48 protein-coding genes and 1 tRNA gene (2 of these 49 running past the window's edge) are annotated in these 57,671 nt (G+C 57.8%); 18 read left to right on the top strand and 31 right to left on the bottom strand.

Annotated elements, in window-relative coordinates:
- Nucleotides 1-114 carry the 3' portion of a hypothetical protein gene (locus tag ACR0FG_RS07140; RefSeq protein WP_480891459.1) on the top strand. 822 nt of this gene lie to the left of the window's left edge, so 114 of the gene's 936 nt are visible here — the last part of the coding sequence; the start codon falls outside the window, past its left edge; its stop codon occupies nucleotides 112-114.
- Nucleotides 115-228: 114 nt separating this feature from the next.
- Here ACR0FG_RS07140 and ACR0FG_RS07135 read toward each other — a convergent pair whose 3' ends face one another.
- Entirely contained in the window at nucleotides 229-450 is a 222-nt protein-coding gene (locus ACR0FG_RS07135) for a hexameric tyrosine-coordinated heme protein (protein WP_480891458.1), read from the bottom strand.
- 103 nt (nucleotides 451-553) lie between these two features.
- Between ACR0FG_RS07135 and ACR0FG_RS07130 the strand changes: the two genes are divergently transcribed.
- Nucleotides 554-994 (top strand): MarR family winged helix-turn-helix transcriptional regulator, encoded by a 441-nt coding sequence (locus ACR0FG_RS07130; RefSeq protein ID WP_480891456.1) that lies wholly within the window; start codon nucleotides 554-556, stop codon nucleotides 992-994.
- A gap of 4 nt (nucleotides 995-998) precedes the next feature.
- Here ACR0FG_RS07130 and ACR0FG_RS07125 read toward each other — a convergent pair whose 3' ends face one another.
- The 6 genes from ACR0FG_RS07125 to ACR0FG_RS07100 form a co-directional block, all read right to left on the bottom strand.
- Complete coding sequence (locus ACR0FG_RS07125) at nucleotides 999-2,225, bottom strand: MFS transporter (protein ID WP_170711290.1); 1,227 nt, start codon at nucleotides 2,223-2,225, stop codon at nucleotides 999-1,001.
- A gap of 80 nt (nucleotides 2,226-2,305) precedes the next feature.
- Complete coding sequence (locus ACR0FG_RS07120) at nucleotides 2,306-2,902, bottom strand: YceI family protein (RefSeq protein ID WP_480891454.1); 597 nt, start codon at nucleotides 2,900-2,902, stop codon at nucleotides 2,306-2,308.
- On the bottom strand, nucleotides 2,899-4,113 hold the full coding sequence (locus ACR0FG_RS07115; RefSeq protein ID WP_480891452.1) for an MFS transporter: 1,215 nt from the start codon (nucleotides 4,111-4,113) through the stop codon (nucleotides 2,899-2,901). Before ACR0FG_RS07115 ends, ACR0FG_RS07120 begins: the two co-directional genes overlap by 4 nt.
- Nucleotides 4,114-4,235: 122 nt before the next feature.
- The gene (locus tag ACR0FG_RS07110) at nucleotides 4,236-4,817 is read right to left on the bottom strand and encodes a retropepsin-like aspartic protease family protein (protein ID WP_480891449.1); all 582 of its coding nucleotides are present in this window, start codon (nucleotides 4,815-4,817) and stop codon (nucleotides 4,236-4,238) included.
- Between the two features lie 41 nt (nucleotides 4,818-4,858).
- Nucleotides 4,859-5,479: a MarC family protein gene (locus tag ACR0FG_RS07105; RefSeq protein ID WP_170711294.1), complete on the bottom strand. Its 621-nt coding sequence runs from the start codon at nucleotides 5,477-5,479 to the stop codon at nucleotides 4,859-4,861.
- Nucleotides 5,476-7,326, bottom strand: coding sequence for an ABC-F family ATP-binding cassette domain-containing protein (locus tag ACR0FG_RS07100; RefSeq protein ID WP_480891445.1), 1,851 nt, complete (start codon nucleotides 7,324-7,326; stop codon nucleotides 5,476-5,478). The genes ACR0FG_RS07105 and ACR0FG_RS07100 overlap by 4 nt, the downstream gene beginning before the upstream one ends.
- 108 nt (nucleotides 7,327-7,434) lie before the next feature.
- Between ACR0FG_RS07100 and ACR0FG_RS07095 the strand changes: the two genes are divergently transcribed.
- Nucleotides 7,435-8,637, top strand: coding sequence for a multidrug effflux MFS transporter (locus tag ACR0FG_RS07095; RefSeq protein WP_480891442.1), 1,203 nt, complete (start codon nucleotides 7,435-7,437; stop codon nucleotides 8,635-8,637).
- A 103-nt stretch (nucleotides 8,638-8,740) separates the two neighbouring features.
- Nucleotides 8,741-9,163, top strand: coding sequence for a nucleoside-diphosphate kinase (gene ndk, locus ACR0FG_RS07090; RefSeq protein WP_008757405.1), 423 nt, complete (start codon nucleotides 8,741-8,743; stop codon nucleotides 9,161-9,163).
- A 58-nt stretch (nucleotides 9,164-9,221) separates the two neighbouring features.
- On the opposite strand, the gene ACR0FG_RS07085 is transcribed toward ndk, so the two are convergent.
- Nucleotides 9,222-9,569 (bottom strand): TfoX/Sxy family protein, encoded by a 348-nt coding sequence (locus ACR0FG_RS07085; RefSeq protein ID WP_170711298.1) that lies wholly within the window; start codon nucleotides 9,567-9,569, stop codon nucleotides 9,222-9,224.
- A gap of 97 nt (nucleotides 9,570-9,666) precedes the next feature.
- Between ACR0FG_RS07085 and ACR0FG_RS07080 the strand changes: the two genes are divergently transcribed.
- Entirely contained in the window at nucleotides 9,667-10,890 is a 1,224-nt protein-coding gene (locus ACR0FG_RS07080) for a cytochrome P450 (RefSeq protein WP_480891440.1), read from the top strand.
- Between the two features lie 32 nt (nucleotides 10,891-10,922).
- On the opposite strand, the gene ACR0FG_RS07075 is transcribed toward ACR0FG_RS07080, so the two are convergent.
- The 9 genes from ACR0FG_RS07075 to ACR0FG_RS07035 form a co-directional block, all read right to left on the bottom strand.
- Nucleotides 10,923-12,293 carry an ATP-binding protein gene (locus ACR0FG_RS07075; protein WP_480891437.1) on the bottom strand — a complete coding sequence of 457 codons (1,371 nt, stop codon included), beginning with the start codon at nucleotides 12,291-12,293 and terminating at the stop codon, nucleotides 10,923-10,925.
- Nucleotides 12,286-12,966 (bottom strand): response regulator transcription factor, encoded by a 681-nt coding sequence (locus ACR0FG_RS07070; protein ID WP_170711301.1) that lies wholly within the window; start codon nucleotides 12,964-12,966, stop codon nucleotides 12,286-12,288. Before ACR0FG_RS07070 ends, ACR0FG_RS07075 begins: the two co-directional genes overlap by 8 nt.
- A 163-nt stretch (nucleotides 12,967-13,129) precedes the next feature.
- A complete protein-coding gene (locus ACR0FG_RS07065; RefSeq protein WP_480891434.1) occupies nucleotides 13,130-14,566 on the bottom strand; it encodes a DegQ family serine endoprotease in 1,437 nt (478 codons plus the stop codon).
- Nucleotides 14,567-15,323: 757 nt separating this feature from the next.
- Nucleotides 15,324-15,923 carry a nucleotidyltransferase family protein gene (locus ACR0FG_RS07060; RefSeq protein WP_480891431.1) on the bottom strand — a complete coding sequence of 200 codons (600 nt, stop codon included), beginning with the start codon at nucleotides 15,921-15,923 and terminating at the stop codon, nucleotides 15,324-15,326.
- Between the two features lie 31 nt (nucleotides 15,924-15,954).
- On the bottom strand, nucleotides 15,955-18,372 hold the full coding sequence (locus tag ACR0FG_RS07055) for a GcvT family protein (RefSeq protein WP_480891428.1): 2,418 nt from the start codon (nucleotides 18,370-18,372) through the stop codon (nucleotides 15,955-15,957).
- Nucleotides 18,373-18,466: 94 nt separating this feature from the next.
- Nucleotides 18,467-19,774: an HlyC/CorC family transporter gene (locus ACR0FG_RS07050; RefSeq protein WP_170711305.1), complete on the bottom strand. Its 1,308-nt coding sequence runs from the start codon at nucleotides 19,772-19,774 to the stop codon at nucleotides 18,467-18,469.
- 72 nt (nucleotides 19,775-19,846) lie between these two features.
- A complete protein-coding gene (locus ACR0FG_RS07045) occupies nucleotides 19,847-20,794 on the bottom strand; it encodes a site-specific tyrosine recombinase XerD (protein ID WP_480891426.1) in 948 nt (315 codons plus the stop codon).
- Nucleotides 20,795-20,796: 2 nt separating this feature from the next.
- The gene (locus ACR0FG_RS07040; RefSeq protein ID WP_480891425.1) at nucleotides 20,797-22,323 is read right to left on the bottom strand and encodes a hypothetical protein; all 1,527 of its coding nucleotides are present in this window, start codon (nucleotides 22,321-22,323) and stop codon (nucleotides 20,797-20,799) included.
- Nucleotides 22,313-22,462: a hypothetical protein gene (locus tag ACR0FG_RS07035; protein WP_170711308.1), complete on the bottom strand. Its 150-nt coding sequence runs from the start codon at nucleotides 22,460-22,462 to the stop codon at nucleotides 22,313-22,315. The genes ACR0FG_RS07040 and ACR0FG_RS07035 overlap by 11 nt, the downstream gene beginning before the upstream one ends.
- Nucleotides 22,463-22,541: 79 nt before the next feature.
- On the opposite strand from ACR0FG_RS07035, the gene ACR0FG_RS07030 reads away from it, so the two are divergent.
- The gene (locus ACR0FG_RS07030; RefSeq protein ID WP_480891422.1) at nucleotides 22,542-23,129 is read left to right on the top strand and encodes a shikimate kinase; all 588 of its coding nucleotides are present in this window, start codon (nucleotides 22,542-22,544) and stop codon (nucleotides 23,127-23,129) included.
- Nucleotides 23,130-24,239 carry a 3-dehydroquinate synthase gene (gene aroB, locus ACR0FG_RS07025; protein ID WP_480891420.1) on the top strand — a complete coding sequence of 370 codons (1,110 nt, stop codon included), beginning with the start codon at nucleotides 23,130-23,132 and terminating at the stop codon, nucleotides 24,237-24,239.
- Between the two features lie 6 nt (nucleotides 24,240-24,245).
- Here the strand turns inward: aroB and ACR0FG_RS07020 are convergent, their stop codons facing one another.
- Complete coding sequence (locus tag ACR0FG_RS07020; protein WP_480891418.1) at nucleotides 24,246-25,316, bottom strand: site-2 protease family protein; 1,071 nt, start codon at nucleotides 25,314-25,316, stop codon at nucleotides 24,246-24,248.
- A gap of 17 nt (nucleotides 25,317-25,333) precedes the next feature.
- On the bottom strand, nucleotides 25,334-25,819 hold the full coding sequence (gene ssb, locus ACR0FG_RS07015; protein ID WP_480891415.1) for a single-stranded DNA-binding protein: 486 nt from the start codon (nucleotides 25,817-25,819) through the stop codon (nucleotides 25,334-25,336).
- Nucleotides 25,820-26,025: 206 nt separating this feature from the next.
- Between ssb and ACR0FG_RS07010 the strand changes: the two genes are divergently transcribed.
- Nucleotides 26,026-26,604 carry a lytic transglycosylase domain-containing protein gene (locus tag ACR0FG_RS07010; protein WP_480891413.1) on the top strand — a complete coding sequence of 193 codons (579 nt, stop codon included), beginning with the start codon at nucleotides 26,026-26,028 and terminating at the stop codon, nucleotides 26,602-26,604.
- 77 nt (nucleotides 26,605-26,681) lie between these two features.
- Here ACR0FG_RS07010 and ACR0FG_RS07005 read toward each other — a convergent pair whose 3' ends face one another.
- From ACR0FG_RS07005 to miaA, 5 genes are all read right to left on the bottom strand, one after another.
- A complete protein-coding gene (locus ACR0FG_RS07005; RefSeq protein WP_480891410.1) occupies nucleotides 26,682-28,769 on the bottom strand; it encodes a dipeptide ABC transporter ATP-binding protein in 2,088 nt (695 codons plus the stop codon).
- 92 nt (nucleotides 28,770-28,861) lie between these two features.
- Nucleotides 28,862-30,325, bottom strand: coding sequence for an ABC transporter permease (locus ACR0FG_RS07000; protein ID WP_480891407.1), 1,464 nt, complete (start codon nucleotides 30,323-30,325; stop codon nucleotides 28,862-28,864).
- Nucleotides 30,326-30,339: 14 nt separating this feature from the next.
- Nucleotides 30,340-31,386: an ABC transporter permease gene (locus tag ACR0FG_RS06995; protein ID WP_170711316.1), complete on the bottom strand. Its 1,047-nt coding sequence runs from the start codon at nucleotides 31,384-31,386 to the stop codon at nucleotides 30,340-30,342.
- Between the two features lie 120 nt (nucleotides 31,387-31,506).
- Nucleotides 31,507-33,177, bottom strand: coding sequence for an ABC transporter substrate-binding protein (locus ACR0FG_RS06990; RefSeq protein WP_170711317.1), 1,671 nt, complete (start codon nucleotides 33,175-33,177; stop codon nucleotides 31,507-31,509).
- Between the two features lie 310 nt (nucleotides 33,178-33,487).
- A complete protein-coding gene (gene miaA, locus ACR0FG_RS06985) occupies nucleotides 33,488-34,381 on the bottom strand; it encodes a tRNA (adenosine(37)-N6)-dimethylallyltransferase MiaA (protein ID WP_480891404.1) in 894 nt (297 codons plus the stop codon).
- Between the two features lie 95 nt (nucleotides 34,382-34,476).
- On the opposite strand from miaA, the gene pyrH reads away from it, so the two are divergent.
- The 9 genes from pyrH (at nucleotide 34,477) to ACR0FG_RS06940 (ending at nucleotide 44,629) form a co-directional block, all read left to right on the top strand.
- A complete protein-coding gene (pyrH, locus tag ACR0FG_RS06980; RefSeq protein WP_170711319.1) occupies nucleotides 34,477-35,229 on the top strand; it encodes a UMP kinase in 753 nt (250 codons plus the stop codon).
- Between the two features lie 141 nt (nucleotides 35,230-35,370).
- Nucleotides 35,371-36,597 (top strand): aminotransferase class V-fold PLP-dependent enzyme, encoded by a 1,227-nt coding sequence (locus tag ACR0FG_RS06975; RefSeq protein ID WP_480891400.1) that lies wholly within the window; start codon nucleotides 35,371-35,373, stop codon nucleotides 36,595-36,597.
- A gap of 47 nt (nucleotides 36,598-36,644) precedes the next feature.
- Nucleotides 36,645-38,078: a cryptochrome/photolyase family protein gene (locus tag ACR0FG_RS06970; protein WP_480891399.1), complete on the top strand. Its 1,434-nt coding sequence runs from the start codon at nucleotides 36,645-36,647 to the stop codon at nucleotides 38,076-38,078.
- Nucleotides 38,079-38,139: 61 nt separating this feature from the next.
- Complete coding sequence (locus ACR0FG_RS06965) at nucleotides 38,140-39,348, top strand: class I SAM-dependent methyltransferase (protein WP_480891397.1); 1,209 nt, start codon at nucleotides 38,140-38,142, stop codon at nucleotides 39,346-39,348.
- A 16-nt stretch (nucleotides 39,349-39,364) separates the two neighbouring features.
- Nucleotides 39,365-39,805, top strand: coding sequence for a TrgA family protein (locus tag ACR0FG_RS06960; protein ID WP_170711323.1), 441 nt, complete (start codon nucleotides 39,365-39,367; stop codon nucleotides 39,803-39,805).
- A gap of 31 nt (nucleotides 39,806-39,836) precedes the next feature.
- On the top strand, nucleotides 39,837-40,952 hold the full coding sequence (locus ACR0FG_RS06955) for an NUDIX domain-containing protein (protein WP_480891395.1): 1,116 nt from the start codon (nucleotides 39,837-39,839) through the stop codon (nucleotides 40,950-40,952).
- 69 nt (nucleotides 40,953-41,021) lie between these two features.
- Nucleotides 41,022-42,056 carry a cysteine synthase A gene (locus tag ACR0FG_RS06950; protein WP_170711325.1) on the top strand — a complete coding sequence of 345 codons (1,035 nt, stop codon included), beginning with the start codon at nucleotides 41,022-41,024 and terminating at the stop codon, nucleotides 42,054-42,056.
- Entirely contained in the window at nucleotides 42,056-44,482 is a 2,427-nt protein-coding gene (locus tag ACR0FG_RS06945; protein ID WP_480891392.1) for a DUF3772 domain-containing protein, read from the top strand. The genes ACR0FG_RS06950 and ACR0FG_RS06945 overlap by 1 nt, the downstream gene beginning before the upstream one ends.
- 57 nt (nucleotides 44,483-44,539) lie before the next feature.
- A tRNA-Ser gene (locus ACR0FG_RS06940) sits at nucleotides 44,540-44,629 on the top strand.
- A gap of 113 nt (nucleotides 44,630-44,742) precedes the next feature.
- Here the strand turns inward: ACR0FG_RS06940 and ACR0FG_RS06935 are convergent.
- The 7 genes from ACR0FG_RS06935 to ACR0FG_RS06905 all read right to left on the bottom strand — a co-directional run bounded on the left by ACR0FG_RS06935 (nucleotide 44,743) and on the right by ACR0FG_RS06905 (nucleotide 57,477).
- Nucleotides 44,743-50,304, bottom strand: a complete 5,562-nt coding sequence (locus ACR0FG_RS06935) for an AAA family ATPase (protein ID WP_480891390.1) — start codon at nucleotides 50,302-50,304, stop codon at nucleotides 44,743-44,745.
- Nucleotides 50,297-51,610, bottom strand: a complete 1,314-nt coding sequence (locus tag ACR0FG_RS06930) for a tryptophan 7-halogenase (RefSeq protein ID WP_480891388.1) — start codon at nucleotides 51,608-51,610, stop codon at nucleotides 50,297-50,299. Before ACR0FG_RS06930 ends, ACR0FG_RS06935 begins: the two co-directional genes overlap by 8 nt.
- On the bottom strand, nucleotides 51,607-52,929 hold the full coding sequence (locus ACR0FG_RS06925) for an FAD-dependent oxidoreductase (RefSeq protein ID WP_480891385.1): 1,323 nt from the start codon (nucleotides 52,927-52,929) through the stop codon (nucleotides 51,607-51,609). The genes ACR0FG_RS06930 and ACR0FG_RS06925 overlap by 4 nt, the downstream gene beginning before the upstream one ends.
- A 13-nt stretch (nucleotides 52,930-52,942) precedes the next feature.
- Nucleotides 52,943-53,455 (bottom strand): hypothetical protein, encoded by a 513-nt coding sequence (locus ACR0FG_RS06920; RefSeq protein WP_170711330.1) that lies wholly within the window; start codon nucleotides 53,453-53,455, stop codon nucleotides 52,943-52,945.
- Nucleotides 53,456-53,479: 24 nt separating this feature from the next.
- Entirely contained in the window at nucleotides 53,480-55,750 is a 2,271-nt protein-coding gene (locus ACR0FG_RS06915; RefSeq protein ID WP_480891382.1) for a TOMM precursor leader peptide-binding protein, read from the bottom strand.
- Nucleotides 55,751-55,764: 14 nt separating this feature from the next.
- On the bottom strand, nucleotides 55,765-55,995 hold the full coding sequence (locus ACR0FG_RS06910) for a hypothetical protein (RefSeq protein WP_170711332.1): 231 nt from the start codon (nucleotides 55,993-55,995) through the stop codon (nucleotides 55,765-55,767).
- 192 nt (nucleotides 55,996-56,187) lie between these two features.
- Entirely contained in the window at nucleotides 56,188-57,477 is a 1,290-nt protein-coding gene (locus tag ACR0FG_RS06905; protein WP_480891380.1) for a cytochrome P450, read from the bottom strand.
- A gap of 23 nt (nucleotides 57,478-57,500) precedes the next feature.
- Here ACR0FG_RS06905 and ACR0FG_RS06900 point away from each other — a divergent pair, with 23 nt between their 5' ends.
- On the top strand, nucleotides 57,501-57,671 hold the beginning of the coding sequence (locus tag ACR0FG_RS06900; RefSeq protein ID WP_480891378.1) for a SagB family peptide dehydrogenase. 1,134 nt of this gene lie beyond the right edge of the window; 171 of the gene's 1,305 nt are visible here — the first part of the coding sequence; the start codon lies at nucleotides 57,501-57,503; its stop codon lies off the right edge, out of view.

The following is a 57,671-nucleotide window of genomic DNA, read 5'->3' as shown; positions in this document are numbered from 1 at the left end:
CTTGTTGGCGTGTGGGCGTTCGGCGATCCCGGGCGGATGGAAGTTGACCTGCTTGGGTACGAGGCGGGTGCTTTGCTGGACGAAATGATCCCGTCTTCGCCGCCTTTGGATTAAAATTTGTGGGCGAGGGGCAAAGCTCGCGCTTTGGATTGCGTGCGCGTACGGTAGTGATGAGGCCGGATCCCCTCGGCCTTTCTTTGTGCTCATTCCCTGCTAATGTAACAAGGTCTATTTCCAATAATTATTGGCCTGTGCCACCGTCTGAAAATTCACCGCCACGACCTGAGATGCACCGATCAGGCTTTCTGCGTCATTTGCGTATTCGGGACGCATACGGTTGCGGGCCTCGTCGTCTGGCTGCGTGAGCTTCACCGCCATGCGGGACAGTTTGATCGCCAGCGCGTAGCCTTCTTCTGGTGTTGCGGTGGAAAGGGTGGGCAGCCAGGACATTGTGGTCTCCATTTTATGTCGTGCGCGATATAAAATTCAGAGTTGACGGAGTACCTATCAAAGTCAAGGATAATATCGTGCGCGACGTAAATAGAGGTTTCCCTTGAGCATTCACGATATTCCGACACATGCCGAGGAATTATTTTGTTTCGGCGTCTACACCGCGTCTCATGCGATCAACCGGGCCTATTCGGGGCATCTGAAACAGATTGGGCTGACCTATCCTCAGTACATAACGCTGACATTGCTGTGGGAACGTGATGGCCAGAAAATCAGCGAACTGGCCCAACAATTGGGGATGGAAACCAGCACGCTGACGCCGCTTGTTCAGCGGCTCGAGGCGATGGGCAATGTGACCCGCAAACGCAATCAGACCGACGGCAGGGCGGTGGATGTCGTGCTGACCGAAGCCGGGCGGGCGCTACGAGATCGTGCGCCGACGATCACCGCCTGCATGATTGGTAAGACCGGATTGGGCCATGACGAATTGCAAACGCTGCAGACCCTGCTTTTGCGGTTGCGCGACGGGTTGCGGGGCGGCTGATCTGTCAGTCGTGGTCCTCGCGGGATCGTTTCAGCAACCGGCCGATGGTAAACGAGGTGCGCGGTGCATAGACATAGTTTGTTCGCGCGTCCGGGGTGGGTCGTGATCGCATCCTCGCCAGCCCGAACAGGATAAGAAAGACATGCCCCAGAGCGACAAAGGCGAACAGCGCACCTGGTCCGAACTGCTGGATCAGAGTGGACGAGATATACGGCGATGCAATCGCCCCCAGCGCATACCAGAACATTAGTGCAGCCGAGAGCTCGACCCGCTGCTCGGTTGTGGCAAAGTCATTGGCGTGTGCGGATGAGACCGAGAATATCGGGAAGGTGGTAAATCCGAATAAACCGGCCGCGAGCATGACGCCCGCGGTTCCCGTGCCGCTGGCCGCCATGGTTATCCCACAACTCAGCACCGCTGCGACCGACAGCCAGATCAGCACCCATCGCCGATCATATTTATCAGCCAGCCACCCCATCGGATACTGCGCCAGCGCGCCGCCCAGAACGAAAGACGCCAAAAAAAAAGCGATCTGGTCTACGCCCAATCCAACCTCTTGCCCATAGACCGGACCAACCATGCGGAACGAGGCCGAACTGAGCGCCGCCGCGATCACTCCGGCCACCGCAAGCGGCGAGCTGCGCCACGCAAGCTTGGGGCGTAGACGTGGTGCACTGGGGGTCATCGGCTGGCTTGCCCGTGTCAGGGTTAGCGGTAACAGCGAGGCGCAGCACAGGATCGCCAACAGGTTGTATGATACGTAAGAAGCAGGCGGCAAAACTGCGATGATCAACTGAGCCCCCAGTGACGCCCCCATATCGACGATGCGGTAGGTTCCCATTGCGCGGCCGCGGGTGTCATTGGTGACTTTGGCATTCAGCCAGGCCTCGATCACGGTATAAGATCCCGCAACGCACGTGCCCGAGGCGATCCGCAGCAAAGCCCAAATATTGGGGTTGTCGGTCAGCGTATGACCCAGCAGGCCCATCGCCCCAAGCGCGGTGCAGACTGCAAAGGCGCGGGAATGCCCGATATTGCCCATCAGGCGCGGGGCCCACCAGCAACCGATGAAAAAGCCCAGGAAATGCGCCGATCCCAGCAAACCGATCTGTTCCGTGCTGAACCCCAGCGTCAAGCCCGAGATCGCGTCGAGCGGCCCCACACCGCCCGTTGAAAGCTGCAACAGAATGACTGAAAGAAATAGGGCGGCAAAGGAAATGATCGTGCGCATGATGGGCAAAGCATCGCGATTGCGCCAAGGTTTGCACGTGGCAATTCGACCTTTGCGCGTCGTTTTTGCCCCTTTTGCAGTCAGGCTGACCGGTTGATTTCCGCCCGGATGTTCAACGAAACAGTATCGGCAACCAGATCGGGATAGCCGGAGGCGCCAAAAGCCTGCCGGTTCAATGCACCCTCAAGCAAGATGGACAGCGCGTCCAGATCGTCAGCCTCGCTGCCGGGTCTTCGATAGAGCGCAGCTTGCAGCGTGACCGGGTGGGTGACGCCCCGGACGGTCAGGTCTCCTGTCATGGTGGCTCCTTCCGAGATGCGGCCATTCGGGCCCAATTGTATCCGGGTCGAAGTGAAGGTGATCGTTGGAAAGTCCTTGGCGTTCAGGACACTTTGGCTCAGCATCGGGCCGCGCGCGAAGGGCAATTTGGTGCGCGCCTCGGCCACATTCAAAACCACCGTGACCTGGCTGTCCTGCAGGCGATTGACGTCAATCTTAATATCGGCTGACTGGATCGGCATGGTGCCGGATTGCGGGACCCCGGACAGATCGAAAGTAAATCCGACGTTCGTGCCGTCCGGGGTCAGTACATACGGAATCAGCGCGGCAGTCGCTGGGCGCGCCAAAGGCAGAGTCGCCAGCCCGGCGACAAGGGTTCGTCTTGTCAGGTGCGTCATGCGGGGGCCTCTTGTCTGCTGGGTCTAGATCGGCCGAGCAGGGTCAGTAATATGGCGATGTTCAGACCGTTCCATAGAATGCCGTTGATAAAGGCCAGTTGATAACTTCCGGTAAAGTCGTAAATCCAGCCCGATATCCAGCCCCCAAGCGCCATGCCGAGGATAGTCATCATCATGACAAACCCCACGCGTGCGCCGGCCTCTTGCGGCGGCATATATTCTCGGACGACCAAGACGTAGCTGGGGACAATGCCACCCTGTGCCAGCCCGAACATCAGGCTGATGACGTACAAGGACACCATCCCGTCATAGGGAAGGAACAGGAACAGCGCGATGCATTGCAGGACCGAGCCAATCAAGAGTGTATAAAGCCCGCCCAGCCGATCCGCGACCAACCCGGAGATGATCCGGCTGACCACGCCGCCCATCAGCATCAGTGACAGCATTTCGGCGCCAACAGCCGGTCCATAGCCCAGTCCCACGCAGTAAGACACGATGTGAACCTGCGGCATCGACATTGCGACGCAGCACCCGATCCCTGCCAGCCCGAGGATGTATTGCAAAGTCCGTGGCGACAGTCCGACGCTCTGAGAGCGGACTTTGGCCGCTGCGGCAGCGGTGCTGTGCGCCTCGACCGGGACCGCGCGGCGTAGCAGAAAAGACAGGGGGATCACTGTCACCAGCGTAATCAGGGCCAGGCTCAGATAAACCTGCTGCCAGCCGTCGCGCTGCAATATTCCAGCCAGCAGAGTGGGCCAGATCGCGCCCGACAGATAATTCCCGCTGGCAACCAAAGCCACCGCGATCCCGCGTTTGCGCATGAACCAGTGCGATATATCCGCGATCAGAGGTCCAAAACCGACCGAAGTGCCCAGACCTAGCAGCAGATGCGCCACCGATAGCAGGATCATGTTCGGGGCCAGCGTCGCAAGCAGATAGCTGATCGCGCTTAGCACTGCGGCCCCGATCAGCGCTCGTGTGACGCCCATCTGATCTACCAGTTTACCCAGCCACATGTTGCCAAAGGCAAAGCCGATCATCGTCAGGGTATAGGGCATCGACGCTTCAGCCCGCCCCGCACCAAACTGAGCTTCTACATCGGGCATGACGACGATCACTGCCCACATTCCCACATTCACCACCGTCGCGATGGCGAGTGTGACCAGAAGGCGGAACCACGAATAGCGGCTGTCATGGATCTGATGCGTCATGCCTGAACGCTAGGGCCGGTTCGGGTTCTTGACCAATCAAAAGTTGCGTGAACGCCAAAACGGACCGGAATGCGTGTCCTGAGCTCCAACCCTGAATGCGACAGAAATTGCAGCCGTTGCTGTTAACGGGACAATATTAGGCGGCCATTTGCGAACTGGATGTTCGAGAACCGATGCAGGTAATCCATGCCCAACAAGGACTGGTGCAACTCACCCTCATTGACCCATGCAGACACATTCGTGTCGGTAATCGGCCCCAGAGAAAGGGTTTCCAGGCGAACAGGTGCGGTGCGGACCTGTCCGTTGGCCGTGGCGGCGCGGCCGAAATAGTTCAGCTGATCCGGATCGATGCCGATGCGTTCAGCATCTTGCGAGCTGAGGACGATCTGGCTTGCTCCGGTATCGACCAGAAAGGTGATTGGCTCGCCATTCACCGTTACAGGCAGATAGTAGTGTCCGTCCGGGGCGCGGGGTACTTCGACCGTCTCGCCGGTGATGGTCATTTGCGGGGCGGGGCCAACGGAATTGCGGATGTCTTCCCAAAGACCCACGACGGCGATTGCACCGATGAATATGAAGACCCAGGCCATCGCCTGTTGCAGCGTTTTGTTCAGTGATTGCCGGTTCTGCGAGATGAACCACGCGACGACCGCCGCGCCCAGAAGGCTCAGATACGCCAAACGTGCAATGCTGTCGCCGTCCATACCGCTTTTCCACCTTGTTGCGTTGTACCCAATATGGGCACTCAGGAAGCAAATCCAAAGGCTTTGAGACCATCCAGAATAAACTGAACCGACAGCGCCGCCAGCAGCATGCCCAGCAGCCGGGTCAGAACATTCAACCCGGTTTTGCCCAGCAGCCGCGCCACCGCACCCGAGGTCAGATAAGTTACAAAAACCATCGCCACCACGATCAGCATCATTCCGATGACGATGGCCAGCCCCTCGATCCCTGGTGTTTGTCCTGCTAGCAGAATCATCGTTGCAATTGCTCCCGGACCAGCAATCAGCGGAATGCCAAGGGGGAAGACTGACGGGTCTGGATGCTCTTCCTCTTCAGCACTGTTTTCGCGGCGTTTGGTGCGGCGCTCGAACAACATGTCCAGTGCTGTCAGAAACAACAGGACACCACCGGCAACACGAAACGCTTCCATCGAGATGCCGATAAAGCTTAGCACCGCCTCGCCGAATGCGGCGAACATGGCAAGGATCCCGGCGGCCGTCAGACAGGCCCGGATCGCGATAACGCGGCGCATATGCCGGTCCATGCCTTGCGTCAGTGCAACAAAGATCGGCGTCTGTGCCGGAGGGTCGATTACCACCACCAGCGTGGTGAACGAAGTTATCAGAAAGGCTGTGTCGGTCATGCGGCTTTCTCTGCTTCTTCAAGTTTTTCAGCTGCCGCGACCCAGAGCGCTTCGGCCTTTTGCATTGCTTCGACCACTTCGGCGAATTTGCGGTTCCAGGTTTCCAAGTCGTTAATCCGATCATCCTCATAGAGCGCCGGATCGGACAGTTTCTTTGACAGCTTGTCATGCATGTCCGTCAGCTTTTCAATCCGGTCCTCGCATTTGCGCAGATCTGCGCGCAGCGCCAGCATGGTATCGCGCGAGGGGCGCCTTGGCTTGGCCGCTGGCTTTGCCTTGACTGGTTTGTCGCGGGCCAGAAGCAGCCTGCGATAAGCCTCAAGATCGTCTTCAAACGGCTTTACTGTCCCATCCGAAACCAGCCAGAGCCGATCTGCGACCAGTGACAGCAGATGCATATCGTGACTGACCAGAACGACCGCGCCGGAATAGGCGGTCAGCGCCTCGACCAGCGCTTCGCGGCTTTCGATATCCAGGTGGTTCGTAGGTTCGTCAAGAATCAACATATGGGGCCCGTCGATGGTGGCGATCAGCAGAGACAGACGTGCCTTTTGCCCGCCCGATAGACGGCCAACCACGGTTTCGGCCTGATCTGCATTCAGGCCAAACCCGGCCAGACGCGAGCGCCATTTGCCCGGCGCTTCGTCGGGGCGCAGGCGGCGCAGGTGGTCTAGCGGGGTTTCGTCAACGTAAAGCTCATCCACCTGATGCTGCGCGAAATAGCCGATGCGCAGCTTTGAACTGCGAGTCATTTTGCCCGTCATCAGGGGCAAGCGGTCCGACAGCAGCTTGGACAGGGTCGATTTCCCCTGACCGTTCTTGCCCAACAAAGCGATCCGGTCATCCTGATCGATCCGCAGGTTCAATCGGCGCAAAACCTCGGTCTCGCCATATCCGGTCACGCCACCTTCGATCTGAATGATCGGAGGGGACAGTTCCTCGGGCTCGGGGAAACTGAATGCACGCAAGGCGGCTTCTTGCGGGGTCGAGACCAGTTGGATGCGCTCGATCATCTTCAGGCGCGACTGGGCCTGTACCGCCTTCGAGGCCTTATAGCGGAAGCGATCCACAAAGCTCTGCAAATGCGCGATGCGGGCCTTGGCTTTGGCATTCTCGGATTCGGCCTGCGCCAGCCGTTCGGCCCGGCGCTCGGCGAACTTGTCATAGGGCACCGCGTAGTAGGTCAGTTTGCGATCTTCCAGATGCAGGATCGATCCCACAGCTCGGTTCAGCAGGCCACGGTCGTGGCTGATTATGATCACTGTGTGCGGATACTTGGCCAGATAACTCTCCAGCCACAGCGCGCCTTCGAGATCCAGATAGTTGGTCGGCTCGTCCAGCAACAACAGATCAGGCTGGGAAAACAGCACCGCCGCCAGCGCGACGCGCATTCGCCAACCGCCCGAGAAATCCGAACAGGGTTTCAACTGATCTTCGTCATCGAACCCCAATCCTTTGAGGATCGAGGCCGCGCGCGCCTCGGCCGACCAGGCATCAATATCGGCCAAGCGGGTCTGGATCTCGGCGATGCGGGCGGGGTCTTCAGCGCTGTCGGCTTCGGCCATCAATGCGCTGCGCTCGGTATCGGCGGCAAGCACGGTGTTGATCAGCGAAACCTCGGACGAGGGCACCTCTTGCGCCACCCCGCCGATCCGCGCGCGTTTTGGAACCGCGATATTACCCGATTCCAGTGCCAGTTCGCCCCGGATCAGGCGGAAGAGGGTGGTTTTCCCGGTCCCATTTCGACCCACAAGCCCGACCTTGTGGCCGTCGGGAATTGTAGCGCTTGCCCCATTGAACAATGGTCGGCCTTCAACCGCATAGGTGATGTCTTCGATCCGTAACATGCGCCGCTCTTATCAGAGCTGTGATGCCGCCGCCAGCGGCTTGGCATGTTCAAAATGCTGGCAATATGTTAGCGCTGATCGGGTTGCTTTTTCTTAGCGGTTTTCATCATGCGCGCTGCACGGACGCCTCCTTCGTTGGTCACACTGATTTTCGCCACGGCCCTGTCTGTGCTGACACTGAACATGTTTTTGCCGTCGCTGGCCCGAATGGCAGAGGATTTTCAGGTCGACTACGCACTGATCAACCTGTCTGTGGCCGGGTATCTGGCGGTGTCTGCGGTTTTGCAACTGATCGTCGGCCCCTTGTCTGATCGGTTCGGGCGCCGACCCATCCTGCTGATTTGCATGGGTATTTTCACATGCGCCTCGCTGGGTTGTGTGCTGGCCGAGACGATATGGGTGTTTCTCGGGTTTCGACTGCTTCAGGCAGCGGTGGTTGCCGGGCCGGTACTGTCCAGCGCATCGATCCGCGACCTATATGCGCCGAACGAGGCCGCCAGCAAACTGGGCTATGTTGCGATGGCGATGGCGCTGGCCCCGATGTTGGGGCCGATGTTGGGCGGGGCGCTGGACATGCTGTTCGGCTGGCGTGCCGGGTTCGTTCTGTATTCGATTTTCGGCGCGGGAATGCTGCTGCTGTTGTGGCTGGACATGGGAGAGACGAATGCCAACCGGTCCGCGACATTTGCGGCCCAGTTCAGAGAGTATCCTCATCTGTTCCGTGCCCGACGGTTTTGGGGGTATGCGTTCTGCGCAGCCTTTTCTATTGGCGGCTTTTTCAGCTTTATCACCGGCGCGCCTTTGGTGGCTGCTGTCTGGTTCGATCTGAGCCCGGCGATGCTTGGGCTGGGGATCGGGATCATCACCGGCGGCTTTATGGTCGGAAACTTCGTAACAGGGCAGATTGCAGCCCAAACCCGTCTTACCACCATGATCCTCATCGGGCGCATCGTTGCCTCGATCGGGCCGTTCTGCGGATTGCTTTTGTTTATTGGTGGCCTGGGTTCGGTTTGGGTGTTTTTTGGCTCGGCAATTTGTGTGGGTTTCGGGAACGGGTTGACCAATGCCAATGCTTCGGCCGGGGTTATGTCGGTTCGCCCCAAGCTGGCAGGCAGTGCTGCAGGGCTGTCTGGTGCACTGATTGTCGCTTTGGGGGCTGTATTGACCCTAGCGACCGGAGCTTTTGTCAGCCCTGAAAATGGGCCGTATCTGGTGCTGGGCATGATGTTTGGCTGCAGCTTCGTCGGTCTTTTGGCTGTGCTATATGTTCGTCGCGTCGATCGTATCGACCCGCTGCCAAACGCGATCTGACCCGCAGCGCATCATTCCACTTTCCATAAGGCAAATACCATGGTAGGCGGCGCGCGATGGATTTCGGCGCACAGCCCGCGCCCTATAGTAAGGAGAGGCCGATATGGCACTGGAACGCACATTCTCGATCATCAAACCCGATGCAACCCGCCGCAACCTGACTGGCAAGATCAACGCCAAGTTCGAAGAAGCCGGTCTGCGTATCGTTGCACAAAAGCGCATCCACATGACCAAAGCGCAAGCAGGCAAGTTCTATGACGTGCACGCCGAGCGTCCGTTCTATGACGAACTGTGCGAATTCATGTCGTCGGCTCCGGTTGTTGTTCAGGTTCTGGAAGGCGAAGGCGCCATTGCCAAGAACCGCGAAGTCATGGGCGCAACCAACCCCGCAGACGCAGCACCCGGCACCATCCGCGCCGAGTTCGCTGAATCGGTTGGCGAAAACTCGGTCCACGGCTCGGACGCCCCGGAAACAGCAGCGGTTGAGATCGCCTATTTCTTCTCGGGTATCGAGCTGGTCGGCTAAGCCACTGCTTCGGTGAAAAGATCGGGTCGCTCCTCACCGGGGCGGCCTTTTTTCGTTCTTAGACGAGTTTTAGGTCAGCTGCGGTCACGCGAACGCCCACCGCATCAAGGTCCGAGATTATCTGACTTTCCGGGGCGCGACTGACACTGGCCTTGATTGCGTCAAACCGTTTGCGCAGCGCTTTTTTCTCGTCGCCTTTACAGTCGTTCCAAGGACGGCCCTGCAATCCCATCACCAGCACATAATATCCGATGAAATGCGGGCGCGAGCCCGATTGCAGCAGGCGCGCATAGGCCTCATCCGCGCCCATGTCCCGCAACTGTTGCGCCGAATGGATGCCCGCACGCGCGCAGGCCTGTTCGAACGCTGGACCAAGGTTTCGAATGGATGAGACGGGATCAGACATGCCTTGGTTTTAGCGCGACCGGTATCTGCTGTCACCCTTGCAGAGTTGTCTGGGCAGGTTTCATGCGTTAGGCAGGAGCGAGGGAGGCGAAGATGCGATGAGCCGCGTAAGCCACGAAGATATGGTGCAAAATCTGAATCTGATGAACCCGCCGGACGGTTTCATCGATGATCCGTTTCCCTTCTATGATGCTTTGTTGCAGCACGCTCCGGTCTTGCCGCAGCCCGATGGCTCGGTCCTGTTGTCGCGACACACTGATCTGGATCGGATCTATCGCGACACCACTCTGTATTCTTCTGACAAGAAAGCCGCCTTCGGTCCGAAGTTCGGCGCTGGTTCTCCGCTTTTCGAACATCACACCACTTCGCTGGTCTTCTCTGACCCACCGCTGCACACGCGCGTGCGCAAGATTATGACGTCGGCCCTGACGCCGCGCGCTATTGCCCGGATGGAGCCGGGGTTGATCGAAACCGTCGACGCTTTGCTGGACGCGATGGCGGAGAGGGAACAAGTGGATCTGATCGAGGATTTCGCCTCGACCATTCCGATCCAGATCATCGGCAACCTGCTGGATGTGCCCATGTCCGAACGCGGGCCACTTCGAGATTGGTCGCTGGCCATTCTGGGCGCTCTGGAACCGACCTTGACCGAGGCGCAACTGGCCAACGGGCACAGGGCAGTGACCGAGTTCAAAGCCTATCTCAAAGACCTGGTTGCCCGCCGCCGCGCCAGCCCGGGTGATCCGGAAACCGATGTTCTGACCCGTTTGATCCGGGGCGAGGGGGCGGATGAGCAGCTGAGCGAGATCGAATTGCTGCAGAATTGCATCTTCATCCTGAATGCGGGGCATGAGACCACGACCAACCTGATCGGCAACGGGCTGGCCCTGTTGCACGACCACCCTGATCAGCGCCAGCGTCTGCTGGAAGATGACAGCCTGATCAACATGGCCGTTGAAGAGGTGCTGCGTTTTCGATCGCCAAACCAATTTGGCAATCGGGAAACCACCGCCGATCTGGAACTGGAAGGCCTGAACATTCCCAAGGGCACGAACCTGCACCTGTGTATTGGAGCTGCCAATCGTGACCCTGCGGTGTTCGATGATCCAGAGCGGTTCGACATCACGCGCAAACCCAACCGGCATCTGGCCTTTGCTGGTGGCCCACATGTCTGCGTCGGCCTGACGCTTGCACGGCTGGAAGGGCGGGTCGCCCTGGGACGGTTCTTGCACCGGTATCCAAGTTATAAGCTGCTGCCGTCCCGACAGAAGGGAGGCCGGATTCGGTTCCGGGGATACGCGTCGCTTCCTGCGAAAATTTGATTTATAACAGAACCATATAAGGTGGTCTTGATCTATGCGTTCTGCGCAAGCGTCAGAATGGTTTCAAGCCCCGGTTTGCGATTGCGTGCGATGAACTTGCCGCCATGCATATGCGAGATTGCGGCGACCAGCGCCAGACCAAGTCCTGCATTCCGCTCGGTCCGTGCCGGATCAAGGGTTACGAAGGGCATCTGCAACTTTGGCAGATCGCTCTCGGGCACGCCGGGGCCCCGGTCGCGCACGCTAAGCAGCGCAAAGTCAGCATCTTCGCGGATTTCGACGGTGATCGCCGTGCCTGCGGGGGCATAGCGCATCGCGTTTTCCAGCAGGTTGGACAGCGCCTGTGAGAGCAATGGGCGATGCCCCTGGATCGGGTCAGCGCCGCCTTTGACCTCAAGCCGAATGTTCTGATCCGAGGCGACAGGCTCATACAGCTCGACCACATCGCCAACCAGTTGCTGCAGGTTTACAGGCTCGAACTGTTCGCGACCCAGACCTGCCTCGGCGCGCGAGATTTCGGTCAGTTGGGTCAGAACACGCAACACATGCTCGATTTCACCGGTCGCGCGGGCCAGATCGATCTCACGTTCGGCATCGGCCTTACCGGGATCGGACAAAGCTTCGACCCGTTGCTGAAGACGCGACAGGGGTGAGCGCAGGTCATGGGCAATGGAATTCGACGTCGTGCGCAGGTTGCTGATCAGTTCTTCGATTCTGTCCAGCATGTTGTTCAGGGTGCCAGCCACCTGATCAAACTCGTCACCAGTGCCGCGTAGTGGCATCCGTAGCGACAGATCACCTGATACGATGTTGTCGGCGGTATCGGCAAAATCCTTGAGACGTGAGAACACGAGGCGGGTCAGCAACCATCCTGTCAACAGGCTGAGCGCGAACGCCGTAACCAGCGCCAGCGCCACGGAACGGAACAGGATACGGTCGAATTGCTGCCGTGCCAGCGCGTCGCGACCGACCAAAAGACGTTCGCCGCCAGGCAGGCGGATCGAGGCGGCCGAGATCGGAACATACTCATCGGTGTCGCCTTTGCGCAGCTGCAGCTCGACCCAGCCGCTGCCCGCGACAACATCCGGTGGCCAGCGTACGAGGTTGCCGGTCAGCTTCGTCCCTTGCCGCCCGGTCAGCAGATAAAGCGCATCGCGATCGGCTGCCGTAGGCAGGCGACGGTCGATTGCATCTATCAGCCCGATCAAGCCCCGCCGTTCATACTCATCCGCAAGGCCGGTCAGTTCGGCAGACACGACCGACCGGGTTTCGCTCGCGATCGTCCGGTTGGCGGTGAAATAGACCATCGCCAGAATGGTTGCCGTCAGCAATGTGCTAAGCACCATGCTGGCCAGCACCAGCCGCGTCCGAGAGTTTTTGAACGAAAGCAGGATGTTAGGCATCCGATACCATGTATCCTGCACCCCGAACGGTTTCAATTATCGGATTGGCCCCGTCCTCATCCAACTGACGGCGCAGTTTCGAGATATGGACATCAACAACGTTGGTATTGGGGTCGAAATGATAATCCCAGACGCCTTCCAGCAGCATGGTCCGCGACACGACGCGGTTCTTGCGGCGCAGGAAGAACTCAAGAATCTGGAACTCGCGCGGGGTCAGAGTGATCTCACGCTCGCCACGTGTGACCTTGCGGGTCAGCAGGTCCATTTCCAGATCGCGGCAGGTCAGGGTCGGGGTTTCCTCGGCCTCCTGCGGGCGGCGCAGCAGAGCCTCGATCCGGGCGTGTAGTTCCTGAAACGAGAAAGGCTTGACCAGATAGTCATCGGCACCCGCGCGCAGCCCTTTGACGCGTTCGTCAACCGCGCTCATGGCGGTCAGCATCAGAACCGGGGTTTTCAGGCCGGCCGCTCGCATGGACTTGATCAGAGACAAACCATCCAGCCCCGGCAGCATCCGGTCCAGCACCACCGCGTCAAACCCGCCGTCCGTCGCGTGGTACAAACCTTCGCGACCGTCCGAGGCGACCTCAACCACATACCCTTCTTCGCCAAAGCCCTTGGCAATGAAGTCCCGTGTTTCTTCGTCATCTTCAACGATCAACAGGCGTCTGCTCATGGTCGGGGCTCCTTTTACTCGTGATATAAACATACTCTGTCTCCCAAAAAAACAGGCCGGGTGCGCTGCCGCACCCGGCCGCTCCGGCGGCGCGTGGACAATCCGCGCCTGCCGGAATAAGTGCGCCAGATTTCCCCATCATGTGGCGCACTTAGGCGTTGTGTCAGGCGATCTCGACCGCGACGAATATCTGATTGCCGCCACGATTGATCAGCAACAGCGCCGGATCAGTCTTTTCGCTTTCCAGCGCCGTTTTCAGTGCATCCGGGGTGATTGTGTCCTGTTCACCCAACCGGACAATGACGTCTCCGCGCTGCAATCCGGCCTTGGCCGCAGGGCTTTCAGGCTGAAGATCGGTGACAACCACACCATCAACACCTTCTGATACGCCCATTTCAGCGCGAGCGGTTTCCGTCAGCGGTGCGACAGTGACACCCAGCGACATACCTTCGAACTTGTCATCGACGCTGGTGTCGATCTGCGCTTCGGCCGACTGATGTTGGCCGATTGTCAGTTCGACTTGCTGCTCCTTACCATCCCGCAGAACGGTCAGAACGCTGTCGGTGCCTACTTTGGTGGTTCCAACAAGGATCGGCAGATCGCTGCTGGAGTCGACGGGATCATCGTTGAATGTAAGAATCACGTCACCCTGTTGCAGGCTGCCATCTGCCGGGCTACCATCCACAACATCGGCGACCAACGCGCCCGAGGTCGCATCGATACCCAAAGCGGCCGCCAATTGCGGGCTGACATTCTGGATCGAAACACCCAACCAGCCACGGCTGACCTCTCCGTCATCGCGCAGGTCGGTGGTGATGTGGTCCACGATGTTTGAAGTCACGGCAAACCCAAGCCCAACTGATCCGCCGCTTGGCGAATAAATGGCCGAATTCACGCCGATCACTTCGCCATTCATATTGAACAGCGGACCACCCGAGTTGCCCTTGTTGATGGCTGCATCCGTCTGGATGAATTCAGCATAGGGGCCTTCCGAGATGTTGCGGCCTTTGGCCGAAACAATGCCGGTGGTGACGGTTGAGCTAAGGCCGAACGGGTTGCCGATGGCCACAACATCTTCGCCAACGCGGATGACGTCGCTGTCGCCCAGTTGAACGGCCTGCAGGTCATCACCCGCATCGATCTTGAGGACTGCAATATCGGTCAGCGGGTCGGTGCCAACAATTTCAGCCTCGAACGAGCGGTCGTCGCTCAGGCGAACCGTGACGGTATCGGCGTTGTCAACGACATGGTGGTTGGTGACGATATACCCGTCAGCGTCCAGTACAAAGCCAGAGCCCAGGCCCTGACCCGGGCCACGGTCCGGCATTTGAAAGCCTTCAGGGCCGCCAAATCGCTTGAAGAACTCTCCGAATGGGTGGCCTTCGAAATTGAACTCCTGTCCCTGAGCCGGTGCCGGAGCTGCTTTTTGCTCGGCAATGATGGTGACAACCGATGGCGAGACGGATTCCACCAGATCTGCCAGAGCTTCGTCCGCCATCGAGGGCAGGGCGGTTGTTGCCAGCATTGCTGCACCCAGCGCGCCGACTCCGATCCAGTTGGAAGTGCGAGGGAAAAGCAGTGAGGATTTACGGATGCTCATTATGACTCCTGTCTGTGTTTGGCGGTTTGATCCGCGCTTGGGACAGGAGATGAAGCACGAGTATTGGTGAAACCTGAGTAACAGATTAAGAAACCTTAATTTTGCCACTTTCGGAGAGTCTTCTGCCACAGTTGCAGCGTGCAGAATCACGCGGATGGCAGTACGCGAATCGGTGGATTGTTGCCTATTTGGACTTCAAGAGCATAAAATCATTGAATTGAGTCAAATTTGTTAACAAAGAAATGGCTCTCGACCGCGTGAAACTACCGCTCAATTATAGGTTGTGAGGCGTGTGAGCAAACCCCACGGGTTGTTCTCTAGAATGATGTAATAGAAGAATGATCTCGCCTTTATTGAGCGTCTGGCGCGCTATTCGCGATCTCTTTACCTTAGGTCATGCAACTAAAGCGGGAAGCTTGACTTGCGCCATGTTGCGCAATTGCAAGTCCGGATTCGTGAAAATCACCCTTTTAGACCAATTTTACGTTGTTTGAACGCAACTGATAGGCGACGATGTAATTGCCCAAGTGAGGGGGCCTGCGACACTAGGGGGTGTCAAAGGCATATCTCAGTCTCCAAAGCGTGGAGCGGCATGTTAACGAGGGGGTCTTGTTTAGGTTAGGCTGCGGAAAAGTCGGTAGGCCGTTCAGGCAGATTGGCTGCGCTTGTTGAGATTGGTGAAAGTGGTAGTCCTGTTTTTGGGCAACGGCCCGGCCTTCATAGGCCGGGTCGTTTTCTGTTTGGGACGGGCGTGGTTTCAGTCTTCGCGCCGCGCTTGCCACTCGGCCCAATCTTGCGGAGTGTCCAAGTCCAGTCGCGCATTTTGATTTGGCAGGGGATGCAGGTGAACTTTATCCCCGCAACTTTTGACCACCGATTGCGCTCCGCCGTCTCCTGTCAAACTCAACAATTGGCCAAATAGGGATCTGTCGAAAATCACCGGATGTCCGGGCATCAGGTCCTCGGTTGCCCCGCGCCAGATCAGATTGTCCGGGTGCGTTTCTGTGGATTGCAGCACGGACAGCAAGTCGTGCCTGGTAAGATCCGGCAAATCCGCCAGTAAAACCATCACTGCTTCAGGGTCGGTAGCAAGCGCAGCCACGGCGCTGCGCAGGCTGGCATTCATGCCTTCGGCGGCATCGTGGACCGCGACCCGATGCACATCAAGCCCATCCAGCGCCGCGTAGCGGGGGTGAGGCTGGGGGGGCAGGGCAACGACCACCGGACCAACGGCCAGAGCCAGCTGCGCCGAGCGACGCAGAAGCGGCATTCCGTCAACGGGTTGCAACAGCTTGTCAGTGCCGCCCATGCGGCTGGATTGGCCTGCGGCCAGCAGGATTACCGGGACCTGTTTCATGATACCACCATGCCGCGCAGGACGGTGCGTGTCATCCCCGCATTCGCGACCCTTCAGGATCAAACAAGGGCGTGGAAATCACGCGTGCCTTTCGCATCTGACCCAGAATCTCAATCTCGACTTCAAGCCCATCTTCAATCTTGTCCGTCGGCAGGAACCCAATCGCAACCGATTTTCGTGAATAGTGAGAATATCCACCAGACGTACAGAACCCGACGACCGCTCCGTCCAGCCAAATCGGTTCATAGGCGTTTACATCCGTATCTGCCGCATCCACATCGAAGGCAACCAGCTTGCGCAGGGGACCTGCAGCCTGTTCAGCCTTTGCCGCCGCGCGCCCAATGAAGTCCGCATTCTTGGTGAACGAGATAAACCGATCCAAGCCGGTTTCGGCTGCCGTATAATCGGGTGAAAATTCCCGCATCCATGAGCCAAAGAACTTGTCCAGCCGCAGGCTCATCATCGCACGCATCCCGAAGGGGACCATTCCGTGAGGCCGTCCGGCCTGCCACAACGTCCACCAAAGCTGGCGCTGAGCCATCGGGTCACAATAGATTTCAAACCCCAAATCACCGGTGTAGCTGACCCGTTGAACGGTGCAGTCCGTCATGCCAACGGTCATACGACGGACATCAAGAAATCTGAAATCCGATATGTTGTCGCGTGTACATGCAGCCAACACCTCGGCGGCATTCGGGCCTGCGATCTGAAATCCGTTTAGCCGGTCACTGATGTTTTCGACTAAGGCATCTGCCTGCGCATTCTGCTGGAACCACCGCATGTGAAACGCCTGACTGCCGTAAGACGCCGTCAGTTGGAACTCAGTCTCGCTCAGACAAGACACGGTGAAATCGCCGATCAGCTTACCTTTGGGCGACAGCATCGGGGTCAGTGACAGGCGTCCGGGTTGAGGAATGCGGCCCGCCATGATCCGGTCCAGCCAGCCACGCGCACCAGTACCGGTAATGCGATATTTGCCAAAATTGTGGACCTCGTTAATGCCAACACCTTCACGAACGGCACGTACCTCACGCCCGGTGGCGTCGAATGCGTCAGACCGGCGGAAGGATGGCGTCTCATACTCAGGTTCGCCGTTCTGGGCAAAATAGTTCGGAACTTCCAACCCGTATTGCTGCCCCCAGACCGCGCCCATATCGCTGAAAATGTCGTACATCGGAGTGGTCCGGTTGGGTCGTGCCGCTGGCAGTTCCTCGTTTGGATAGGCGACGCTGAACCGTTTCTGGTAGTTTTCGATTACCTTTGGGCGCGTGTAGCCGGGGCTGATCCAGTCACCGAACCTCGCAACATCCATGGCAAACACATCCCGTTCGGGCTCGCCCTCGATCATCCATTGCGCAAGTGTCAGACCAACGCCACCGCCCTGAGAAAAGCCTGCCATGACGCCGCAGGCCGACCAGTAATTCTGCATTCCGGGCACCGGCCCGACCAGAGGGTTACCGTCAGGCGCAAAGGTGAACGGTCCGTGGATCACTGATTTCACGCCAGCCTCGGCCAGAACCGGGAAGCGTTTATAAGCGAACTCGATGCTGTCGGTGATCTTGTCGTAGTCATCCGGCAACAGTTCGTGCCCGAACTCCCACGGGGTTCCGTCCACTGCCCATGGTTTGCAGGGCTGCTCGTAAAATCCGATACACAATCCGCGCCCTTCCTGCCGCAGATAGCTTTCGCCGGCAGGGTCCATCACATGCGGATGCTCGCCGCCCGCATCGATGATCGCCTCGATCTGCGGGATTGTATCCGTCACCAGATACTGATGCTCCATCGGATGCAGTGGAAAATAGACACCCGCCATCGCGCCGACCTCGCGCGCCCAAAGGCCCCCCGCGTTCACGACATGCTCGGCATGGATGATCCCTTTGTTGGTAACAACATCCCAGGTGCCATCAGCCCGCTGGTTGGTTTCGCGCACCATGCAATGCGTTTCGATCGTGGCACCGCCCATACGCGCCGCCTTGGCATAGGCATGAGTGGTGCCGGACGGGTCCAGATGCCCGTCCAGCGGATCGTACAGCGCGCCGATGATACCGTCTGTATTGGTGATCGGAGCGATCTTTTTGATCTCTTCCGGGCCGACAATTTCAGTTTCCAGACCCATAAAACGGTGCTTGGCGCGTTCGGCCAGCAGCATGTCGAACCGGTCCTGATTGTCGGCCAATGTGACACCGCCCACATGGTGCAGCCCGCAGGACATGCCCGTGATCTCTTCCAGCTCTTTATACAGCCGGATCGTATAGCCCTGCAGCGCGGCCATATTCGTGTCGCCGTTCAGGGTATGAAACCCGCCCGCAGCATGCCAGGTCGAGCCGCTGGTCAGTTCAGAGCGTTCCAGAAGCATTACATCCGACCAGCCCAGCTTGGTCAGGTGATACAACACCGAACATCCAACGACGCCGCCGCCAATGACGGCTACCTGACACGTATTTTTCATCTGCACCTCCGATTTATGCCGCGACGGTGCAGAGTGTGATCCCCGGGTTCTGTCGCATGAGCGACGGTGGGTGTCGCTTTTGTCAGGTGTGGGGCTAGAGCAGCCTGACCTTCAACTCGGTGATCCGGTTCCCTTCGCGGCCCGTAACTTCGAACCGGAAGCCGTGGAAGGAAAACACCTGGCCGACGATTGGAATCATCTGCGCTTCGTGGATGACCAGCCCCGCCACGGTATTGGCCTCTTCATCGGGAAGCGACCATTCAAGCGCGCGATTGACGTCGCGGATGGTCATGGCCCCTTCGACCAGATATTGGCCGTCTTCGGTGCGGGTGACGGGCACGTCTTCTTCGATGTCAAACTCGTCCGCGATCTCGCCTACGATTTCTTCCAGAATATCCTCAAGCGTGATCAGTCCGCGCAAAGAGCCGTATTCGTCCACGACCAAAGCGAAATGGCTGTGCATTCGCAGGAATTCCCGCATCTGGTCGTCCAGCGTGGTGGTGTCGGGCACGAAGTATGGGTCATTGGCGACCTTGGAAATGTCGAATGACTTGAGCCGCTCTGAGTCGCCATCGGCACCGCCGACCTGCGCATACATGGCGCGGAACAGATCCTTGGCATGGACGACGCCCACGATATTCTCTTGTTCCTCACGAAATACTGGCAGGCGTGTGTGCGAGCTTTCGAGACACTGTTTCAGAATGGCTTCGGGTTCGTCATCGGCATCAATCATTTCGATATTCGAGCGATGCAGCATGATCTCTTCTACCGTGCGGTCACCAAGATCCAATGCACCCAGGATACGGTCGCGATCTTCTTTTTCGACCACGCCCTCGGAATGACCCAGTTGCAGGGCACCGGCGATTTCCTCTCGCACCGCCAGAATGTTGCTGTCAGGGTCGATTTGCACGCCGAACACACGCAAGACGCCACGGACCAGCAGGCGGACGGCGGCGACCACGGGTGAAAACACTGTAACCACAATGCTAATCACCGGCGCCACAAGCGAGGCCGCTTTCTCGGCGTTGGTAATGGCATAGGTTTTGGGCAGCACCTCGGCGAAGATCAGCACCAGCAGGGTCATGACCAGCGTCGCCAGTGCAACGCCGCTTTCACCAAACAGTCGCGTGAACAGGGCTGTCGCAAGCGACGTCGCAAGGATGTTTACAAGGTTGTTGCCCAGCAGGACCGAACCGATCAGACGTTCGTTGTCGTCGGTAATGTCCAGCGCGGTTTGCGCGCCCCGGGATCCTTTGTCTGCCTGCGCCCTCAGCTTGCCCCGGGACGAGGCGGTCAGCGCGGTTTCAGATCCTGAGAAGAAGCCCGACAATACGAGCAGAAGAAGGATGGAGCCGGACGTGATCCAGAAAGCGCCATCAAGCAGGGTGGAGGTGGGTTCCATCGGTCCTTGAATATTCTTTTTGCTGCATCCGTTATGGGGGCGCGGACCCTCATGATCAAGGGGTTAGCCCTGTTAGGGGTCGTCATCCTTGGCCAATGGGTGGTGTTCCAGCACCAGTTCCGACAAACGTTCGTCCAGAACATGGGTATAGATTTCCGTGGTCGCCACATCCGCATGGCCCAACAGCGTCTGAATCGAGCGTAAATCGGCCCCATTGGCCAGCAGATGCGTCGCGAAAGCATGGCGCAGGGTATGCGGTGTCACCTTGTCGGGCGATACACCTCCTGCGACTGCCAACTCCTTGACCAGCAGAAAGAACCGGTGACGTGTCAGATGTCCGGACTTGCCGCGCGAGGGGAATAGAAACAGAGATTTTTGCCCGCCTTTCGCTACGGTATTCCCCTCGGCCTCATCGCGTAGGATCAGCCATGCGGCCAGCGCCTCGCGCGCGGGGGGGGACAAAGGGACCATACGCTCTTTCCCGCCTTTGCCCAAAACCAGCAACATGCGCGGATCACCGCGAGCGGATGAGACGGGCAAAGACACCAACTCCGTCACCCGCATTCCTGTCGCATAGAGCAGTTCCATCAGGCAGGTGTTGCGCACCTTGTCTGCCGTGCTGCGGCCTGTCTGGCGCGCTGCGTCCAGCAAACGGTCCACTTCGGGTACATCCAGCGTTTTCGGCAGGCGCTTCTGCCGACCGGGGCCTTTGATCTGAATGGCCGGGTTGGTGTCACGCCAGCCTTCCTCGAACGCAAACCGATAAAGCTGTTTGATGGCGGACAGACGCCGCGCCCGGGTCGACCGCGACAGGCCTTGCGCATCACAATCGATCAGATAACCCTCGATCCGGTCCCGGTCGGCGGATGCAAAATCCGATTTGTGGCGGTCCAGCCAGCCCGAGAAATCCTGTAGGTCGCGCCCATAAGCTAGCAGCGTATTGGTCGCAGCCCCAAGCTCGGCCGCTTGCGCTTCGAGGAATGTCGAAATCCACTGGTCCTGGGCGGTGGGCGCGGGCATGGTTAGGCTCCGTTCAGGATCATCAACTGCAATGCCGCACGTCGGGCCGTGTCTTCTAGGCCAACGCGACGGAACGTGGAAATAGCGGCGGTCAGGTCAACGAGATTGCCGCGCGCGCCCTGGGCAAACAGGATCATGGATTCCAGAATCGCCTCGCCCAGTTGATCGTTGCGTAGCAGCGCGTCGATGTCGGAGGGGATGGGGGGCGACCATGCGAACCCTTCGGCAATCGCGTCCGCCAGCGGGGAAGGCGACGCAGCGCTGCCCGGATCGCCCATGGCCAAGGCCGCCAGAAACTGGTTTGCAGAGGGGCCATTGGGGACTGAACGCGCTGCCTCTTCATACATCTCGGACAGCAAAAGAATGCGCCACCGCAGATTCTCGGCCTGATCGTCCTTCAGCGGCAGATTCGAAAGTCTTTCTGCAAAAAGTTCCGCAAAGGGAACTTGCAGACCGACAGATTGCATCTGCTGCCACACGATGCCCAGTCGTTTGGCAATGGCTTTGCGGTCGCCGGATTGAAGGGCGGTTTCAAATTTCTGAATGGCGGCAACCCGATCCCAGACCGCGCCGGACGCGGCTGGCGCGCGCTCTGTATAGAGGCCCAGCAACTGGTTGGGAGTCAAAGCCCCGATCCGGGTCAGCCGTTCGGCAGCTTCGACCTGAGCTTTCCATCCGGCTACATCGCGCAGGTCGGCATTGGCAAACCCACGGGGCAGGGATGCTGTGGGCAGCCGCTCTCCGATCGCTTCGAACAGGCGAAAGGTCAGCGGGTCGGGGTCTTGGGGCTCGGGCAGATACTCGGCCCCTTCGAACAGTTCCGGGCTGAGGAAACGATCCAGCAGCGCAAGTTCGTCGGGCGGCAGAACCTCAAGCGCGTGCGCGGCCTCAAGCGTCAGCGCGGCTGATGCCCAATCCCCGCGGCGGGCCTTGCAAAAGATTTGCGCGGCATAGTCCCGCGAGAGGCTGGGCTGGGCGATAAGCGCGCTGCAACTGCGATCTTCATCACCGGTCAGCAGCGTTGCGTCAAACCACTGCCGGAACCGATCCTGCGAATCCGTTGGTCCGGCCAGTTGCACCAGAGATTGCACCGGATCTGCCGCACCAAGCTGCATCAGCCGGTTCAGCCGGGCCATCAGCAGCACGTCCCGCGTATCCGGGCCGGATGGTGCGCGTGCCTCAGACAGAAGCAGCGTAAACAGCAGGCGCTGCATAGCGGGGTTGGACTTGACCGGTACGCTTTCGATCAATTGCGCAAGACGTGCGGAATCGCTGCCTTGCCACATATCGACCGGCAACCCTGTAACGGAGGACGCCACCAGCCCAAGCGGCGGCGAAAGCGTCCCCAGAGGCGTCACCTGCACATCCGGCTGCAATCCGGTCTCGGTCACGGGTGGCTCAAGAAGCACGGTGCCCGGCAGGTTTTCCGGCGGATTTGTCAGCCAATCGATGGCGGACAAAGGCTCTTGCGTCTGAGCCTGCGCCGTTCCTGCCAGAAAGAGCGCCAGCAGGGTGGCTCTAGTCGGCATTCAGGATGACCGGCTCGCGTATTTCGCTTTGGGGTGCTGAAAAGTCCGCGCCAAAGAAGGGGCCGATATAGGCATAGCCCACCAACCCGATGAAACACAGGCATATGAGGTATAACAGGAACTTGATCAGACGGCCCATGGGTCAACGCTGCCTCAATTTTTGATTTTGACCAAGTTATAACTGGCATTTTTTCCAAGATCACGTCATTCACGATGAAATGAGCGAAATTAAGCATAATCCCTTATCCACCGGATCGACGCAGCGATATGATCTGCACAAAACGGTGGTTATGGTCGGCATGATGGGGGCCGGAAAGACCGCCGTGGGCCGTGCGCTTGCGGCGCGTCTGGGTGTTCCGTTCCTCGACAGCGATGCCGAGATCGAATCGGCAGCCAATATGACCATCCCCGAGATATTCGAACGCGATGGCGAGGCGTTCTTTCGGACCAAGGAAAGTCAGGTCATCGGGCGACTGCTGGACGAAAAAAAGGGAATATTATCAACGGGTGGCGGCGCATTTCTGTCAGATGCGAACCGACAGATGATCTCGGACAAAGGGGCCTCGGTCTGGTTGCGCGCCGATCTTGAGGTTTTGTGGAACCGTGTCCGTCACAAGGACACGCGGCCATTGTTGCGCACCGCCGATCCACATGCGACCTTGCGCGCCCTGTATGAGACCCGCGTTCCGGTCTATGCGCAGGCCGATCTGGTGGCAGAGTCCGATGGCGACACTGCGATCGAAGATATGGTGGACCGGGTTCTGGCGGCCTTGCTGACGCGCCCGGACGTATTGGAACGGAAATAAATGCATCAAACCGTACATGTCGACCTGGGCGAACGTTCCTACGATGTCGAGATCGGGCCCGACCTGCTGTCGCGCGCCGGAGAGTTTATCGCCCCACTGTTGCCGCGCGCGCGCGTTGCAGTTGTCTCCGACGAAACGGTTGCCAGCCTGCATCTGGACGCATTGCGCGCCGGTCTGGCCTCGGCAGGGATCGAGATGACAACACTTGCGCTGCCAGCCGGAGAGGCCACCAAAAGCTGGCCTCATTTTGAGCGCACGGTGGAGTGGCTATTGGCCGAAAAGGTCGAGCGTCGTGACGTTGTCGTGGCCTTTGGCGGCGGCGTCATTGGCGATTTGGTTGGTTTTGCAGCGGCCGTAATGCGCAGGGGTGTCCGGTTTGTACAAATCCCAACTTCTCTGCTGGCGCAGGTCGACAGCTCGGTCGGGGGCAAGACCGGGATCAATGCGCCGCAGGGCAAGAACCTGATCGGTGCGTTCCACCAGCCCTCGCTGGTACTGGCCGACACGTCGATTCTGAACTCGCTTCAGCCGCGGGATTTCCTTGCAGGCTATGGCGAGGTGGTCAAATACGGGCTGCTGGGTGATGCGGCGTTCTTTGAATGGCTTGAGCTCAACGGGCCGTCTTTGCCTTCTGATATGTCGGCGCGTGTGCAGGCCGTAACGCGGTCGGTCCAGATGAAGGCAGACATCGTTGCGCGCGATGAGACCGAGCAGGGAGACCGCGCGTTGCTGAACCTTGGCCATACATTCTGTCACGCGCTGGAGGCCGCGACCGGCTATTCCGACCGTCTGCTGCATGGGGAAGGTGTCGCACTTGGCTGTGCGCTGGCGTTCGAGTTGTCCGCCCGCCTTGGCCTGTGTTCTCAGGAAGACCCCAGCCGCGTGCGGGCGCATCTGCGGGCGATGGGGATGAAAACCGATCTGGCTGACGTTCCGGGTGACTTGCCAGCGGCTGAGGCTTTGGTTGATCTGATGGCGCAGGACAAAAAGGTGATCGGCGGGCAGTTGCACTTTGTTCTGGCGCGCGGCATCGGGCAGGCCTTTGTTACATCTGACGTGCCACGTGACGCCGTGATGGCAGTGATCAAGGACGCACTGGCCGCCCGCTGAGGCGGTCTAACGTCCCTGAATGACCATCAGTTCACCGATGTTCTCGCGGGTGATGTAGCCCACCATCTGTCCGGCCTTGGTGCAGACCGCTATCGCAGGCGCGCCCTTGTGCAGCCCTTCCAGAACCTTGTTCAGTCCGGTGGTCAGCAAGACCTTGGGGATGTCTGTATTCATGATGGTCATCGCCCGCTCGGATCTGGGGTGTTCACTGGCCAGAGCGGCAAGCAACCGGTTGCGGGTCACAAAACCCAGAATCGCCCCATTCCCGTCCAGCACCGGAAATTCATGCTGGGTGGTGTGGATGACGGCCTGTGCCGCAGTGCTGAGCGTATCCTCGGGCGTGAGCGCATGGAATTCGGTGATCATCGCGTCGCGGGCCAGCACTCTGCGAGTCGCTGCGCGCAGCGCAACATCCTGGCTTTCGGCGTTCGCGGAAACAAAGACAAAGACGGCAATCAACACCAGAATGGGGTTGCCGGTTGTCAGACCCAGAAAGCCAAGTCCCACTGCTACGATCTGCCCCCCGATCGCGGCAATGCGCGTGGCTTTGACCCGATCCAGTTTCAGACAAAGCAGAGCGCGAAACACACGCCCGCCATCCATCGGAAAAGCGGGTATCATGTTAAACGCGGCCAGCAGAAGGTTCACGTAGGCCAACCGGCCCAGCAGGTCCGCGCGGGGTGAATCGATCTGCGCCAGCGTGTCGACCTGCGTGCTTGCGCCAAGGATCACCAGAACCAGCCAGATCGCAACGTTGACGGCTGGTCCTGCCAGCGCAACCCAAACCTCTTGCATCGGTTTTTGCGGCATCCGTTCCAACCGCGCCAGCCCACCGATGGGCAACAGAGTGATATCGGGTGTGCGAATGCCATAACGCCGCGCCATAATCGCATGGCCGTATTCATGGGCAACGACGCAGGCAAACAACGCCAGCACAAATAAGAGGTTTTCAATCGCTGCGGAAAGCCCACCATCGGAATAGGCGGCAAACCCGACCCATGCCAACAGCAGAAAAAAGGTGACATGGACCCTCAGTTCCGAGCCGAAAAGACGCCCGAGAGGGAAGGACCATGTCATGATTTATCTCCGTTTGTTTAGAACGGAATCTCGTCGTCGTCGATTCCGCCAGATGCCGGGGCAGGGGCGCTGGATGAACCGCCATAGGGGTCGCCATAACCGCCACCGGCCTGGCCCCCGCCATAACCACCGCCACCGCCACCGCCTTCACCGCGTGAATCCAGCATTGTCAGTTCGCTGCGATAAGGCCGCAGGACCACTTCGGTCGAATATCTGTCTTGTCCTGACTGGTCTTGCCACTTGCGGGTTTCCAACTGCCCTTCGACATAGACCTTGCTGCCCTTGCGCAAGTATTGCTCGGCAACACGAACAAGGGGCTCCGAGAAGATGGCGACCGTGTGCCATTGGGTCCGGTCGCGCCGCTCACCAGTGTTGCGGTCTTTCCAAGTCTCGGAAGTTGCGATGCGCAGGTTGCATACCTTTCCGCCGTTCTGAAATGACCGCACCTCGGGGTCGGCACCGAGATTTCCGATCAGAATGACCTTGTTGACTGAGCCCGCCATATATTCCCTCGTTCTGTTTGACTGTCGGGCGTCCGAATCTGACGCCGAATTCTGGTGCTGACCCTATACGTCCTACGTCATGGTTAAAACATGGTTGATGCCGCAACGGCGATCGCGAAAAACTTGAGGAAGCGTTTACCAAGCTTTCATTTTCGTCGGTAATATCTATAATCTGTATGGTTGTTGAGCGAGCGGGATTGGCTTTAATGCGTGTTCTGGTTGGAGGTATTGCGGTTTTGTGTCTTTGCCTGACATCTGTTCCGGCACAGTCTCAGGCTTTGTCTTCCAAAAACCGCAAGGCGATTTTCCTTAAGCAGGCCAAGGTGTTGGACAACCGTGCAGCGACGCAATATCGCGATTCTGAGCGGTTGAAACCAAAGACGCAGACCCAGAGTTTCTCAAAACGCTATACGGGCAACTACAAGGGTCAGTATCTGAATCACGCCCGTAAAGCGGCGCGTCAGCATAACGTCCCGGAAGAGCTGTTTTTGCGGCTCGTGCAACAGGAAAGTGGCTGGAATCCACATGCGAAATCGCACAAGGGTGCGTTGGGGCTGGCTCAGCTGATGCCACAGACGGCCCGGTTGTTGGGCGTCAATCCGCACGATCCGATCCAGAATCTGGAAGGTGGGGCGCGTTACCTGTCGTGGCAATATCGCAAGTTCAAATCCTGGCGTTTGGCGCTGGCGGCTTACAACGCAGGACCGCAGGCGGTCGAGAAATACGATGGCATCCCGCCTTACAAAGAAACCCAGAACTACGTGAAGGTGATCTGGGGCGGCTGAGGCCGAAACGCTTTTCCAATGAGACTACGAACCAAGGGCCGGTTTCTGAACCGACCCTTCGCACTATGTAAACAAGGCTATTCCGCCGCGATTTTGATAACGGGCTCCATCCGGGCCAGAATATCCTCGGCCAGATGGCATTTGACCTGATGCCCGTCGGCCAACGTCTGAACCGGTGGTACATGAGATTCGCAGCGGCCATCCGGAACCTCTGACTTCCAGCGGCACCGCGTCTGGAACGGGCAGCCCGGGGGTGGGTTCATCGCTGACGGAATGTCGCCCTCCAGCACAATATGCTGTTTTTCGATCGAGGTATCCGCAATGGGAACCGCGCTAAGCAATGCTTCGGTATAGGGGTGATAGGGCGGGGCAAAGACCTGATCGGTGGTGCCCAATTCGACCACATGGCCCAGATACATCACCATGACACGGTCGCTGAGGTATCTGACGATGGACAGGTCGTGGCTGATAAACAGCAGCGTGGTTTTGTGTTCGCGCTGAATTTCCATCAGAAGATCGGTTACGGCGGCTTGTACGGACACGTCCAACGCCGAAACCGGCTCATCCGCCACCACGATCCGCGCGTCACCGGCAAAGGCACGGGCGATACCAACACGCTGCTTCTGCCCACCGGAAAGCTGGCGTGGCATCCGGTCGGCAAAGGCACGGGGCAGTTTGACAAGGTCCAGCAGCTCCAGCATCCGCTTTTTACGCTCAGCTTCCGAGTTGCCGACGCCGAAAATTTCCAACGCGCGGATGATCTGGCGACCAACGGTCATCGAAGGGTTGAGCGTATCGAACGGGTTCTGGAATACCATCTGAACCTCGCCAACGGTCTTGGCGTCGCGTTCTTCGATCGGCACGTCCTCGATGTTGCGATTATCCAGCAGGATTTGCCCATCGGTCGCCGTTTCCAGCCCCATCAACACTTTGGCGAATGTGGATTTGCCGCAGCCGGATTCGCCCACGATGGCAAGCGTCTCGGACTCGTGCGCCTCGAAACTCAGCGTTTCGTTGGCTTTCACGACCTTCGTTTCGCCACCACCGAACAACGCATTTGCCGCCACCTCATAGTATTTCTTGAGGTTGTCCATCTTCAGGACAGTTCGGCCGATTTCGCCTTTTTCCTTCTGCTCACCCACGGTGATCGGTGCGTTCCAGTCAATTTCCTGGAACTTCAGACACCGCGTATGGTGTCGGTCATTGCCGGGGACCGCCTCCATCAAGATATCCTTGGCGTCGCAGCGACCCTCTTCGAAATAGTCGCAACGCGGGCCAAAGTTACAGCCCGGCGGGCGCTCATGCGGCAGTGGGAAGTTCCCTGGAATCGCCACCAGCGGGCGCGAGTTCTTGTCAGCCCCCGGCAGCGGGATCGACCGGAACAACGCCTGCGTATACGGGTGCTGCATCTCGTCGAACACATCCTTGATTGAGCCGCGTTCGACCGCTTCGCCGGAATACATCACGCACAGCCGGTCGCAGGTCTCCAGAACCAGACCCAGGTTGTGAGAGATAAACAGCATCGAGGTGCCGTATTTCTTGCCCAGATCCTTGACCAGCTCGACCACCGCCGCCTCAACCGTCACGTCCAGCGCTGTGGTCGGCTCATCCAGAATCAAAAGCGCCGGTTTAGACATCAATGCCATCGCGATCACGATCCGCTGCTGCTGACCACCAGAGAGCTGATGCGGGAAGGAATTCAGCATCCGCTCGGGGTCGGGCAAGCGCACATCTGTAACGACCTCCAACGCACGAGCATAAGCCTCTTCCGAGCCGACGCCTTCGTGGATCATCGGCACTTCCATCAGCTGTTTGCCAATCTTCATCGCCGGGTTCAGCGATGCCATAGGCTCCTGATAGATCATCGCGATCTCATTGCCGCGAATGTCGCGCAACTCCTCGGTCGTCATCTCACCCAGATCACGGCCCTTGAACTTGATGGAACCGCCAACGATCCGCCCGTTCTTGCCTAGATCCTGCATGACACCCAGCGCCACTGTGGATTTACCGCACCCGGATTCGCCCACCAGACCTACAGCCTCGCCGGGCTGCACACTGACCGAGAAATCCATAACGGCGGGAATTTCCCTCAGCCGGGTGAAAAATGAAATCGATAGCTTGTCGATCTCAAGAATTGGCCCGTCATAATCCGCCAGTTTGTTCATCTTGTTACTCCTCGCGAGAGTCCGGGGGATCCCCATCATCTGGCTAAAAATACCTCGGGGGTCCGGGGGCAGAGCCCCCGGCCTTGATCACATCAGTCCTTCAGACTTTCTTCGCGCAGACCGTCCGCGAGCAGGTTCAAACCAAGAACCAGCGACAACAGGGCCAAAGCAGGCGGAAGGGCGGGGTGCAGATAGATCGACAGAAGCTTGCGCCCTTCGTTGATCGTGGACCCCCAATCAGGGCTTTCCGGTGGCAGGCCCAGACCAAAGAAACCCAATGTTCCCAGAAGGATTGTGGTGTAGCCGATGCGCAGACAGAAATCGACGATCAGCGGACCCCGCGCGTTGGGCAGGATTTCCCACAGCATGATGTACCACGGACCCTCGCCACGGGTCTGGGCTGCGGCCACGTAGTCGCGGGTTTTGATGTCCAGCGCCAGCCCGCGCACGATGCGAAACACCGTGGGCGAATTCACAAAAACCACCGAGACGAACACCACCAGAATACCGCCCGGAATGTCGAACAGATCCAGATAGGTCGGCAGACCCCAGATGCGGTAGCTATCGGTGTTGATGATGTAGCCGCCGGTCGAGATCAGCGACAGATAGAACCAAAGCGCCACACCCAGAACCCCGATCAGCAGCGGCGTGCGGAAACTCGGGCGCGTATAGAAGCGCGAGTTCAGCAGGACGCCGAGGAAGATGATCGGGAATACGAACAGGATCGCCGCCATATAGTTCGGCACGCCGGTTGCTACGATCTCGGGCGTGACCAGCAGGTAGAACAGCAAGATCACCGGGAAGGCCAGGATCAGGTTCGCCAGGAACGACAGCAGGGTGTCCAAACGACCACCGTAGTACCCGGCGGGAAGACCCAGAGTGATGCCGACCATAAAGGCAAACATCGTTGCCAGCGGTGCGATTTGCACCACGATCCAGGCGCCCTTGACCATGCGGCTAAAGACGTCGCGGGCCAGATTATCTCCACCCAGCAGGTACCAGGCGTATTGGCCCTCTTCCAGATTAGGCAGGGGTGTGCCGGGTACCTTGTTTTTCATTCCCGAAATCTGCGCCAGCGGATCATGGGTGACGATCAGATCAAGTGCGCCGAAAATCCCGGTGAACACCCAGAACATCACAAGGCCAAAACCGATCATGCCGATGGGGCTGTCGAACAGCTTGCCGTATAGACCCAGCTTGCGCTTAAAGGCTATCGACATCGCATAGAGGATGATCAGCGACAGCCAGACGGGCAGGAATTGCTGGGAAATCGCGCCGATAATCCCGGCGCCTGTGCCCATCAGAATGCCCAGCACCACATAGGCGACTGCAATCCCCACGCTGGCCAGAAAGCTATAGCGGAGCGCGGCTTGGATCATGTTCCGCAGGCCAGAACTTGAGGTGAGCGTACCGTCCGGGTTCACCGTCATCTGATCCTCGGGCAGCACGATGCTGGCCAACATCCAGACGACGATGGACAGGGCCATGACCCCAAGAGCCAAAGCGAGTAGCGGGTTGAGGAAGGCGATAGAGCCGGTCCAGGTAAGTGGTTCCATGATCTGACCCTCCCTTAAGAAATGCGAATACGCGGGTTGAGGTAGACATAGCCGATATCCGAGATCAGCTGCGTCACCAGCACCACAAAGACCGACACGACCGAAATCGCCAGCAAGAGCTGAATGTCATTATTGCCCGCCGCCTGCACCAGCGCCCAGCCAAAGCCCTTGTAGTTGAACAGGGTCTCGACGATCACCACACCATTCAGCAGCCATGGGAACTGCAGCATGATGACGGTGAACGGCGCGATCAGCGCATTGCGCAGCGCGTGTTTCATGACGATGTTCGGGAACGACACACCTTTGAGACGCGCGGTGCGAATGTATTGTGCTGTCATAACCTCGGTCATTGAGGCGCGGGTCATCCGGGCGATATAGCCCATGCCATAGAGCGCAATAGTCAGCACCGGTAGGAAGAAGTTTTCAAATGTCGGGTTCTCCATCGCCTGCGTCGCGGTGCCCTTGAACCATTTCAGCCCCACGGCAGAGGACGTGAAAATCGCGATGAAGATCACGCCTGACACGTATTCCGGTGTCGCGGTGGTTGTGATGGCAAAGGTCGACAGCGTCCGGTCCGTCGCCGAGCCCTCTTTCATCCCAGCCAGAATGCCGAGGATCAGCGCCGAAGGGACCATCAGCAGCATCACCCAGAACATCAAGCGTCCGGTCAATGCCAAACGTGTGCCGACAACGGTCGAGACTTCTTCTTTGAAGACGGTTGAATAGCCCCAATAGCCCTGCAGGATGCCGCAGAAATTGGGCGACTCTTCGGCGGTTTTACCCGGCAGAATGCATCGACCCTGAACGGTCCCGTCTTCGTTGGTGTGCCGGTACGAGGGCAATACACCCAGCCATTCGCCATATTTCACAGGCGTTGACTGAAGATATCCACCTTTTTCCAGAAAACTCTCGACCTGCTCATCCGACATCCGGAAATTACCCTGCGTTTTCGCAAGCTTTTCAAGGTTCGGGTAAAGATTGGTCAGGAAGAAGACCAGGAATGTCAGGCACAATGCTGTCAGCAGCATAATCCCCACACGCCTTAGAATGAAAAGTCCCATGTTAGCCCCTGTTGGTCGGCTGGCGTGGCAGGCATGTCGCCCCACGTGTTGCTATTATTCTGGTCGCCGTGATTAGGACGAAGGGCCGCGCCTGTGTGGCGCGGCCCTTTTTGTTGTGGCTCAGGAGGTCAGGCCGAACTTATAAAGTTGCGGCAAGTCCGCGATGTGCTTTTCGACACCGACCATATTGTCGCGGTGGTGACGCATTGCTGTCCGCCAATAGGGCTGGATGACCACGCCTTCGTCGATCATGATCGCCTGCAGCTTGGCCATCACCTCACGACGCATGTCGACATCGGCGATCGAGTTCGCCTCGGCCAGCAGTTTGTCGAACTCTTCGTTGGCAAAGCCGGATTCGTTCCACGCAACGCCCGACTTGTAAGCCAGCGCCAGAACCTGCGTGCCTAGTGGGCGGTGGTTCCAGTTGGTCGAGGAATACGGGTACTTGGTCCAGTCGTTCCAGAAGGTTGACCCCGGCAGAACCGTATGCTTGGCCTTGATGCCCGCGTCGTTCAACTGAGCGACAACCGCAGCTGTTGTGTTGCGGCGCCAGTCATCGTCGATCGACTGCACTTCGTGCTCGAAATCACCCATGCCCGCTTCGTCCATAAGCGCCTTCGCGCCAGCCGGATCGTAGGGCAGGCGGGTCACAGCCGAGTCATACTCGGGGTGCATCGGGCCAACATGGCAGTTCTCGGCGGGGATGCCGTAACCGGACATGCCAAGTTCCAGGCAAACTTCGTTGTCCACCGCCATGGCAAGAGCCTGACGGACCCGCTTGTCGCCATAGATCTTGTTGCCATCGGCGTCTTCGGCCAGCTGGTTCGGTCGGATGACGATGGTAAAGCCTGACGGAATTTCCGACCGCACAAGGCCGATGCCGTCAAAGATGTCGACAAATTCACCGACCGACTCCCAGTTCATGTCGATCTCTTCGGCCTCATAGGCGGCCAGGAAGGCGGCAGGGTCAGTGCCGTAGTCGATGAACTCGATCCTGTCGATGTAGCCACCTTTGCCGGCTTCATAGCCCCACCAATCAAAGCCTTCGTTGCGGACCAGAACGCCCTTTACGCCGACCTCGTGGCTTTCGGGGATCATGAAGCCCGTACCAATCGGGTTCGACAGCATGTCATTGGCATCAAAACTGCTGTGGACGATTGCGCCCGGATAGTCTGCCATGCCGGGAATGATCGTGATATCCGGAGCGTTACACTTCAGCTTGACGGTATGGCTGTCGACCACGGTGATCGCACCGTCTGCGGCTTTCTGGGTGCTCTCGTCGACCAGCGATGCCATGCGCGAGGCCATCGAGTTGCCTTCCAGCGATGAATCGCACCAGCCTTCGATGTTGCGGGCTACGTCTTCGGCGGTGAAATCATCGCCATTGTTCCACTTGACGCCTTTGCGGACATTCAGCGTGTATTCGGTGGCGTCCTCGTTAGCCTCCCAGCTTTCCAGCAGCATGGGCTTGAACGAGCCGTCATTGTTGTATTCGACCAGATACTCGAGCCAGCCAGCGGTGAAAGTGGCGATCTGCGTCCAGTCATAGGTGCGCGGATCCTTCAGCGCGCGTACTTCCATCTGATAACGAATGGTGCCGCCACGCTGTGGTTCCTGGGCGGCTGCAGGCGATTGCAGGCCGATCAGGCCATAGGCAGTAGGCACGGCAACGCCCAACGCGGTCACACGCGCCATAAATTCCCGACGGCTCAGATTGCCATCGCGGTATTCCTGTGCGTGCATTTTTGCCGCCCAGTGCACCTTGTCAGTGGTGGATAAACGATTACTCATGGATGTCTCCCTGTGACATAGATTTTGTTGATTTCTTGATGCGCTACGTGGCCCGGTCTGCGCCGGGCTGACGAGTCAAGGATTCCGGTTTTTGGATTCTATGCATCCCCATTCCGGTATTCGGCACCAGTTTTTTACCCACGTCAATGTTCGGAATCGTCATCAATTGTCAAAAAACGACATTGCCCCAGAAAGTCGGGCGTGTCGCAATTGCCTTGTTTCAGGGTGATATGCACGCAGGCAGGGATAAGATTTCAGATTGATACCCCGGAGTGCATCAGACGCAGGCATAGGCGGGCGAGTCTTTCTTTCAGCCAGCCGCATTGACCCGGTGCCAGTTTTTCATGCGGGCGCGAAACCATGTGCGTTGGCGTTTTGCGAACTGGCGCGTTGCAATCGTTGCCCGGTCACGCGCCTGGTCCAGCGTCAGTTGCCCATCCAGATAGGCCATCAATTCGGGCACTCCGATGGCTTTGCACGCCGGCAGCGCGGGGTCATATCGATCCCTCATCGCCATCACCTCTTCCAGCGCACCTAGTTCAAGCATTTGATCAAATCTGCGCGTGATCCGGTTCAACAGCCAATCCTTGTCCGCTTCGAATACGATAGGAACCGCATCGCTTAGGTCCAGCGTGGGTGGCGGGGTATCATCCTGCCAATCTGCCAGCGGTCGCCCGGTGGCTTGTTGCACCTCCCACGCGCGCTGAACGCGGGCTCGGTTGTTGCCGTCTAATCGACCAAGTGTTTCGGCATCGACACCCTTGATCAGATCAGGCAGCGACATTTGGTCAGCCGTGGCTCGGACATGCGCGGGCGTTGCGGGAATGTCTGCCATTCCTTCGGTCAGAGCGGAGAAATACAGCCCGGTGCCACCCACTATGATCGGGCGATCGTCCCCGGTCAGCAGCGGCGTGACCTCGCGCAGCCAGTGGCCTGTCGAATAGGTCTGATCATAGGGGATGTGCCCGTAAAGGGCGTGTGGTGCGCGGGCCTCGTCCCCGGCCGAGGGTCTGGCCGATATGACGCGCCAGCAGTCATAAACCTGGCTTGCATCGGCGTTGACGATGACGCCGCCATGACGTTCAGCAATATTCAGCGCCAGTTCGGATTTGCCGGACGCAGTCGGCCCGGCGATCAGTACAGGTTTGTCCGCTGGTATTGGGGGCAGGTTGTCGCAAATTCGGGCGTGTGAGGTGTCTGCCATAGATGGGGCCTTATTCCTGACCATCCGCATTGAATCTGCGCAGGTTTTGCTTCATTTTGCGCCGGAAATAAACCCGTGCCAGCCCGGAGCGCAACATGACCCTTTCCCAGTCCATCGACACCTCTGACGCCCCTAAAACCAAGTATAAACGCGTGATGCTGAAAATTTCCGGCGAGGCGCTGATGGGGGATCAGGGATTCGGGCTGCACCCGCCGACCGTCCAGCGCATCGCGCAAGAGGTCAAGTCGGTTCACGATCTGGGTGTCGAGATCTGCATGGTGATCGGCGGCGGCAATATTTTTCGGGGCCTCAGTGGTTCGGCCCAGGGGATGGAACGGACCACCGCAGACTATATGGGCATGTTGGCAACCGTCATGAACGCGCTGGGAATGCAGTCGGCACTCGAAGAAGTCGGTGTCTTTACCCGCGTCATCTCGGCCATTCGCATGGACGAAGTTTGCGAGCCCTACATCCGCCGTCGCGCCGTACGTCACCTCGAAAAGAAGCGGGTCTGCATATTTGCGGCCGGAACCGGTAACCCTTACTTTACCACAGATACCGCCGCCACGCTGCGCGCAAATGAAATGGCCTGCGAAGCTATTTTCATGGGCAAGAACGGGGTCGATGGCGTTTATGACAAAGACCCGAAAGAGCACCCGGATGCCGTGCGCTATAAAACCGTCAGCTATGACGACGTGCTGGCGAAGCGGTTGCGCGTCATGGATGCCTCTGCCATTGCACTGGCGCGTGACAACAACCTGCCGCTGATTGTTTTCGGTCTGGATGAGCCCGGAGGGTTCCGTGGCATTCTGGCGGGTGAGGGGACCTACACTAAAGTGCAAGGCTGACAGTGCACCCGCAGCTGACCCCAAGACAATAGCGATTACTTTACAGTGACTTGACAAACGGTGTTACGACAGGCTGGGCTTGACGGCTCCCCGATTGCTCGGCTTACTGCGCGGCAGGGGCTGGGGAAGGAGAACCGCGTCATGAGCACTTTGGATATCGACTATGTGCGCGCGCAGTTTCCGGCGTTTGCCGAGCCTGACCTGCAGGGGCAGGCTTACTTCGAAAATGCGGGCGGATCCTATGCTTGCAAGCCGGTGATCGACCGTTTGTTCCGGTATTACACTCAGCGCAAGGTCCAGCCCTACGCAGACTATCAGGCAAGCCGTCTGGCGGGTGATGAGATAGACGAGGCGCGCAGTCGCCTTGCTGCCCTTTTGGGGGTTGATACGGACGAACTGAGCTTTGGTCCCTCGACCACGCAAAACACCTATGTGCTGGCGCAGGCGTTTCGGCAATGGATGAAACCCGGAGATGCGATCATCGTGACCGATCAGGATCACGAGGCCAATTCCGGTCCGTGGCGGCGGCTGGCTGAGGATGGCATCGAAATTCGGGAATGGCGGATTGATCCCGATACCGGTTCGCTGAACCCGCAGGATCTTGAGAATTTGTTGGATGAGCGGGTCCGGCTGGTCTGTTTCCCGCATTGTTCAAACGTCGTGGCCGAGATCAACCCGGTGACCGAGATCACCGCGATTGCTCATGCCGCAGGCGCGTTTGTCTGCGTCGACGGCGTGTCCTATGCGCCGCACGGGTTTCCCAATGTGGGTGAGCTTGGCCCCGATATCTATTTGTTTTCCTCCTACAAAACGTATGGCCCGCATCAAGGTTGCATGGTTGTGCGCCGTGCACTTGGTCAGATGCTTCCCAATCAGGCGCATGTCTTCAACGCGGATGTTCTTTACAAAAGGTTTACGCCAGCTGGACCAGATCACGCCCAGATCGCCGCATGTGCCGGTATGGCGGATTATGTCGAGATGCTGTGCGATCATCACAAATGCACGGACAGGGATACCGCTGCGCGCGCCGGATTTGCGCATGATCTGATGCGCTCGCACGAGATTAAACTGCTGCAGCCCTTATTGGACGCGGTGAAAAACCGAAACGCGGTGCGGTTGCTTGGCCCGACCGACGCAACCCTTCGCGCTCCGACAGTTGCCCTGTCGCTTAACCGGGCTGCTGGTCCCGTGGCTGCTGAATTGGCCAACTACGGTATAATGGCCGCTGGTGGTGATTTCTATGCGGCACGCCCGCTTCGGGCGATGGGGGTCGATCCGGAACAGGGCGTGCTGCGCCTTAGTTTCACGCATTACACCTCGCGTCAGGAAATTGATCAGCTTATCGAGGCACTTGACCGCGTTTTGTGATCCGATCCAGACCTGGCGCCGTAACCCCTGAAACAACAGGACAGGCTATGGAAACCGAGCGGCCACCGATCATCTTGTGGTTCAGGCGCGACCTGCGCATGTCCGATCATCCGGCGCTGGAAACGGCAGTAAAATCGGGCAGCCCGATCGTGCCGGTGTTTATTAATGACGATCTTGTGCAAGGCTTGGGAACTGCGCCCAAATGGCGGCTGGGTCTGGGGCTTGAGACGTTCGGGCAGAGCCTGAAAGCGCAGGGCAGTCGCCTGATTCTGAGACGCGGTGCCGCCTTGGACGTGCTGCGCAATCTGATCAAGGAAACGGGTGCCAGAACCGTCTTCTGGACCCGCAGCTATGACCCCGAGGCGATTGCGCGCGACACAATGATCAAGTCAGAGCTGACCTCTCAGGGGCTCATAGCGAAGTCTTTCCCCGGTCACTTGCTGTTCGAGCCATGGCAGGTGGCGACCAAAGCGGGGCAACCCTTTCGGGTGTTTACGCCAATGTGGCGCGCGGTGAGCCAGATGGACGTTCCGATGCCCATCGACACGCCCGGAAAGCTAATCGCGCCCGCAAGTTGGCCCGGGTCCGAACGACTGGCCGATTGGGATTTGGGTCGCGGCATGAACCGCGGGGCTGCGGTGGTCCGCCCCTATGTCGTTCCGGGTGAAGCAGCGGCGCATGAACGGCTGAACGGATTTCTTGATGCCATCAGCCGTTATAAGGATGACCGGGATCGGTTGGATGAGGTCGGAACCTCGAACCTGTCCGAGTATCTGTCGCTGGGTGAGATTGGTCCGCGTAGCGTTTGGCACAGGGTAAAGACGGCGGCCGCCTTGGGCGTACAGGGAACAGATGCCTACCTGAGGCAACTGATCTGGCGCGAATTTGCCTATCACCTTATGTATCACAATCCCCACATGCTGACTGCGAACTGGCGGTCGGAATGGGATGATTTCCCGTGGCAAGCCGATCCTGACGCCGCGTTTGCGCAAATATGGCGGCAGGCCCGAACCGGTATTCCGGTCGTCGATGCAGGTTTGCGGGAAATGTACGTGACGGGGCGGATGCATAATCGGGCGCGGATGATCGTCGCAAGCTATCTGACCAAGCATCTGTTGGTGCATTGGAAAATCGGCATGGACTGGTTTGCCGATTGCCTGATCGACTGGGACCCGGCCGCGAATGCGATGGGTTGGCAATGGGTTGCTGGCTCTGGCCCCGATGCAGCACCGTTCTTTCGCATCTTCAACCCCGAGACCCAGCGTGAAAGGTTCGATCCGTACTCTGACTATCTGCGCCGATGGATCGCAGAAGGCAACGCGGACCCCAGCCCGCAATCTCTGGCCTATTTCGATGCTGTCCCGCGGTCGTGGGGGCTGAGCCCGGATGCTCCATACCCCCAACCAATCGTTGGTTTGGCCGAAGGGCGCAATCGGGCGCTGGCGGCATATGAAAGCAGAAAAACACCGGTAAGGAATTGAAAACTTGCCAGAAACGGAATCGGGCCCTAGCTTTGTAGCGCAACCGCAGAGGGGAGAGCGGATGTTCCTGACGACAACAGATGGGCAGGAAAACCTGCCAAGGTATTTCACACAAGTCTTCAAGATGCTGGAGCGGATGGATTCAGGTCGTCTTGATATCGCCTTGCCGGATGGGCGGATTTTTCGGGCCGAAGCCAAAAAACCAGGTCCGGTGGCGCGGATTGACATTCATGATCCAGATATCTTTGCCCGCCTGATCCGAGAGGGGGAATTGGGCTTTTCTGACGGCTATCTGGAGGGGGACTGGAGTACGCCGGACCTGCGTGCATTCATGGATCTTGTGCATCTGGGTACCGAAACGGTCTATGACGATTTCACGGGCAAGTTTCTGATCCGCGCCTATGAAAGGCTGCGGTTCTGGCTGCATCGCAACAATCGCGCGCAGGCTAAGAAGAACATCTCGTATCATTACGATTTGGGTAATGAATTCTATGGGTTATGGCTGGATGATACCATGACCTATTCAAGCGCGATCTTTGAGACTGGTCAGGAAAGCCTTGAGAAGGCACAAACGGCGAAATACGCCAGCCTTGTGGACGAGATGGGGGCCAAGCCCGGTGATCACATCCTTGAAATCGGCTGCGGCTGGGGTGGTTTCGCAGAATACGCCGCGAAAGAACGCGGGTTGCGCGTGACCGGACTGACCATCAGTCAGGAGCAGTTGAATTTTGCGAAAGAACGCATTGAAAAAGCTGGACTTTCCGATCTTGTAGAGTTCAAGTTGCAGGATTACCGAGATGAACGTGGCCAGTTTGACGGAATTGCCTCGATCGAAATGTTCGAGGCTGTGGGACAGAAATATTGGCCGGTCTATTTCGATACGGTCCGGGATCGGCTGAAACCGGGCGCTCAGGCCACGTTGCAGATCATAACAGTCGCAGATCATCGTTGGGACATTTACAAGAACGGCGTTGATTTCATACAGAAATACATCTTCCCAGGGGGGATGTTGCCAGCCCCGAAAATCCTGAAGGAACAGATTGGTCAAGCAGGACTGGAACTGGTTCATTCCAAAGAATTCGGCAAAAGCTATGATCTAACCCTGCGCCGTTGGTACGAGACGTTTAATTCGAAATGGGATCAGATCGCCGAAATGGGCTTTGATGAGCGTTTTCGCCGCATGTGGAATTATTATTTGACCGCATGTGGCGCAGCCTTTGACACCGGCAATTGCGATGTGACACAGATCACTATAGCAAAACCCGGTTAAAGGACGGACGTCACGAATGCCCACTGCTGCACGCCTCGTAGCCGCCATTTGTTTGTTGGTGATCGCTTTTCTGGTTTCGACAATGATCATCGAGAATGGCGAAGAAGGTAAATCCTACGGCTATTTCACCTATGTCAACATGACACTCGGGGTCGTCTGCGGTTGGACGATCATGGGCAAACGGGCCGGTCGCGGCTGGACGGCCGCAATGAACAACGGTCTTACCGGTGTCGCGTCGCTGGTTTTTTGGGGTTTGTTCGTACAGGGCACCTATGAAATGATCCAGCAAGCCATGCGAAACCGGTTTGGCGGCCCGTTTGAGGCGATTATTGCCATCTTCGAACTGGGCGTCGAGTTTTCCAAGCAATTGCTGGTATCCGAGATACTTGCCACATTGGCCATCGGGTCCATCATTGCCGGGATACTGACCGAAATTGCAGCGCGTCGCTGGAACTGATCTTTCATACTTCGATCCAGAGATTTTCAACGTGTCTGATCTGTTTTTCTACGGAACGCTTCGGTACTTGCCGCTGCTGGAACATGTTCTTGGGCGGCCGTTGTCCGAACTTTACATAACACAGGCGGTATTACCGGATCACGCGGTCTATGCGGTACAGGATCAGCTCTTTCCGATGATCCTGCCCGAACCCGGCGGCGCTGCGCAGGGGATTGTTGTACGGGGTCTTGACGACAACGACCTGGACCGCCTTGCCTTTTACGAGGGCGGGTTCGACTACGAACTGGAAACCCGCGCTGTCAGGACGCCGGATGGCGATGTTCTGCAGGCTCGGTTGTTTTTTCCGACGGATGGGGTCTGGAATCCAGCCGCTCCGTGGTCTCTGATGGAGTGGATCGATACCTGGGCCGATGTCACCATGATCGCCGCGCACGAGGTGATGGCACATTACGGACATGTCGAGACCGCCGTAATTGCGCGTAGCTTTCCGGCTATTCGGACCCGCGCCTGGGCCCGTCTGGCGGCACGGCAAAGGCGTGCGCCTGAACCGCGCAGTCCCGAGAAAGACGTTATCGTCCACCGGCACAGTCACGCCTATGTCAATTACTTCGGCATGGAAGAGGTCGATCTTCAGCATCGCCTCAACGATGGATCGATGGGGCCGGTCATCAGCCGCAGCGGTCTGATGCAGGGCAGTGCGGTGGTGGTTCTGCCATACGATCCTGCGCGGGATGCGGTTTTGCTGGTCGAGCAATTCCGGGCCCCTGTCTTTCTGATTGACGATCCCGAACCATGGATGTGGGAACCGGTTGCCGGAATGATCGATCCGGGAGAAACGCCCGAACAGGCCGCCCACCGCGAAGCCATGGAAGAGGCGCATGTCACGCTGAAAAGACTTGAATATGCGGGTGGCGCCTATTCATCCAGCGGGTCGTCTACCGAATATATTCACATGTATGTGGGGTTGGCAGAGTTGACGGGGACCGTCGACCAAGGCGGCCTGAAGGATGAAGGTGAGGATATTCGCAGTAAAATCATACCCTTTAACCGGTTTGTTGACATGATAGACGCCCATGCTTTCAAGGATTTGCCGTTGTTGAGCCTTGCGCATTGGCTGGCCAGGCACCGCGATCGTCTGCGCGCATAGCTATCCCCGCTTGTGGTTGCGGCGGGGCACCTGTAAATCTTCTGCGAAACCAAATGACAAGAGGGCGCCATGCGCATTGCACGAGACCTTGCCGACGCAGTCGGGAAAACACCGCTGATCCGGTTAAAGCGCATCAGTGAGGAAACCGGGTGTGAGATTCTTGGCAAGGCCGAATTCATGAACCCCGGACAATCGGTCAAGGATCGCGCCGCACTTTACATCATTCGCGATGCCATAGCGCGGGGCGACCTGAAACCCGGGGGCACCATTGTTGAAGGCACCGCCGGCAATACCGGCATCGGTCTGGCGCTGGTGGGTGCGTCGATGGGGTTCAAAACCGTCATCGTGATCCCCGAGACTCAGTCGGAAGAGAAAAAGGACATGCTGCGACTGGCGGGTGCGCAACTGGTTCAGGTTCCAGCCGCGCCTTATCGCAATCCCAACAACTTTGTGCACTATTCACGCCGACTGGCAGAAGAGCTTGCGCAGACCGAACCCAACGGCGCGATCTGGGCCAATCAGTTCGACAACGTCGCCAACCGACAGGCGCATGTGGAAACCACGGGACCGGAAATCTGGGAGCAGACCGGCGGCAAGGTCGATGGGTTTGTCTCAGCGGTGGGTTCGGGGGGCACGCTGGCCGGCGTGGCCGAGGCGCTGCAGCCCAAGGGGGTCAAAATCGCTCTGGTCGATCCGATGGGGGCAGGGCTTTATTCCTATTACACCACCGGCGAGATCGCGATGGAGGGCAGCTCGATCGCAGAAGGTATCGGGCAAGTGCGAATTACCAAGAACCTTGAAGGGTTCAAGCCGGACTATGCCTATCAGATGACTGACAACGAAGCGCTGCCATATATCTTTGACCTGCTGCGCGAAGAGGGGCTGGTCATGGGTGGGTCGACCGCGATCAACATGGCGGGCGCGGTGCGTCTGGCCAAAGACCTAGGACCGGGCCACACCATCGTAACGATCCTGTGCGACTTTGGTACACGCTATCAGTCCAAGCTGTTCAACCCGGATTTCCTGCGTGAAAAGGAACTGCCTGTTCCTGACTGGATGACCGAGGCTCCGCGCAGCATTCCCGGCGTGTTCGAGGACGTATGATGCTGGGGCGGCTCCGCCTTTTCATAGTACTGTTCGCCATTTGCCTGTTCGGTTGGGTTGGCCCATCTGCTGCCCAGCTGACGGATAAGCAAAGCGAGTACTACAAGGGTTGGGTCAGCACGGCAAACCGCGCTGAGTCGGTGATCGAAGCCAATCGGGCTTCGAACGCGGCTATGGAAAATCTGCGTTCGGAAATAAACACTTATCGAGACGATTTCAACAAGGCGCGTGGCGCGAATACGGATCGCATCCAAACGCTTGAAAACCAGTTGAAAGCTCTGGGTGACAAGCCGGCAGAAGGGGCAAGCGAGCCCGAAGACATCGCCAGCTTGCGGGCGCATCTGGAAACCCAACTGGACAGCTTGCGGGTTCCCCGGATCATATCAGAAGAAGCGTATAGTCGCGCCAATGGTCTGATCAACGAGATTGACCAGATCATTCGCGAGCGTCAGAAAAAGGAACTGTTAGAGCGGGGACCGTCCCCGTTAAATCCGGCGCATTGGGGTCCCGCCTGGATCGACATGTCCGAAGCGGCACGCGCGCTGGTCAATGAAACAGTCAAAAATCTACGCTCTGACATTTTCAAAGAGCGGTTGCGAGATCGCGGACCGCAAATTCTGATCCTGGTCGCCATCGCCAGCGTTCTGCTGCTTTACGGGCGTCGGTGGTCGGAAATGGGCGGCAATTATCTCAGGCGGTTTGGCGGCACAGGCAGCGGTGTCTGGACGTTCATCGTATCTTTGTTGCGCATCGTTTTACCCTGGATCGGCGTTGTTCTGCTGGTAGAAGCCGTTATCCTGACAGGGGTTCTGGGGCTTCGTGGCAGCCTGCTGTTTGAAGAGATCCCATACTGGGCGGCAATCATCCTCTATTACGACTGGATCGGACGTCAGGCCTTCCTGATGGGGCAGGCAAACAACTTCAAACGTCTTTCAGCCGTCCGGATAAAGGAGTTGCGCGTTTACATCGATCTGCTTGCCGTTCTGTTGATTCTGCACGAACTGGCCGGTTTGTTCGAGAGGATCGAGAACATCTCGGACGCCACCCGAGCCGTTGTTAGCTTCCCGGTCATTGTCCTGAGTTCGTTGTTGTTGCTGCGTATTCGACAAATACGCCAACCGGCCGTCGAAAAAGCCGAGGATGATGCGCAGACAGTCCGGGCTGCGGGATTTAGCCAGGTAGTCGAACTTATCCGGCGCGCTTTATTCATGCTGGGGATCGCGACACCGGTTCTGGGTGCGCTTGGGTTTATCAATGCGGCTGAGGCAATCGTCTTTCCCACCATCAGAACTCTGGTTCTGATCGGGGCGCTGGTCATCGTTCAACGGTTCCTGACGTCGATCTACGGTTGGTTGTCGGGGCAAGGTGAAAGATCACAGGACTCGTTGTTCTCGGTTCTGGTGGGCTTTATTCTGGCGATCCTGTCCGTGCCGATCCTTGCCCTGTACTGGGGTGCGCGCGAATCCGATCTGAGCGAAGCCTGGTCACGCCTGATGCAGGGATTTGACATCGGTGGTGTCACAATTTCCCCCAGCAACTTTTTGACCTTCGTTGCTATATTTGCAATCGGCTATACGGTGACCCGCTTGCTGCAAAGCGGCTTGCGAAATTCGTTGTTGCCGAAGACGAGCATTGATCCCGGTGGTCAAAATGCGATCGTCGCCGGAACCGGCTATGTCGGTATCTTTCTGGCCGCTCTGGTCGCCATTATGGTCGCCGGGTTTGACTTGTCGTCGCTTGCCATCGTAGCGGGTGCCTTGTCGGTGGGTATCGGCTTTGGCCTGCAAACCATAGTGTCAAATTTTGTATCGGGCATCATCCTCTTGGTCGAGCGTCCGATTTCCAAAGGTGACTGGATCGATGTGAACGGCATGATGGGCTATGTCGCCGATATTTCCGTTCGTTCGACGCGGATCGAAACCTTTGACCGTACGGACGTGATCGTCCCGAATTCGGACCTGATCAGCGGGGTGGTGACGAACTATACTCGCGGCAACACGATTGGTCGCGTGATTGTTCCGGTCGGCGTGGCTTATGGTACTAATACCCGCAAGGTTGAAACGATCTTGGGCGAGATCGCCAACGCGCACCCAATGGTATTGGCCAACCCCGCGCCAAGCGTTGTGTTTCAGGGGTTCGGGGCGGATTCTCTGGACTTTGAAATTCGGGCGATCCTGCGGGACGTGAACTGGGTGCTATCGGTGAAATCCGACATGAACCACGAAATCAACCGCCGCTTCGTCGAAGAAGGTATCGAAATCCCGTTTGCTCAGCGGGATGTGTGGTTGCGAAATGCCGAAGTTCTGCGCGATCCCAAGGAGAAAGAGCCGGAAGAGCCCGCTGAATCAAACTCGGTGCAGACCCTGTCAGAGTCGGTCCAAATGACCGAGGCAGACATGGATTCAGGAGACGGGGACGAGCTTTGATTCAGCGTGAAATGGGCCTTGCAAATCCTGTTTCTATGGTCCAAATATCGCCGACACGGAGAGGTGGCCGAGTGGTCGAAGGCGCACGCCTGGAAAGTGTGTAGGCGGGAAACCGTCTCCAGGGTTCGAATCCCTGTCTCTCCGCCACATTGCACGCAGTCGATATATAGATGACACGTTGCGCACCCTGCAACGCGATCATGTCCGTGGCCGTGGCTGACCGCCGACCACTTTGACACCCGAAGTCGCCCTGAGGCCATCTAGCTTACCGGCCTGACACGACTTTGTTCAATGAAATCGCCAAGTATTTCGCGGACATCAGGAGGAACGGCGGTAAAGCGTACAGCAAAGCACCCATCCTCGACCACCTGGTCCAGAACTTTGGCATAGACACCCATGGTTTGTCCCGAGCCGTCCGGTCGGTCGATCAGAAGCTGCAGGTCTGTAAAAGGTTCGGGTATCTCGTCGCTTTGAATGTGCGCCTCGGTCGATGACAATTGTCGCACCTTGCCGGTTTCGGCCTCGCCAACGATCTGTTTGTCAACAACCGAGCGGAACGTAAGCCCAAGTGCCGGGTCAATGTGGGTCAGTTCCACCGATTGGGTCGACAGAGAGACTGCATAGGTGCCACCCATACCAATGAGTTCATATAGCTCAAGCGGCTTGCCCGCGCCTTTGGTTTCTACAGTGCGGAAGCTGCGTAACTCCAGAGGTGCTTTGACTGCCTTGCGCGTGTCGTCCGCAATCAGGATCTGGCCTCCGACGGTAAAGCCCTCGATCCGCGCAGCCAGGTTTGTTGTGCTGCCGACAACACTGTATTTGGCGCGCTTGTCTGAACCGATATTGCCGACAACAACCTCACCGGTATTCACGCCAATACCCATCTCGATTTCCGGCAAGCCGTTGCGGGTGTTCCAGTCATTGACCCATCCCATCCTGTTTTGCATCTCAAGCGCGCAGGCGAGGGCGCGCTCGGCATCGTCGGGGCGTTGCAACGGCGCGCCAAAGACAACAAGGATTGCGTCACCGATAAAGGCGTCGATGGTTCCATTGTACTTTTGAATGACGTTTGTCATCTCGCTGAGATAGGTGTTCAGCATCGTAACGATGTTTTCGGGTGGCAGCGTATCGGACAGGGTCGAAAAGCCGCGCAAATCCGAGATCAGCACCGTAACGCTGGTTTTCCGCCCGCTGAAATCCACGCCTTCGGCCGATTTCAACAACTGATCCACCACTTCACCTGCAAGAAAGCGACCAAATGTCTGTTCGATGAACTTGGCGTGCACTTCAAGTTGTTCCGTGCGCTCGCGGACCTTATCTTCCAGATTCTCCACCAATTCGGCATTTCGGATGGAGACAGCAATCTGTCCTGATAGCAGCGACAACAACCGCGCGCGCTCGGGCTTGAAGGCTGAGCTGACCAAGTTGTTTTCCAGATAGACAAGGCCCACAAGTTCGCCTTGATGCAGGATCGGCTGACACAGGACGGACCGCGTCTCGTTTTCCTGAACATGGGGATCAACCATGAAACGCTCATCAATCTGGGCATCATCGGCGAGCACGATCTCATGCGTTCGTGCGGTATAATTGATCACACTGGTCGGCAGGATTCTTGCGCCTTCCTCTGAGTCCAGCGGCACAGGCATCTGAGACGAGCTGTTTTCCGAGATAACGCTGGCTTCGGTCTCGATCATGATCTCTTCGCCGCGCGTCAGCAGCAGAACGCCGCGCTGCGCACCGGCGTTTTCGATCAAAGTGCCAAGCAAACGATCCAGCAGGCGGCTGAGAACAACTTCTGCCGAAATCGTCTGCGCGGCTTTCAGCAGTGTATTAAGGTCCAGATCGCCCTTTAGGTACTGATTTGTCGTGGTATCGACTGTTCTTGACGCCGTTTCGGTAAGTTGCTGCGCGGTGGTTCTGCGTTCGCGCTGCTCGGTCAGCAGTTGCGGGAATTCCAGCTCAAGCTCTTCGACCTTTCGTTGCGCGCCCCACAGTTGGTAGGCATAGCGCGCATCGCGCAGATACATTGTGCCAACCCGTGCATAGGGGCGGCGTTTCATGACATATCGCGCGGCAAGTTCGCAGGCCACAGCCTCGTCCTGCAGGAACCCGCCTTTTTGGGCAGCGGCAATTGCCGCATCAAACAGGTCGAGCACTTCGGAATCGTTGCCGTCAATACGCGCAATCTCGGCCGCGACGATCAGTTCTTTGGCTTTGAAGTTGTCCGGCCCGGATTCGGCCCACTGACCCAATCGTTCCAGATTGGCCTCCAGCTTGCCACGCATTTCGGAGTCTGATCCGTCACCATTTTGCAGCGCCGCAATTGAAAGCGATTGATACAGAAGATGGTCGGCCAGGTTGGGGTGGTTGATGATGAAATTCAACATCGGCTCAACCATTTGGGTCTCAGCCAACGCTTCATGAGGGCGACCGAATACATACAGCGCCTGAGCCTTCAGGATCCTGTAGAAACAGATCGCCATCGACATCTGGTTTTCTTCGCAAGACGCCAAAAAAGTCGCCTCATCCAGCTCTTCGGTCGAGAAATCGGTGCTTGAATGCGACCGTCCCGCCAGAGTGGAAAGCACAAGTTGGTGAGCATGGATGCCAGCCGCAGCGCCATGGTTCTGTGCCCGATGGATCGCGTGAAGCTGGTCGGGCATCCCATCCAAAACCTCGCCGATGGGTTTGCCTGCAAAGCTGTCGATCACGACGCGATACATAACAAGATATCCGGCCCAAAGGATATCACCCGAATCCATGCCCTCGCGATATCCGCGCTCGATCACTGGAATGACGTTGCGGACGTGATGAACCCAGGGAATGAGTTCGACACCCGTGACAAGGCAGACAGTAGCGGTGGGGGCCCGTGCACCAAATTTGTCGCAAAGCTTGAGCGCCAGTTCGCCAAAGGCAAGCCCCTCGCGAAACTTGCCCATGAACGCGCCTAGGATCAGGCCGAAATTCGCAAAGAACAGTGCCGATTCAGGGGCATTGCCGTGTTTCAGCGACAATTGCACCGAGGTTCCGACAATCAGGGGGAATAGCTGCTGATTATAAAGGAACGCCGCAATGGTCAGATGGCGCAGGCTGCGCTGAGCCAGCGCGATTTCGGGGCTGTCTACATCCGGATTGTTGAACAGATCAGCCGGGTTGCCTTCACCCAGCATCCCGGCAGCCATTCCGATGGCGTTTTGACCAGCTTCCTCAAGGTTTTCGAGGCTCATCTCAACGCCCACAAGACCCAGCGCCTTGATGCCAGCATCGATGGCCTGATCGAATTCCATCAGCAATGTGTGTTGAGCGATGCGGGTAAAGTAGATTTCGGCCTTTTCCAGATCGGTCTTTGCGTGCTCTAGCGTTGCATTCACAATCTCGGTGCAGCGGTCGAAATTTCCTGTCAGATATTCAAGCGCAGCGGATTGGCGGTGTGCTTCGAAGGTCAGTTCGTAGTTTTCATCCCAACCTTCGGGCCCAAGAAGTTCTGAGGCCACATTCACAAATGACAACGCATCGCCATAAGCAGCTGAATCGTAAGCCTTTCGCGCAGCCGTCAGGTCAAGATGCGCCAGATCGATTTGCTCGGCCCGGTCGTCGATGCCCGCACGCCCGATGTTCAGTTGGTCTACAACTTCGAAAATACGTTCGTTGAGCTCTTCCGGGGTCAGTCGCGCCCTTAGCTGACGTCCGATAGCAAGGTGCACACCGTCCTGATCATCGATGTCGATCAGGCTGTAAGCGGCCTGTTGCACGCGGTCGTGTTGAAACGCAAACTCGCGCACGACAAGCGGGGACAGGGCATCATCATTTTCCGTCACGACAAGATCAGACAGAGGCCGGATCATGTCTTCGCGAATGGCTGGCAGCAAACACTCAAATGCCTTTTGCGGCTCGATCTTGCGGATCAGCGCCAGTGTGTCGATGTCGAAACGGTTGCCGATGCACGCAGCCAGTTGCAATGCAGACTGCGTGTCGGTTTCAAGCCGCCTCAGCTTTTCAAGCAATAGATCAACGACATTGTCCGTAATCTTCGCAGCGCGGATTGCCTGAACGTCCCAAGACCAGCGCATCGGGTCATCGGGGTTATCCGCCTTTTGGGTAATCAGTCCTTCTTGATGCAGATCCATCAGGAATTGACGAACAAAATACGGGTTCCCTTGGGTTTTTTGCACGACTAGCTGGGCCAGCTCGATCAATTGCGATGCGTCGGATTGCAGCGTATCCGCGATCAATGTCGCAATGTCGGACATTCCCAGCGGGGCAAGCGCAAGACTGGACAGGCGGCCACCTGCTTCGCGCACGGAATCCAGCGCGCGCGTCATCGGATGCATCGCGTCCACTTCGTTGCTGCGATAGGCGCCGATCAAAAGCAGCCGACCAATCTCGTCATCAGTCAGAATGACGTTCAACAGACCCAGCGTCGCGCTATCCGCCCATTGCAGGTCGTCAAGGAACAAGACCACGACCCGATCATGGGCACACAAGGCACGCAAGAATTTGCGGACCGTTTGATTAAAGCGGTTGGTTCCCTCGGCCGGGTCCAACTCGGGGACTTCGGGCTGCGGGCCAATGATCAGTTCAAGTTCCGGAACAACATCCAGAATAACCGATGCATTTGGGGCAAGCGCCTCGTTGAGTTCTTCCCGCCAGCTTGCCAGCCGCGTTTCGCTTTCGGTCAGCAATTGACGCACCAGATCCTGCAGCGCGACCGTCAGACCGGAGTAGGGGTCGTTTTTCTTGAACTGGTCGAACTTGCCCTTGATGAAATAGCCACGCGCGCGGGTGATCGGTTTATGGACTTCATTCACAAGTGCGGTTTTGCCCGCGCCTGAATAGCCTGATACCAGCATCATCTCAGCTGGCCCGTTCCGGACGCGTTCGAAGGCCTCGAGCAGCGTACGCAACTCGCGATCACGGCCATAGAGACGTTCGGGAACGTTGAAATGTTCAATCCTGTCCGCGCGCCCTGGCTCGAACCGTTCCAGACCGGACCCAAGTCGTACGGCTTCAAGATCGGCGACGATGCCTGCTGCGCTTTGGTATCGGTCCTCGGCCTTTTTAGCCATCATCCGACCGACGATCTTGGACAGGGCAAGCGGCACATCCGGGTTGCGGCGATAGACCGGCACAGGTTCCCGGGCGACATGGCAATGTACCAGTTCCAGCTTGTCATCAACTTCGAACGGCGGCGCGCCAGTCAGCATCTCGTAGAACGTCGCGCCCATCGAGTAGAAATCGGTGCGATGATCAAGCGTTCGGTTCATGCGCCCGGTTTGTTCGGGCGAGATGTATTGCAACGTCCCTTCCAGAACTTCGGGGCTTTTGAGAACCGGGCGCTCGGTGGAAAACCGGGTCGAAATACCAAAGTCGATCAATTTGACTTCGCCAGTACCCGGATTGATCAGAACGTTCTGCGGCGAGATATCCTTGTGGATCACATTCGATTTGTGAACGCCCTGCAAAGCACGCGCCATTTGCAGCGCGGTGTCCAGAAACTCTTCTCGCGACAGATCCCGCGTGGAAAGAAGGTCCGCAATCGAGATTCCGTCAAAATCTTCCAGCACCATCATCAGGGATTTGTCGTAGCGATGAAGCTCTTGCGCGTGGATCACGCCCGGCAAATCCAGGCTGCTGGTGATTTCAAACTCACTGCGGAAACGGGCGAGTCTCGATGCGCTGGGGAAATCGCTTTTGAGGATCTTGATCACCACCCGCGCGCGGTCGGAATCGCGTGTGGCGCGCAGCACAAATGAATGATCGCTTTCATACAGCCGTTCCGACAGTTGGAAACCCGGAACAAAGGACATGTTTACTTTAGCCATGGATATCGCCACCTGCGGTACTGTGGTTAGTGCTATAATAGCCGATACCGTGGCCAACTTGTGCAAAATTAAGCTCGGAGAAATTGCCAAACGGGACGTATCTGGTCAACATGGGCAATACGTCATTTTCCCATTTTTTCTGATCGGTACACGCCCCGATTCTGGCTCCGGGAAGATTACGTCCAGCATCCAGAAAATCAGTCATCGCACCCATGTGTCGCTTTAGGTATTTGTGTTTGCCTGCACGCGTGAGGCTATCGGCGGCCAGATCCCAGAATGGGCTGTTCCATTGTGACCCGCACGCATAGTGCCATGCGATAAACAGTGAATTGCGCAAAATGTAGGATCGCATTGTGGCGTTTGCGTGATCTACTGCTGCTTTTTCCGGAACGTTGCTGCGATCAGGCTCGGCCATCCAGCGCTGCGCGGTGCGAACCTGCATGATCGTCGCGCCAATGGCCGTTGCTTCAAGCGGCTCAACAAACGATGCGGCGTTGCCGATTGTGAAGATGCGACCGTCAAACCAGTTGCGGCGCATAAAGTTTGGGAAACTCACCCTGACGCGGATTTCTGTAGGTTCCGTACCCTCGCTTTCAAGAAAGGCATCGAAGTCTTTCAGAACATCCTCATCACTGCTGAGCGCAGGATTGAAGACATATCCGCAGGACGTCCAGTCCCGCAGGGGGATCTGAAAGGCCCATCCATGCGGGCGCGCGATTGATCGTGACATGCTGGTTTGTTTGCTGGGCGGCAACCTGCGCACCATGGCGCGACCCGTCGGAATCCAATCCATGCGAATAATATCCGGGTCATCCGGGGCGTCCGCCCATGCGCCGGCAGGAAAGCCGCGCGCATCCAGAACATAGTCACACTCTAGGCTGTTGCCGTCTTCAAACCCGATCTGCACTCGGTCCGGAAAACGGATTAGCGAAACGACGCGCGCATCAAGTTGGATGGCGTTTACATGATCACCGATCAGTCCAGTCACACGTCCCGCATCAAAGTGATAACCATATAGCCGAGGGGGCTGAAATCGATTGACGAACGTATTGTCGTCAGCGCCCCAGCCTTCGTACAGCGAACCCATTTTCACGGTGGAGCCGCAGCGCTCACCGATTTCTTCAGGGCCGACGCCCGTGACCTCTTTCAGCCACATCGGGAAGCGAGGCGTTGTTCCTTCACCAACACCAATTGTCGGAATGCGGGAATCAAAAATATGCCACAGCTTTGCGTCGGGAAAGTAGTGGGTCATGTGCGCAGCGGCGATGAAGCCTGCAGTGCCGCCCCCTAAAACAGCGATTTTCATGCGACGGCCTCCTTCGTCAGAGTTTCTGGTCGGCGTAACATGTGCTGCACTTCCAATAACATCCGAGCCAATTCAGGGTCGAACGGTGCGGCCTGTGTCAGGCTTTCCAGGTGCCAGCGTAGCCCAGGCGTTGTGGCGCTTGCCCAGTCGCCGGTGGCAATGCACCACGGCCATTGATTATGTTCCGCAAGCCGGGATTGAAACGATTGGGTCGCACTTTCCATTGCGCACTCTTTCTCATCCAAAAAACGAGAAAGCAACTGAATACCCCGCGCGGCTGAGGTCATCCCAAGCCCCGCATAAGGGTCCAGCGCACATACACTATCGCCCACGGCGAAAAGGTTTGCAGGCCAATGCGGATAATCTTCGTAGTGACGCCACCGATTGGCGGTGCGGCCATAGATGTGCAGGGGGCTTGCCAAGGTGGCATGTTGCAGAATGTCGTGCAATGCGGTGTCCGACAACTCGGCCGATAGGGCTACAAGGCTTTGACCGTCGGTTGGCAGTGGTACGGTCTCAGGGGTCTGCAATACAACACCCCACAGATCGTTCTCGGCCCGTATCATCATACCTGCGCGGCCACCAGAGTCCCGGGTCGGGGCCAGAGCAAGTCCCTGACAATCCGGTGCATAAGCAGGAGGTATCCGTACCCAACATGAAACATATTGCCGACCCGGAGCGGTTTCGGTGCGCGCGATCTGGTGCGTCGCTCCGTGGTGTTGCGCCAGCCAGCGCGGCAGCCGTGAGGCGACGCCGCTGGCCTCGACGACCAAATCTGCCGGGATTTCTCTGCGACCGTCGGCTGTGTTTAGCTTGAGTCCGCGCACGCGCTTTTCATCGGGATCAAGTTCGATTCCGACTACGCGCTGGCCTGTCAGGATCTCAACGTTCTCGGCATCGCTAAGTACATCCAGCAGCGCGGTTTCGATCAAGCACCTGGATGCGCCATACAGCGTGATCCCGGTTTGAACCCGCGGTAACCATCCTGAGGCCACGCGCAAGGCAACATCGGCCCCGGCATCGTATGTGATCGCGCCGCGATTCATCAAAGCCTCACGCCATCCGGGCACCAACTCGTCGAACGCACTGGCACCTGCGCCCATCAGCATGTGTAAACAATGGCTTTGCGGCACTTCGGGGCGGGCAGCAGGAGCGTCACCTGAAGGTTCTGAATAAGTCGACCGCTCAATAACCGTAACTTTAGCCACCCGATCCTTCAGCATATGCGCCGAAAGCAACCCCGCAATACCACCACCGATGACAAACGCCTGCGCGTCTTGCATTTTAGGAGCGGATTGCGGGTTTGCCGAGTCGGGCATGGATTTCGAGCTCTTATTTGGGCACCTCGTACGAGATGCGTTCAAAGGTCTGCGATACCACGAATTTGAAACCGTCATTCGTGCCATCTGCGTTGCGCGGAACATAAGGGCCGATGATACGGCGTTGATTTGGGTTCAGGAAAAACTGGTTGTTGTAATAGTCGCCCTGCGGAAAATTGAGGTGAAACAGATAGGTGCCGGGGGAGCTTTCCGCGCCCTTGACCTTGATCGGACCCGTGGTCGACTCGCATGATTTGCCGTCTACTTGCAGATCGAACTCACGCAGCGCAAACATTTCTTTTAGGGCCTTGCGGTGCAGATGATCATCCAGGAGGTCGTCAAGGTTTCCAAGGTCTTCCTGCCGATAGTGCATCACCTTTCCGGGCACTTTCCAGTCGATCGTCAGAATGCTGGGGCCTGTGTACAGGTAATTGCCTTTTTCGTCATAGGTGATTGAATGTCCGGTCCACATGCCGATCATAATGTCGAACGGCTGCGCATAGTCGAACGTTGTAGGCGTAGTCATATGGGATCCTCCAGTGGTTGGTTCTCAGAACTGACTGACATGAGGGTTCAGGTCCGCTTCGGGCGTTGGTGACGACAGCCAGCCCTGTTTGACCGGAACGTCATAAAGCCGACCGGGACCGAAGCGGGCCCAGAAATGCCGCAACCCCGGGGCCACAACACGCACAACCGGGAAATTCACATCGGGCCGCGTTTGATCCAGAACCAGCACGTCGATCCCCTGTGCTTTCAGCAGCGACACACAGGTCTGAACGTCTTTAAGTACATCATCAGTTGCCCGGTTTTGAAACTGCTCTGCTCTGGCACGCGGTTGTTCAGGGTCCGCGACAAGATATGTCGCATCCGCCAGCGTCACATTGCGCCACCACGCGATAGCCTCGGTGCCGCCAAGATATGTCGTCTGATCTTCTGAGCCGCCTAATTTGGGCACCGCTTCAAGGGATTGGTTGATCTCGGTCAGGGCGCGCGACAGGGCAATCTGCGGGTCGAGATGACAGCCGAAGCCGTAGATGATGTCTTCTTCGGGTTTGTCGGTCCTGCCGGATATGGCGGCAAAGGTCGGGATGCCAATGTCGCTGGTCACATCGATCACCTCAAGATTCCGATGTATCCGATGATAATGTACCGCAAGTTCAGTTGCATAGGGGTCCCCGAAACTGGTCGTATCGACACCTGGACGGATCAGGCGATTGTACCACCATATGGCAACCGCGTCTCGTTCCACCAGTTCCAGAAGCCCTTGCAGAATAGCCTCTTCCAGCGTGCCACCCGCCGCGCAACCGTTGGAATCCGCACGGCCAAATACGGGGCCGGGGCCCGGGTAGCCGAAATAGCACATTGAGGCCGGTAGGTAGCGCACCGTTTCATGACCCAAAGACCACAGCGGCGTCCATTCTATCCGGGCGTCGGGGTCGAAAGGCTCTGCAACCCAATGAGCTTTATGCTCTTTTTGGTTCAGCCTGGCGCGGTTTTCGTATTGCCTGTCGCTGTAGCCCAGACAATCGTTGGGTAGAAGGGCGCTGTCTTTCAAGTCACCAAGACGGGCAAGGCGACGGGTCTCGGTGCCGTCAAACACGCCCGAGTACCGCTCCAGAGATTCCGCGACCGCACTGATGCGGGCCTGTTCGGGGTTACGGCCCTTGCCGCCGGACCGACGCCTTAGACCTTCGCGCAGGAAAAAGCGGTTGTCATGTATGTCTGAGAAGTTGTGATCGGCAGAAAAGGTCGGCGTGATCCAGTCTGCACAATCACTTGGACCGCTGCGGAGGCCCGGTCGTACTGTCCCGACAATGCCGGTGATCGGGCTGACATGGCGGTCGAGCCTGGAAAGCACTTCACTCGGTCGACTTGCGCGATGCCCACCATCACGGTCGGGCGTCTTGGGCCGGGATTGCAAAGCAGGTTTCCCGGCGGAGCGTACTCCAGCTTTGTCACCGCAAGCCGGACATTGTGGCCTGCGGGTCAGCACATGGTCTTGCCTGTTCAGAGTCAAACGGTCTGTGCTGATCACCCGATCTGACAGCGTTGACAACCGCCCCGTTCCGATCCAGCGCGTCACTTCGGCGGCGGCTTCGGCCAATGTGGCAATCCCGGCGGCGTCGGTATGCGCCTGCGGTGCCAGTGGTTGACCCATCCGGCCTGCACGCTGACCCAAATGAATTTCAACCCGTCGATGCCAGCGCAGGCGATGGGCCAGACATTCCCAACAGGCTGTTTCACCGGGGGTAAACGCTGGCCCCAGCCAGCTTTGTAGCCCACCGGGCTTTACCAGAAGCCAAGGCACACCTTCATCGATCGCCTGCCGGTTCCAATCGGTCAACTCGGGACTGAGATAATCATCCGTTACCACAACGGTAACTGCACCGCGGTCAGTGATCCGGACCCCGTTACGGTCCAGCAAGGCGCGCATTTCGCCAATGTCAACTTGACCCAGGCCGATGACGCCAACCGGCGTATTCGCCAAGCGCGTGGCGGCCTTCGTTGGGCTTGTTTCAGCCAGTTCCCAGAATGCCTGCTTGCTTTTGGGCATCGCCGAGGTTTCTTCGGCGAGGAAGCCGTGTCGTTTCAACAAGTCGAGGGCAGCAAGAATGTCTGTGCTGACGTGATGTCGGCACAGGCTTTCGAATATGTCCTCGACCAGATGCTCTCCGTCCAGCAAAGGCGCGAGATCGGAAAAAACCTTTCCGGTCAGGCAGATATGACCGATTTCGCTGAAGAGGTACAAACCTTCTTCGGGATCGGAGATCGCCTCGATACTGGATTTGAACCGCGGTGCCGCAATGGCACTGTCATACATAAGGGCTTGCGCCCTTAGCAGCAGGCGGGTGGGGCGACCGCGTCATCATGGGTGTGAAGATCGTCATCCGAGACATCGCTGGGCTTGTCACCGATATTGACGATCTGGGTGAATTCCTTGCCGATTTCCTTGCCATAGGCTTTGACCGCCGAGGTGGGATCCTGTTCCAGCAATGTGCGATACTCTGGGTCTTTCCAGGCTTTCGCGTGCATCTTGCCCCAGTCTTCGTTGGTAGGTGCGCTCATCGAAATTCACTCCCTTTTATGTTTGCAGATTTGCCGCATGTATTCTTCCGACATCGCGGCGCTGCAACGTGCCTGTTTTCGGGCTCATCGCATTGCTTTGACTCTTTCACAGGGGAAGGCGTCAATCAAGCCGCTTGTTGGCTGGAAAACATAAGTTTAATCTAGGCGTCTGGCTTACTTAGCTGCAGTGTTTCAATCTTGAACCCTGCGCTGAACCTCAAAAACTTCGGGCGCATCCGTGATGGGTTGAAGCACAACCTGACGAGCCATGGTCAGGATGATCGCTGTCATCTGCGAGATGGACTGAGCGGCGGCGATGCATACCCTTGGTCCGGCTCCGAAAGGCATGTAGGCTTTGGCCGAGGCAGCGGGCAACCGGCCGGCGGCAAAGCGGTCAGGCAGGAATGCGGCAGGCTGAGGGAAGTTACGAGGATCTTTATGCATCAAACCCGGACTGACCCACAGGCCCAACCCCTCGTGCAGATCATACCCGGACAGATTAAACGTTTGCGACACCTCGCGATACAGGATGGGCGCGGGTGGCGACAGACGCATGGATTCGCGCAAAATCGCAGTTGTGCGGCTGTTTCCAAGGGTTTGGATGCATTGCAAGCGGGTCGGTCCCAGCGCCTTGGCCTCGTGCGCCAGCTGCCTCTCAAGCCCATGGGTGGCTACATCCCGCCAGAAGGTCGACAAGACAAAGGGGAACGTCAGATGACCTGCATACAGCATCTGGATGATTTCGCCGATCACGTCCTGTCGCGACAGGCTTTCAGGCATCGTCAGATGAACGTGGGCCAACGCCGAAAGAACATCGCCGCGATCCGTCCAGTTTCGAATACGCGTGTCGATAATCGCCAGAATCGAGTCCATCTGTTGTGGCGCGCGAGGGCGGGTCATCCGCAAAGGGCCTTCTTCCGACGTAAAATCTTCGCCGTAACCTTCCAGATAGGGGACCAACCCGCTGCGGTTCAAGCCATCGGAATACCCCTCAAGGTCGGCGTCGATGACTGTGCGCAGGGCAATACGAGCCGTCAGCAGACGCAGTTCATGACGCAGATTGATCCTGCCGCCATCGGCCCAACGCGCCGACATGGATTGCGCAATCTCAGTCGCGACTGCAAGCCGGGGTATTCGCAATGCGGCCCGAAACAGGGGAAGCAATGTCTGTCTGCGACGGCGCCAGATCGTGGGATCCTCCAGCGTCGTCAGCCCGTCGCCCCAGTATCCGCAATTCGATGCGCGCAGAAAATCGGGTTTACGAAGGTTCGCTTCGTGAGACCGGAATACTTCGCGGACAAGATCTGCGTCGTTGATCAGGACAATTGGCCCGCTGCCCAGATCGAATCGCGCAATATCTCCAAAGTTCTGCGTTATCGTTTCCAGAAACCCCATCGGATCGCGCCGGAAGAAACTCGCGTTGAGCTTAATATGTTCCGCGCTGTCCGGGCCTTGAGGCGCTTTGGTTTGTGCCGGGGTCATCCAGCCCTCCGCTGCGGTGCCGGATGATGGGGCATTCGGACATTTGGACCTATGGTCTTGCCCCTGACGTCAGGCTTGAGATCAACACGGAACCGGCTCGATTGCTTAGCCCGGCGGGGTCCGTACCCCTTGCCGACACGGTGCAGGTGATGCTGGCGCAGACGTTGTCGCAAGGCAGTGTCAGTGAGGCCGCG

This window comes from Ruegeria sp. E1, from assembly GCF_056534225.1.
This window is presented reverse-complemented; position numbering and strand designations above follow the sequence as displayed.

Excerpts from the sequence above, each read along its gene's own strand:
- ACR0FG_RS06915 (WP_480891382.1), bottom strand. The coding sequence starts at position 55,750 with ATGTATGACAGTGCCATTGCGGCACCGCGGTTCAAATCCAGTATCGAG.
- ACR0FG_RS06925 (WP_480891385.1), bottom strand. The coding sequence starts at position 52,929 with ATGCCCGACTCGGCAAACCCGCAATCCGCTCCTAAAATGCAAGACGCG.
- ACR0FG_RS07045 (WP_480891426.1), bottom strand. The coding sequence starts at position 20,794 with ATGCCCGCGCCCACCGCCCAGGACCAGTGGATTTCGACATTCCTCGAA.
- ACR0FG_RS07055 (WP_480891428.1), bottom strand. The coding sequence starts at position 18,372 with ATGAAAAATACGTGTCAGGTAGCCGTCATTGGCGGCGGCGTCGTTGGA.
- ACR0FG_RS07010 (WP_480891413.1), top strand. The coding sequence starts at position 26,026 with ATGCGTGTTCTGGTTGGAGGTATTGCGGTTTTGTGTCTTTGCCTGACA.
- ACR0FG_RS07110 (WP_480891449.1), bottom strand. The coding sequence starts at position 4,817 with ATGGACGGCGACAGCATTGCACGTTTGGCGTATCTGAGCCTTCTGGGC.
- ACR0FG_RS07135 (WP_480891458.1), bottom strand. The coding sequence starts at position 450 with ATGTCCTGGCTGCCCACCCTTTCCACCGCAACACCAGAAGAAGGCTAC.
- ACR0FG_RS07105 (WP_170711294.1), bottom strand. The coding sequence starts at position 5,479 with ATGACCGACACAGCCTTTCTGATAACTTCGTTCACCACGCTGGTGGTG.
- aroB (WP_480891420.1), top strand. The coding sequence starts at position 23,130 with ATGCATCAAACCGTACATGTCGACCTGGGCGAACGTTCCTACGATGTC.
- ACR0FG_RS07035 (WP_170711308.1), bottom strand. The coding sequence starts at position 22,462 with ATGGGCCGTCTGATCAAGTTCCTGTTATACCTCATATGCCTGTGTTTC.
- ACR0FG_RS07050 (WP_170711305.1), bottom strand. The coding sequence starts at position 19,774 with ATGGAACCCACCTCCACCCTGCTTGATGGCGCTTTCTGGATCACGTCC.
- ACR0FG_RS06920 (WP_170711330.1), bottom strand. The coding sequence starts at position 53,455 with ATGACTACGCCTACAACGTTCGACTATGCGCAGCCGTTCGACATTATG.
- ACR0FG_RS06905 (WP_480891380.1), bottom strand. The coding sequence starts at position 57,477 with ATGACCCCGGCACAAACCAAAGCGCCTCAAGGCCCGGACAGCGCGGAA.
- ACR0FG_RS06950 (WP_170711325.1), top strand. The coding sequence starts at position 41,022 with ATGCGCATTGCACGAGACCTTGCCGACGCAGTCGGGAAAACACCGCTG.
- ACR0FG_RS07080 (WP_480891440.1), top strand. The coding sequence starts at position 9,667 with ATGAGCCGCGTAAGCCACGAAGATATGGTGCAAAATCTGAATCTGATG.
- ACR0FG_RS07075 (WP_480891437.1), bottom strand. The coding sequence starts at position 12,293 with ATGCCTAACATCCTGCTTTCGTTCAAAAACTCTCGGACGCGGCTGGTG.
- miaA (WP_480891404.1), bottom strand. The coding sequence starts at position 34,381 with ATGGCAGACACCTCACACGCCCGAATTTGCGACAACCTGCCCCCAATA.
- pyrH (WP_170711319.1), top strand. The coding sequence starts at position 34,477 with ATGACCCTTTCCCAGTCCATCGACACCTCTGACGCCCCTAAAACCAAG.
- ACR0FG_RS07040 (WP_480891425.1), bottom strand. The coding sequence starts at position 22,323 with ATGCCGACTAGAGCCACCCTGCTGGCGCTCTTTCTGGCAGGAACGGCG.
- ACR0FG_RS06930 (WP_480891388.1), bottom strand. The coding sequence starts at position 51,610 with ATGAAAATCGCTGTTTTAGGGGGCGGCACTGCAGGCTTCATCGCCGCT.
- ndk (WP_008757405.1), top strand. The coding sequence starts at position 8,741 with ATGGCACTGGAACGCACATTCTCGATCATCAAACCCGATGCAACCCGC.
- ACR0FG_RS06995 (WP_170711316.1), bottom strand. The coding sequence starts at position 31,386 with ATGGGACTTTTCATTCTAAGGCGTGTGGGGATTATGCTGCTGACAGCA.
- ACR0FG_RS06965 (WP_480891397.1), top strand. The coding sequence starts at position 38,140 with ATGTTCCTGACGACAACAGATGGGCAGGAAAACCTGCCAAGGTATTTC.
- ACR0FG_RS06960 (WP_170711323.1), top strand. The coding sequence starts at position 39,365 with ATGCCCACTGCTGCACGCCTCGTAGCCGCCATTTGTTTGTTGGTGATC.
- ACR0FG_RS07005 (WP_480891410.1), bottom strand. The coding sequence starts at position 28,769 with ATGAACAAACTGGCGGATTATGACGGGCCAATTCTTGAGATCGACAAG.
- ACR0FG_RS07030 (WP_480891422.1), top strand. The coding sequence starts at position 22,542 with ATGAGCGAAATTAAGCATAATCCCTTATCCACCGGATCGACGCAGCGA.
- ACR0FG_RS06970 (WP_480891399.1), top strand. The coding sequence starts at position 36,645 with ATGGAAACCGAGCGGCCACCGATCATCTTGTGGTTCAGGCGCGACCTG.
- ACR0FG_RS07085 (WP_170711298.1), bottom strand. The coding sequence starts at position 9,569 with ATGTCTGATCCCGTCTCATCCATTCGAAACCTTGGTCCAGCGTTCGAA.
- ACR0FG_RS06975 (WP_480891400.1), top strand. The coding sequence starts at position 35,371 with ATGAGCACTTTGGATATCGACTATGTGCGCGCGCAGTTTCCGGCGTTT.
- ACR0FG_RS07070 (WP_170711301.1), bottom strand. The coding sequence starts at position 12,966 with ATGAGCAGACGCCTGTTGATCGTTGAAGATGACGAAGAAACACGGGAC.
- ACR0FG_RS07100 (WP_480891445.1), bottom strand. The coding sequence starts at position 7,326 with ATGTTACGGATCGAAGACATCACCTATGCGGTTGAAGGCCGACCATTG.
- ACR0FG_RS07095 (WP_480891442.1), top strand. The coding sequence starts at position 7,435 with ATGCGCGCTGCACGGACGCCTCCTTCGTTGGTCACACTGATTTTCGCC.
- ACR0FG_RS06990 (WP_170711317.1), bottom strand. The coding sequence starts at position 33,177 with ATGAGTAATCGTTTATCCACCACTGACAAGGTGCACTGGGCGGCAAAA.
- ACR0FG_RS06910 (WP_170711332.1), bottom strand. The coding sequence starts at position 55,995 with ATGAGCGCACCTACCAACGAAGACTGGGGCAAGATGCACGCGAAAGCC.
- ssb (WP_480891415.1), bottom strand. The coding sequence starts at position 25,819 with ATGGCGGGCTCAGTCAACAAGGTCATTCTGATCGGAAATCTCGGTGCC.
- ACR0FG_RS07125 (WP_170711290.1), bottom strand. The coding sequence starts at position 2,225 with ATGCGCACGATCATTTCCTTTGCCGCCCTATTTCTTTCAGTCATTCTG.
- ACR0FG_RS07120 (WP_480891454.1), bottom strand. The coding sequence starts at position 2,902 with ATGACGCACCTGACAAGACGAACCCTTGTCGCCGGGCTGGCGACTCTG.
- ACR0FG_RS06935 (WP_480891390.1), bottom strand. The coding sequence starts at position 50,304 with ATGGCTAAAGTAAACATGTCCTTTGTTCCGGGTTTCCAACTGTCGGAA.
- ACR0FG_RS07060 (WP_480891431.1), bottom strand. The coding sequence starts at position 15,923 with ATGAAACAGGTCCCGGTAATCCTGCTGGCCGCAGGCCAATCCAGCCGC.
- ACR0FG_RS07000 (WP_480891407.1), bottom strand. The coding sequence starts at position 30,325 with ATGGAACCACTTACCTGGACCGGCTCTATCGCCTTCCTCAACCCGCTA.
- ACR0FG_RS07115 (WP_480891452.1), bottom strand. The coding sequence starts at position 4,113 with ATGACGCATCAGATCCATGACAGCCGCTATTCGTGGTTCCGCCTTCTG.
- ACR0FG_RS07020 (WP_480891418.1), bottom strand. The coding sequence starts at position 25,316 with ATGACATGGTCCTTCCCTCTCGGGCGTCTTTTCGGCTCGGAACTGAGG.
- ACR0FG_RS07065 (WP_480891434.1), bottom strand. The coding sequence starts at position 14,566 with ATGAGCATCCGTAAATCCTCACTGCTTTTCCCTCGCACTTCCAACTGG.
- ACR0FG_RS06945 (WP_480891392.1), top strand. The coding sequence starts at position 42,056 with ATGCTGGGGCGGCTCCGCCTTTTCATAGTACTGTTCGCCATTTGCCTG.